Here is a 57,671-nt window from a genome sequence, read left to right on the forward strand (position 1 = left end):
GAAATTGAGGAAGCAATTAAGGCTATGACTGAATTGGTTCCTATGATGGTTTTATAAATATAATCTAAAGGAGATTATTAATGACATATCAAGCATTTTTGATTAAATATTCAGAGATTGGTGTCAAAGGCAAGAATCGTTATGTATTCGAGGATGCCTTAGTTCATCAGATTAAAAGAGCACTTTATGGTGTTGATGGGCACTTTGTGGTTAAGAAGCAGAGCGGTCGTATTTTAGTTTCTGTAGAAGGTGAATACGATTATGATGATGCAGTTGCTGCTTTACAGCATGTATTTGGTATCAGTGCTATTTGTCCTACAGTTGTAGTACCTGATGAAGGCTTCGATAAAATGGCGGAAGCTGTTATCAAGTATGTTGATGAGGAATTTGCAGATAAGAACTTCTCATTCAAGGTAATGGGTAGAAGAGCAAACAAACAGTATCCTATGACTTCTATGGAAGTTGCTGCTGAAATTGGTGCAAGACTTCTTGATGCTTTTCCTGAGATGCATGTTGATGTTCATCATCCAGACAGAATCATTTACGTAGAGGTAAGAGAGAATATTGCTATTTATTCTACAGAGATTCCTGGACCTTGCGGTATGCCAGTTGGTACAGCAGGTAAAGCAATGCTTCTCTTATCAGGTGGTATTGATTCACCAGTTGCCGGATACATGATTGCAAAGCGTGGTGTTACACTTTCAGCTACTTATTTCCATGCGCCACCTTACACTTCAGAGCAGGCAAAGCAAAAGGTAGTAGATTTAGCAAAGCTTGTTGCTAAGTATTCAGGCCCAATTGATTTACATATTGTAAACTTTACAGATATCCAGCTTTACATTTATCAGCAGTGTGCTCATGAAGAGCTTACAATCATTATGCGTCGTTACATGATGAGAATAGCTGAACACTTTGCTAAGGAAAATGATTGCCTTGGTCTTGTTACAGGCGAGTCTATCGGACAGGTTGCCAGCCAGACTATGCAGTCATTAAACTGCACAAATGCTGTATGTACACTTCCAGTTTACAGACCACTTATTGCATTTGACAAGCAGGATATTGTAGATATTTCAGAGAAAATCGATACATACGAGACTTCAATATTGCCTTACGAGGATTGCTGTACAATTTTCGTTGCAAAGCATCCTGTTACAAAGCCAAAGCTTGAGGCTATTGAAAAGCATGAGCACAATCTCGATGAGAAGATAGATGAGCTTATGAAGCAGGCTATAGATACAGTTGAGGTTATTAAAGTTAGATAAAAAATATGAGCTTTGCTAATATAGCAAAGCTCATAATATTTAACACATTGATTTAAAGAATTAAACGATGTAATCCTTTAATGTAGACATTACGTCTTCTGCATCACCCTCAGCGTGTACAGTAAGATCGATTGGCTTAGATAAATCAAGGGAGAAAATACCCATGATAGACTTGGCGTCGATTACATAACGTCCGCTAACAAGATCAAAATCATAGTCAAACTGTGAAATAGTATTAACGAATGACTTAACCTTGTCGATTGAGTTAAGAGAAATTTGAACTGTTTTCATCCTGCTTGCCTCCTCTAATAGTTTTAAAATATAAATTTATACTAAAACAATGGTACCTAAAAGTCAATAAAGTATTGCACTTTTAACAAAAATAGAAAGGTTTTTAATCTAATGAAAAAAGCTGCTTTACATAACCTTGGTTGCAAGGTTAATGCATATGAAACTGAAGCGATGGAAGAACTCCTCAAAAAGGACGGTTTTACAATCGTTGGATTTGATGAGAGCGCTGATGTTTACGTAATAAATACATGTTCCGTAACGAATATTGCTGACAGAAAATCTCGTCAGATGATTCATAAATGTAAAAAGTTAAATCCAGATGCATGCGTTGTGGCTGCCGGCTGTTATGTACAGAATTTTGGAAAAGATATTGCAGATGAGCTTGGTGCGGATATTATTCTTGGCAACAATAAAAAGAATGAATTGGTAGCAAAGGTTCATGAATTCTTCGAGAAACGTGATTCATTGGAAGGTCCAATTCTTGAGTGTGTTGATATTAATGATGGCAACGTTGCATATGAAAATATGATTATCGAAAAGGACTCTGAGCATACACGAGCTTTTGTTAAGGTTCAGGACGGCTGTAATCAATTCTGCAGTTATTGCATCATTCCTTTTGCAAGAGGTCGAATTAGAAGTAGAGATATCGATGACGTCATCAAGGAAGTTACTGGCCTTGCTCAAGCTGGATACAAAGAGGTTGTCATTACAGGAATCCATCTTTCATCTTATGGTAATGGTAAGGATTACGACTTAGCTGATTTGCTTGAGGCTGTTCATAAAATAGATGGAATTGAACGTATTCGTATGGGGTCACTTGAGCCACAGATAGTGACAGAAGATTTTGCAAAGAGAGTTTCTGCCCTTGAAAAGATGTGTCCTCATTTTCACCTTTCTCTTCAGTCAGGTTGCGATACAGTTCTTAAAAGAATGAACAGAAAATACACAATTGAGGAGTATACTAAAGGAGTTAACATCCTTAGAAAGTATTTTTCAAATCCAGCAATCACTACTGACATAATCGTAGGTTTTCCTGGTGAAACAGAAGAAGAGTTTAATGAGACTGTTGCATATGTTGATGAAATCGCATTTGCAGAGCTTCATGTATTTGCGTATTCAAAGCGTGCTGGCACAAAGGCTGCTACTATGCCAAATCAGATTATAAATGCAGTCAAAAAAGAGAGAAGCGCTAAGCTCATCGAAGCGGGAAATATCCAGACAAAAGCTTACAGACAAAACCACATTGGTCAGGAGCTTGATATTCTTTTTGAAGAAGAAGCGCAGATTGATGGTGAAAATTATTTCGTAGGATTTTCAAAGGAATATATAAAATGTGCTATTAAGTCAAACGGAGAATCATTATCAAATGTAATTTTAAAGGCAAAAGCTGTTTCCATCACAAAAGATAATGAGTACTTGATTGTTGAAATTTAGCCATTTGTATATTAATATTATTGTAATAGATTTTTAGTGTGGGATATTTTTATTAATACGAGGTAGATATGGCAGATTTAAGTAACACACAATATTTTAAAGTTCAAAAAGAAAATCCTGTTGGGGTAAAAGAAGTTTTAGAACAGGTTTATGGAGCATTATCGGAAAAAGGCTACAATCCTGTTAACCAGATCGTAGGATATATCATGTCAGGTGATCCTACATATATCACAAGTCATAACAATGCACGAAGCCTTATTATGAAGGTAGAGCGTGATGAGCTTGTAGAGGAGCTACTCAAGGAATACATCATCAACGAGAGTTGGAGCAAGTAATGAGTGGCAGAATTCTTGGTCTAGATTATGGAACCAAAACAGTGGGGGTCGCGATTAGTGACCCCTTACTTTTGACTGCACAGGAATTAGAAACTATTACTCGTGATAGAGCTAGTAAACTACGTCATACTTTAGTTCGTATCAAAGAATTATGCGATGAATATCAAGTGTCTACAATCGTACTTGGTTATCCTTTAAATATGGATGATACTGAAGGCTTTCGATGTGAAGACACTATCAAGTTCAAGGAACTTTTAGAAAAGCGTGTTGATATACCTATAGTCCTCATTGATGAGAGACTCACTACCATGTATGCAGACGAGATTCTTGAAGAATCTGGTGTTGATAAAAAAGACAGAAAGAAATTTATTGATCAAATTGCAGCTGCAATTATATTACAGGACTATCTCGACAATCATCGAGATAAATAAGGAGTTTTATGGAACAGATTATTTTATCAGGAGCTGACGGAGAAGATTTACCAGTATATGTTATCGAAGAGACACAGTTATCAGGCGTAAAATATCTTCTTGTATGCGACAGCCAGGATGAAAATGAAGACGCTGATGCATTTATTCTCAAAGAGGTATCAGAAGACAACGGTGAAGTTATTTACGATGTTGTTGAGGACGATGTTGAGTTTGATGCAGTAGCAAAATTATTTGAAGAATTAGTTGGCGACGAAGCTGACATTGATTATTAATTGATTACAATTAGGAGGTTTATTTTTGAAGAAGAAAACTGAACAGAAGGCTGAAAGGCTAAAGATTATTCCACTTGGAGGTCTTGAGCAGATCGGCATGAATATTACTGCTTTCGAGTATGGAGACAGTATTATTGTTGTGGATTGCGGACTTTCATTTCCTGAGGATGATATGTTGGGCGTAGATCTGGTTATTCCAGATATAACATATCTGAAGGAGAACCAGGACAAGCTTAAAGGCTTTTTTATCACCCATGGTCACGAGGATCATATAGGTGCTATTCCTTATGTATTTAAGGATCTTAATGTTTGTCCTATTTATTCGACAAAGCTCACAAACGGCTTGATTGAACACAAGCTTGAGGAGCACAAAATGCTTACTAAGGTTAAGCGTAAGGTAGTTAAATATGGCACACATATTAACGCAGGTGAATTTAGAGTAGAGTTCATTCGTACAAATCATAGTATTCAGGATGCGGCTGCACTTGCAATTTATTCACCAGCTGGTATCGTTGTCCATACAGGCGATTTTAAGGTTGATTACACACCTGTTTATGGTGATCCAATCGATTTACAGCGCCTTGGTGAAATCGGTAAAAAGGGTGTACTTGCGCTTATGTGCGATTCTACAAATGCTGAGCGCCCTGGTTTTACTGCGTCTGAAAAGACAGTAGGAAAGACTATCGATTCCATCTTTGCTGATAATGATTCATCTAGAATTATTATTGCTACATTTGCATCAAATGTTGACCGTGTTCAGCAGATTATCAACTCTGCAGATAAATACGGACGTAAGGTATGTGTAGAAGGTCGCTCAATGGTTAACACTATTGAGACAGCTTCAAAGCTTGGATACCTACAGATTCCAGACAATACACTTATCGATATTGAGTCACTTAAGTCTTACCCAGATGAAAAGGTAGTCCTTGTTACTACAGGTTCTCAGGGTGAGTCTATGGCAGCGCTTTCTCGTATGGCTAATGGAACTCATAAAAAGGTCCAGATTAAGCCAGGAGATATGATTGTATTTTCTTCTCACCCAATTCCAGGAAATGAGAAGGCCGTTTCAAATGTAATTAACGATCTGACAATGCGTGGTGCAGAAATTGTTATGCAGGATGTACACGTATCAGGACATGCTTGTGCTGAGGAGATTAAGCTTATTTATTCTCTTGTACGTCCACAGTTTGCTATTCCTGTTCATGGTGAATACAAGCACCTTACAGCTCAGGCACGTATTGCAGAGTCTTTAGGATGGGATCATGACCATATCAAGATTATTCGTTCAGGCGATGTATTAGAGCTTGGTGACAATTATGCCAAGGTTTCAGGTCATGTTCACACTGGTGCTATCATGGTTGATGGTATCGGTGTTGGTGATGTTGGAAACATCGTTCTTAGAGACAGACAAAAGCTTGCTGAGGATGGAATTATTATCGTAGTTCTTACCCTTGACAGTGCTTCAGGTACAGTATTAGCTGGTCCTGATATTGTATCCCGTGGTTTCGTATATGTTAGAGATTCAGAAGATCTTATGGAAAGCGCTCGAGCAGTCCTTACAGAAACTATGGAAGTTCTTGAGGAGAAGAATATTACAGATTGGAATAAGATTAAGGCAGATATCAGGGACAATCTTTCTGACTTCGTATGGCATGAGACTCAGAGACGTCCTATGATTATTCCAATTATCATGGAAGTTTAAAATGATTGTAGACGAAAGATATACCACATACTTAAACAGTCTTTATCCTGAGCTAAGCCCGGTGCTTTCAGAAATCAGGAAAGAGGCGTTGGATACATATGTGCCCATTATTCGCACAGAGACAATAAATCTTTTACAGACACTTATAAAGCTTCACCAGCCTAAGAAGATTCTTGAGGTTGGTGCGGCTGTTGGCTTTTCAGCTTGCCTCATGGCAGAGACAGCTGGTGAGGATGCAGTCATCACCACAATAGAAAACTATGAGCCTCGCATTCCTATTGCAAACAACAATTTTGTTAGAGCAGGTAAGGATGGGCAAATAACTCTTTTAGAAGGTGATGCCATGGAGATTCTTCCTACATTGGAAGGACCATATGATTTTATTTTCATGGATGCAGCCAAAGGTCAGTACATTAATTTCTGGCCTCAGATCAAGCGCCTCATCAGAGATGGAGGAGTGGTTGTAACAGACAATGTCCTTCAGGATGGCGATATAATCGAATCCAGATATGCAATCACAAGACGTAATCGTACTATTCATAAACGTATGCGCGATTACTTATTTGAACTTACCCATGATGGAGAATTTAACACAACTATTTTGCCATTGGGGGATGGAGTTAGTATTAGTGTGAAAGGAACAAAATGAGAGAAACAGAATTACTAGTTCCAGCAAGCAGCCTTGAAGTACTTAAGGTTGCTGTAATATATGGAGCTGATGCAGTTTATATTGGTGGAGAAGTTTATGGACTTCGTGCTAAGGCTAAAAACTTTTCTAAAGAGGATATGATTGAGGGTATCAAGTTTGCTCACGAGCATGGCGTAAAGGTTTATGTTACATCAAATATCCTTGCTCACAACGAAGACCTCGAAGGCGTAAAAGAATATTTTAGAGAGCTTAACGAGATTAAGCCAGATGCTCTTATTATTGCAGACCCTGCAGTATTTATGTTGGCAAAGGAAATCTGTCCTGATATTGAGCGTCATATTAGTACTCAGGCTAACAACACAAACTACGGTACATATAAGTTCTGGTATGAACTTGGTGCAAAGCGTGTTGTTTCAGCTAGAGAGCTTTCTCTTAAAGAAATCAAAGAAATCAGAGCAAATATTCCGGATGACTTAGAAATCGAGACATTTATTCACGGTGCTATGTGCATTTCATATTCTGGTAGATGTCTTCTTTCAAATTACTTTACAGGTAGAGATGCTAATCACGGAGAGTGCACACATCCATGTCGTTGGAAGTATGCAGTAGTTGAGGAACAGCGTCCAGGAGAGTATCTCCCAGTATACGAAAATGAGCGTGGTACATACATTTTCAATTCAAAAGATTTGTGCATGATTGAGCATGTTCCTGATCTTTTAGATTCTGGTATCGATAGCTTTAAAATCGAAGGACGTATGAAGACTGCTCTTTATGTAGCAACTGTTGCACGTACATACCGCAAGGCTATTGATGACTGCAAGGAATCCGAAGAAAAATATCTTGCTAACCTTGATTGGTACAAGGAGCAGATTTCTGCATGTACTTATCGTCAGTTCACTACTGGATTCTTCTATGGCAAGCCATCTGAGGAATCACAGATATATGATAACAACACATATAATATAGGTTATACATACCTTGGTATTACAGGTAAGCTAAATTCAGAGGGATACTTTGAGATTGAGCAGCGTAATAAATTTTCAGTTGGTGAAACTATTGAAATTATGAAGCCAAATGGAGATAATATAGAGGTAGAAGTTCTTGGAATCAAAAACGAAGAGGGAGAAGATATGGAGTCATGTCCACATCCAAAGCAGAAGCTTTTCATTAAGCTTAGCGTTACTCCGGATGAGTTCGACATTCTAAGAAGAAAAGAAGCATAAGTTAGTTACGAGGAGAATATAATGGCAGAGAGCAAATATGTGGCTTATGTGGGAACCTATACACATGAGACTAGCGTTGGTATTTATGTTTATGATGTTGATCCTGACACAGGAAAGATGGTTGAACAGAGCGTAGCTCCTATCAACAATCCATCAGACATCATTAATTCAAAGGATAACAAATATCTTTATTCTATTGCAGATGAAGGTGTTGCTTCCTTCAAGATTCTTGAAAATGGTGATCTTGAAAAGATGAACCAGGAATGGGTTGGCGGTATGAGAGGTTGTAACCTTTGCGTTGACTCACAGAACAGATATCTTTTTGTAGCAGGTTATCATGATGGTCGTGTTACAATGATGAAACTCAATGAGGATGGAAGCATAAGCGGTATTGCTGATGGTATTTTCCATCAGGGAATTGGTAAATCAGTAGCAGATCGTCCTTTGTATCCACATTGCACATGTGTTGAACTTACTCCAGATGAGAGATTCCTTTGTGCTGTAGAAAATGGTCTTCATCAGATTAAGATTTACGAAGTAGACTATGAAATGGGCAAGCTTCATCTTGTTGATATTGTTCGTTGCGCAATGGGTTCAGCTCCACTTAAAATGAAGTTTTCTCCAGATGGAAAATATGCATATGTAATTACTGAAATGTCTAATGAGATTTTAGTTTACGATTATCATATTATCGAGGGTCATCCTGATTTTGAAAATATCCAGACAGTATCACTTCTTGTTGGTGTTGATGAGGAAATCAGTACAGGAACAAACATTAAGTTTGGCGAGGATGGCAAGTTCGTATATGCCAGCGTGGATGGTTTAAATGCTATTTGCATGTACGAGCGTGATGAAAGATCTGGAAAGATCAAATACTTCTCACACAGTTTCATCAGTGGAGATTATCCAAAGAGCTTTGCTGTTTTGCCTAAGGATAAGTATTATGTTTCATTAAATCATGATACAAATGAAATCCGAAGCTTTACTATTGATAAAAAGACAGGTCATTCATTAATGCAGAATGCACCTATCAAAATTGCTAAGCCTAATAGTATTGTTGTTGTAAAGATAAAATAAATTATCGTATGTATTATCTAAGGGCTGCAAGGCGCAGCCCTTTTTTCATAGGAGGAGAATATGGCAGGGTCTACATTTGGCAATAGAATTTCAGTAACTACTTGGGGAGAATCTCATGGCAAAGCCCTTGGCGTTGTTATAGATGGTTTTCCTGCTGGCTTAAAGCTTTCAGAAGAAGATATTCAACCATATCTTGATAGAAGAAAGCCTGGACAGTCTAAGTATACGACTGCCAGAGCAGAAGGAGATGAGGTTGTTATTCTTTCTGGTGTGTTTGAGGGTGTCACTACTGGTACACCAATATCTTTGATGATTGAAAACAAGGATCAGCACTCGAAGGACTATGGAAATATTGCCACTTCTTTTAGGCCTGGCCATGCTGATTACGGCTTCATTGAAAAGTTTGGCCTTAGAGACTACCGCGGTGGTGGGCGTTCATCTGGAAGAGAAACTATCGGCCGTGTAGCAGCTGGTGCTATTTGCGCCAAGCTTTTAAATGAGGTTGGAATTACCGTTTGCGCCTATACTAAGTCTATTGGCGACATTAAAATCTATGATTTTGATTTATCTGAAAGAGATAACAATCCACTTTGCATGCCAGATGCAGTCGCTGCTAAAAAAGCAGAAGAATACCTGGAAGCTTGTATGCTTAACAAAGATAGCGCTGGTGGAGTAATCGAATGTCTTATTACTGGTGTTCCAGCAGGCATAGGAGATCCAGTTTTTGAAAAGCTTGATGCTAAATTAGCTCAGGCGCTTGTATCTGTTGGCTCAGTGAAGGGCGTTGAAATTGGTGATGGTTTTGCTGCTTCAAAGACTTTAGGCAGTATTAATAACGACAATTTCAGAATGGACAATGGAGTTGTTACAAAGCTTACAAATCATAGTGGTGGTATCCTGGGCGGCATCTCTGATGGAGATGATATTATTGTTAGATGTGCTATTAAGCCAACTCCATCTATTGCGCAAGTGCAGGCTACTGTTAATGAAAAACATGAGGATGTAGATATTGAAATCCACGGTAGACATGATCCTGTGATTGTTCCTCGTGCTGTAGTTGTGGTAGAGGCTATGTGTGCTATTACAATTTGTGATGCGTTGCTTTCACATATGACAGATAGAGTAGATTATATTAAGGAGTTTTATAAGAATTGAAATACGAATTGTTAAAAACAGAAGGTCGAGCTAAAAGAGGTCGATTCCATACTGTTCACGGTGTTATCGAAACACCTGTATTCATGAATGTTGGTACAGTTGCTGCAATCAAGGGCGCGGTATCTACAGACGATTTAAGAGATATCAAATGCCAGGTGGAGCTTTCAAACACCTATCATTTGCATGTTCGTACAGGAGATAAGCTTATTAAGGAGCTTGGTGGTCTTCATAAGTTTATGGCATGGGATAGACCAATCCTTACAGATTCAGGCGGATTCCAGGTGTTCTCACTTGCTGGTATTCGTAAAATCAAAGAAGAAGGTGTAACCTTCAATTCCCACATAGATGGTCGTAAAATCTTTATGGGTCCAGAAGAATCAATGCAGATTCAGTCAAACCTTGGTTCTACAATTGCTATGGCTTTTGATGAGTGCCCACCAGCACTTGCAGAACGTAAATACGTAGAAGATTCTGTGGCTCGTACTACAAGATGGCTTCATCGTTGTAAGGAAGAGATGGCTCGTCTTAATTCATTGCCGGATACAATTAATAAAGAGCAGTTGCTGTTTGGTATCAATCAGGGAGCAATCTATAATGACATCAGAATCGAGCACGCCAAGGCTATTTCAGAGCTTGATTTACCAGGATATGCAGTAGGTGGTCTTGCGGTTGGTGAGAGTCATGAACAGATGTATGATGTTCTTGATCACGTAGTACCATATCTCCCTCAGAATAAGCCTACATACTTAATGGGCGTTGGTACACCAACTAATATTCTGGAAGCAGTTGACAGAGGTGTTGATTTCTTTGATTGTGTATATCCTAGCCGTAATGGTCGTCATGGTCATGTATATACAAACCATGGTAAGCTTAATCTTTTCAATCAGAAGTTTGAAAAGGATATGAGACCTATCGAAGAAGGCTGTGGTTGTCCAGCATGCAAAACTTACTCAAGAGCTTACATTCGTCATTTGCTTAAGGCAAAGGAAATGCTTGGAATGAGACTTTGTGTTCTTCACAATCTATACTTCTACAACACAATGATGGAAGAGATTAGAAATGCTTTAGATGCAGGTGAATTTGCTACTTATAAGAAAAATAAGCTTGCTTCAATGGAAGCAGGAGAACAGTAATTCTTAAAAATATATTAAATGGTATAATTTTCTTGCGAATATAGTATTCTTTATGTAAAATAAATTTCAGTGACTGGCCAATGGGCCAACGATTAGGAGGAATAATTTAATGAACAGTTCAGTTTTGTTAACTGCAGCTAATAGCTCAATCAGCTTAATTATTTGGGTAGTAGTTCTTTTTGTATTCATGTACTTTTTCATGATTCGTCCACAGCAGAAGGAGCAGAAGGAAAAGACAGCTATGATGTCTACTCTTGCTGTAGGTGATACAGTTCTTACTACAAGCGGTTTTTATGGTGTTGTTATTGCAATCCCTGATGACACAACTGTTATCGTAGAGTTCGGAAGCAACAAGAACTGCCGTATTCCAATGCAGAAGGTTGCTATCGCTCAGATTGAAAAGCCTGAGGATGCTGTTAAGGCTTCTAAGGAAGACGAGAAAGATAAAAAAGAAAAGACTAAATAATATTATTTAGACTAAAAGAGCCACCCTTATGGGTGGCTTTATTTTTGTTATTTTTTTCTATGCCGTAAGTACTCAGATCCTTTATTTAAAAGGGATTTGGTGGATGCTACTGGGTGAGTGAATTTGGCAATGTGTCTGAACTGGCCACGCTGAGTTTCGGTAGCATTCATAATCCATTGCTTAACCGCCTCGCTGGACAATTGTTCTTTTATTTCTTCGAGTTTTTCGGCAGTCATTTCACGTTTTACAAAAGCAGCTTCTTTACGCTCGTTTGCTTTTTCTATTCTAGCAAGTTTTGCATCGGCCAGATTTGTTGTAAGTGCTTCCACTTTTTCTGCCATTTGATTATTTATCTGATCATTAATACGTTCGAATTCCTTAGCAAATGTTGTGAGAGCAGAAACTGTTAATGCCATGTCCATTCCAAATAGGAACATAAATATTAATGCCAGTAATTCTATGACTATCTGTGGGATGATGACAATAAGGCTTACGATTGGTGGCACTATAAATTGGGTTACAATTATTCCTGCGATTCCGAAACAGCATGTAAATATAAGGCAAACTCGTCCGTTTATATTTAGTGGTAAATCACTGTAATCCCACCATCTTGCGTGAAATCTTTTTTCTAAGATATATGATGTACCATATTCTAGAAAGAAAGAGCCGACGGCACATCCTAAGAATATTGTTAAATATGAAGGACTCTTACTATGTACGAAAGGTAAATCTACAAAAATAATCTGGGCTAGCGTAGCACCCACGCCGTAAAGTGGGATACAAGGACCATATAAAAAGCCTCGATTTTCCCAAGCTTTTTCGTGTATAGTGCAATAACACGTTTCGTAAATCCACCCGATAAAACTATAAATAATAAATAATACAAAATACCTACTTAACATAACTTATTCTCCTTTGCGTTAAGTAATAGTATAGTTGTTTTGGGGACAAAATAAAAGGACACAGATTTGCTGAATTTGCTTGAAATCAAATATACCCTATGATATACTTCAAATGTTGCGAAAGGTCGCAACTTTAGTTTTTAAATATTAGCTATTCGGGAGGCATTATGCAAACATTAAAGATAGTTCTTATATTTTTATTAATTGCTATTTGTGTGGCACTTACAGTTATCATTCTTTTTCAGGAAGGAAAGCAGAACGGACTTGGTTCTTTATCAGGTCAGCAGTTTGATTCATACTGGAGCCGTAATAAGGGACGTTCACGTGAAGGCTTATTAGTTAAGCTTACAACAGTTTGCGTTATCTTATTCTTCGTGCTTTCAGCAGTATTGAATATTGGTAGCTTTTAAGAGAGATTTTATTTTGCCACCCTTTAAGGGTGGCATTTGTTGTTTAGGAGGTTTATGAGAGAGTTCGATAAACAAAAGCATTTTCTGATGGATGTATTTAAAAGTCAGGCTTATGTTCCAATGAAAAAGAAGGAGCTGGAAATTCTTCTTGATGTTGAGAAGGATAAAAGAAGTGAGTTTGCGCAGGTCCTGCAAGAGCTTGTTGACGAGGGACAGGTAGAAATTACAAAGCGTGGCAAATATCAGATTGCTGAAAACAGACCTAAATTCATAAAGCTAAAAGATCATAAATCAAAGAAACCTTCAAAAGCAGAAGTAGCTGCTAAGAAGCAGTCTCTTAATCAGGTTGCAAAGAATGCAAATCGTCCAAAGAATGAGAATCTTGAGCCTGATATTATTGGCAGATTTATATCTCATAAAGATGGATATGGTTTTATTGAGGTTGAGGGAAGCGACGAAGACTATTTTGTTAGCAGAGATAACACGGCTTTTGCTATGCAGGATGATACAGTAGCAGCTGTTCTTACCTTTGGTGCGCCTGGTAAACGCCAGGAAGCTCGTGTTATTCGTATTATTGCTCACGGTTTTTCAGATGTTGTGGGTACTTATGAAAAAAGCAATGGATTTGGCTTTGTAGTTGCTGATAGCAACAAATTAGATAGAGATATTTTCATTCCTGCTGGCAAGGATATGGGAGCTGTTACTGGTCATAAGGTAGTTTGCCACATTGATGACTATGGCGATGATTCCCATAAGCCAGAGGGTGTCATTACTGAAATCATTGGTCATAAGAATGATCCTGGAGTAGATATTTTATCTATTGTAAGAGGCTTTGGTATCGATCCTGAGTTTCCAGATAAGGTTTTAAAGCAGGCTACTAATGTTGCTAAACCTGTTTCTGAAGCTGATAGAGCTGGACGAAATGACATTAGAGATTTGACAGTCATCACAATTGACGGTGAGGATACTAAGGATATCGATGACGGTGTTTCCCTTGAAATGGATGGGGAAAATTTCGTTCTTGGAGTTCATATTGCTGATGTTACAAATTACGTGCAGGAATCATCAGCACTTGATGTAGAAGCGCTTAAGCGAGGAACTTCAGTTTATCTTGCTGATAGAGTTATTCCAATGCTTCCACATACCCTTTCAAATGGCATGTGTTCTTTGAATGAGGGAGAGGATAGATTGGCCCTTTCTTGCATCATGACATTCAATCCAAAGGGCGAGCTTATTGAACACAATATTTGCGAATCTGTAATAAACAGCAATCATCGTATGACATATACTGATGTATTTGCTATTATGACTGGTGATGAGGTTAAACGTAGTGAGTTCGCTGACGTTACCGAGATGATTGATCAAATGTATAAGCTATCCCAGATTCTTCGCGCAAAGCGTAAGAAGAGAGGAGCTATAGATTTTGATTTCCCAGAGACTCATATAGTAATCGATGAGTCAGGAAAGGTTGTAGGTCTGGCACCATATGAGCGCAATGATGCTCACAAACTAATAGAAGATTTTATGTTGGCTGCTAATGAAACTGTTGCAGAGCACTTCAATCTCATGGAATCTCCATTTGTATATCGTGTTCATGGAGCTCCAGACCCAGAGAAAATCCAGTCATTAAGTCGTTTCTTAGGTGCTTGTGGTTATACACTAAAAGGAAATAAGGACAGCATTCATCCAAAGGAAATCCAAAAGATGTTAGAATCTTTGGCTGGTCATGAGGACGAGGCTGTCATTACAAAGATGACTCTCAGAAGTATGCAACAGGCAAGATACGACACAGAGTGCAAGGGACATTTTGGTTTGGCTGCACAGTACTATTGTCACTTTACATCACCAATTCGTAGATATCCTGATTTACAGATTCATCGTATTATAAAGGATCATTTACGAGGAAGGATGAGCGATAGAAAGATTTCTCATTATGAATCACTTCTTCCACAGGTAGCTCTTGAAACAAGCAAGCTTGAGCGTAGAGCTGAGGAATGTGAGAGAGAAGTTGATAAACTGAAAATGGTTCAGTTTATGAAGAATTTTATTGGCCAGGAATTTAATGGAAATATTTCTTCAGTCACAGGATGGGGAATGTACGTTGAGCTTGAAAATACAGTTGAAGGTCTGGTTCACGTATCGACATTGTATGATGATCACTATGATTTTATCGAAGAGAATCTTACACTTGTTGGCGAGCGAACAGGTCGTACCTTTAAATTAGGTCAGCCTGTTACAGTAATACTGGATTCTGTTGATGAGCAAGCTCGTACTATCGACTTTATCCTTACCGAATTTCAGCGTTTTTAATTGGAGCTAAAGATTATGAATAAAGAAGGCAGAAAACTAATTGCAAATAATAAAAAAGCTTATCATGAGTACTTTCTCGAGGAAGAGTACGAGGCAGGAATAGAGCTTCACGGAACTGAGGTCAAATCTATGCGACTTGGTCAATGTTCCATAAAAGAGGCTTTTGTGCGTATTGATAATGGCGAGATGTTTATTTATCAGATGCACGTAAATCCATATGAAAAGGGCAACATTTTCAATAGAGATCCACTTCGTCCTCGTAAGCTTTTGCTTCATAAGTCAGAGATTAATCGCTTACTTAGCAAAATCAAGGAAAATGGTTATACTATCGTTCCTATTGAGGTTTATCTTAATAATGGCCTTGTAAAGGTAAAGGTTGCCTTGGCTAAAGGTAAGAAGCTATACGATAAGCGTGCTGATATTCAGAAGAAGGATATGAAGCGCGAAGCAGAAAGAGACTTTAAGATAAGGAATTTAGGCTAATGAAGATTATACTTGCATCCAACTCACCACGAAGAAAAGAACTTTTACAGCAGGTCGGTATTGATTTTGAAGTGCAGGCTGCCAATGTAGAAGAAGTTACAGATAAAACTAAGCCAGATGAAGTCGTTATGGACTTAAGCCTGCTTAAGGCAAAAGCTATCGCTGACAAGAATCCTGGCAGGGTTGTTTTAGCTGCAGATACAGTTGTTGCTTACGATGGCAAGATACTTGGAAAGCCCAAAGATGAAAAAGATGCATTTTTAATGCTTTCGCGCTTGTCAGGAAATACTCATCAGGTGTATACTGGAGTGGCTATCGTTGACGAGACAGGAAATATCAATACATTCGCAGAATGTACTGAAGTTGTTATGTATGAAAACAGTCCTGAATTGATTAAAAAATACATCGCTACAGGCGAGCCAATGGATAAGGCTGGCGCCTATGGCATTCAGGGCAAAGGTGCTGTTTTAGTTAAGGAGATTAAAGGTGATTACAATAACGTTGTTGGTTTACCTTTGGCTAAAGTTTATAGGTCGCTGTAAACTGTAATAAGGGCTAGTCATGGTTTCGACAGGGGTCATGCAGCGGAAGAAGCGAGTCCCACGGTAATGGGTTAAATGGCCAAACTTAAAATTAAACGCTGAAGATAATTTAGCATACGCTGCCTAGTTGCGGCAGTCTGACCTAGGGCACCTACACCTTAGGACCCAGACTTCGACTCTGTAGGAAACGACGCTATCAAAGCTTTGCGATAGTGGGCGTATCATGAAGCTACTAAAGCACATATCTTGTTTGTAAGAGCTGTGTGGAGGGAATGTAAAATTACAAACTACACTCGTAGAAGGGCCGGGAATTGGCTTTTGGACACGGGTTCGACTCCCGTCTAGTCCACTTTTTAAGTCTCATTTCACACTGTGAAATGGGACTTTCGTTATATTTAACAGAAATTACGTTCTAAATTGTCGAGGCACCTTTCGGATGTTAGAATTAAATCATAAAGGGTGGAGAGTAATATTATGGCAAAATCTACACGACACATGACGAACGAGGAGCGTAGAGCTTATCGTAAAAGAAGAAAACTTATACGAAGAATCCAGGTTTATTCTGAACTTGGAGCAATTTCTTTAGCCATCGTTATTATCGGTGGTCTAATTGTTTCCCATATAAAAGGTACTGATGATACTATGCGAGTTGCTGCAGAGGAAAGTGTTTCTGAGTCTGCTTCTGAATCTGACGAGGAGGAAGCTACTGGCCTTAAGGTGACAACAGGTGCTTCTACAGAATCTAGCCAGGATACAACAGAGACTGAATCAGAAGAAACAAGTAGTTCTTCTGGCGTATACTCGGCATCAGAAACAGATTCAACTATTTCTATTGGCGGGGATGTAGTCAGCGAATATGCTATTTTAATAAACAATGACACAAAGGAAATAGTTGGTACTAGAAACGCCTATGAAAAGATTGTTCCAGCATCTATGACTAAGGTTATGACTGTGCTTGTGGCGGCAAACAATCTTACAGAAGAGCAGCTAAATGAAACTGTTACCATGTCCCACGAGGCTATTGATTATTCATATGCAGGTGGTGGTTCTACTTCTGGCTTTGTTGAGGATGAAGAGGTTACTGTAAAGGATTTGTTCTATGGCACGATTCTTCCTTCAGGTGGCGATGCTGCGGCTCAGCTGGCTATGTATGTAGCAGGAGATGTAGATAGCTTTGTTACTATGATGAATGAAGAGGTTTCGGCATTAGGACTTACTGGCACTCATTTTACAAACCCTGTAGGATTCCATAGTGATGAGCATTATAGTACTCCATATGATATGTCAATTATTATGATGGCGGCATTGGATAATGAGTTATGCAAAGAGGTTCTTACCACTAAGGTTTATAATTCTACTGCTACAAATGTTAATCCTGAGGGAATTACAATATCGAATTGGTTCTTGCGTAGAATTGAGGATAAGGATATTGGAGGCACTATTGAGGGTGCTAAGACAGGATATGTAGATGAATCTGGAAACTGTGCTGTTAGCTCAATGATAGCTGATGATGGAACTGAATACATATGCTGTACAGCAAAGTCTTCAAGCTCTTGGAGATGCATTTATGATCACGTAGATATATATAAGGCCTACACGCAGTAGACCTTTTCTTTTTATAGATATTCTTTGATTTTGTTGATTGAATCGATAAATGCGACAGGTGTAAATTCTTTTAAATCTTCCATATCGCGGAAACCATATGTACATAAGATATAATCAAGTCCTGAGTTGATTGCAGTGGCAGCATCTACATCAGAATCGCCAACATATAAAACTGACGATTTATCTTTTATATCTAATGCTTCAAGAGCTAGATTGATTGGCTCTGGATCAGGCTTTCTTTTGTGACTTCCATCATCACCGATAACAATATTTATATATGGCTTAAAGAAATCATCTAGTAATGAGTTGCTGGCTGTTTGCCCCTTGTTGGTAACGATTGCCATTTTGATACCCATTTCAGATAGTTCTTTAGTAGTTTCTAGGATGCCATCATATGGCTTTGTTTTGATGCGATTGTGATTGTTGTAGTAATCTACAAAGTCAGCGAAAAACTGGTCAAATTTATCGTAATTTTCGCCATCAGGTAATGCTCTTACAACAAGCATTCTAAGCCCGTTGCCAACGAATCGTCTGACGTTTTCAATTGGGTGAGTTGGCAATCCATATTCTGTAAGTGTATGATTAATGGAATCAGTTAAATCCTCAAGTGTGTACAAAAGTGTACCATCTAAGTCAAATAGTATTGTGTCGTATTTCATAGTATTAACCTTTTCTTTTTATTTTCTTCTAATTGTTATATAGCTATTATAGGTATTTGTAAAGGAAAAATATTGAATTATTAGTATGCCTTTGTTATGATTTTTTTACCGGCTAATTTAGGAGGACATGATGGAATTTTATATTAGAGAGGCTGAAATTGCCGATGCCGCTGCCATTTGCGACATCTACGGATACTATGTTGCAAATACTTTTGTTACTTTCACAGAGGTAAATGGCTCGGTTGAGGATTATCAGAAGTCCATTATTGAAACAAAGAAGGATTATCCTTACATCGTTGCTTGCGATTCTGAAGGCAAGGTGATTGGTATGGCTTATGGCGGCAGGGTTCGTCATCATGATGCCTACAAATATTCAGTGGAGACTACTATATATTTAGCACCTGATGTTCCTAAGCAATCTGGAATAGGAAAGGCCTTATATGGTGAGCTTCAGAAGCGTCTTTCTGATATGGGATATAAATTCATGTACGGAGTTATTACAGATGACAATGAGCCTAGCATCAAGTTCCACCAGGCTTTGGGATTTGAAGAGGTAGGTCATTTCACAGATATAGGTTATAAATTTGGAGAATGGAAAGGGATTGTGTGGTATAGAAAACAAATCGGTGATTTGAATGATATGCCTAGCAAATAGTGGTTATGAAAAGAGCGCTTAGATATATATTGGTATCTACATTATCAATATTTTTTACTTTAATTGCAGTCGGCATTATTTACATAGTTGCTGATACACATAGCAGAATACAGGTTCAAGAAGGTGAGACTTATTCTAGTGAGCAGGTTGAGGAGCTTGTTGACGAGGCAAAGGCTGAGGGCCAGAAAAGTGTTCTTGATTCCATCAAAGAATCACTTGAAGAAGGAAACACAATCATTTCGGTTTTGAAGTCTCTATATCCTGAATATATTGTTGTTGCAGCAAATTCCAAATACAACTTTGTCCCAATTAATGATTCACTTCCTAAGAATTCTTTCGATATTAATAATCTTCAAGAGGATGAAAATGGCATTTATTCTTATGTAGTGGACGGCCAGGTTGTTTCTAGAAAAGGAATAGATGTTTCTTCTCATCAGGGTGATATCGATTGGGAGGCAGTTGCTGCCGATGGGGTTGAGTTTGTATTTGTCAGAGCTGTCTACAGAGGATATGGTACAGGCAAAATCGTTGTAGATGAAAAATGTATCGAAAACATCGAAGGCGCCCAGGCAGCAGGCCTTGATGTTGGAGTTTATGTGTTTTCGCAGGCTATTTCCCAGGCGGAAGTATTAGAGGAAGCATCCACTGTTCTTAATCTTTTAGATGGATATACACTTCAGCTTCCAATTGTATTTGACGTAGAAAAGGTAAGCGATAGCGAGGCTAGAACAAATAGCCTTACAGTAGAAGATAGAACAGCACTTACTATTACATTTTTAGAGGCTGTCCAGAATGCAGGATATGATTCAATGATTTATCATAATACTGAAATGGGAGCGATGCTTCTAGATTTTACTCAGCTTACTGATTACAAGAAATGGTTCGCTGGTTATAACAAAGAGTTTTACTGGCCATATGAGTTTGACATATGGCAGTACTCTGAAACTGGTAGTGTAAATGGAATAAATGGAAATGTTGATTTAGATATTTGGCTAGCCCAATAAAAGGCTAGCCAATTTTGTATTATCTTCTGGATTCATAAAGCAAATTCTAATGTATTTTTCACCAAGATAAGGGAATGTGGAACAATCTCTGATCATGAGACCTTGACGAATACATCTGTCAAATAAATCCCCACTTGTAATGCCGTCTTCTAATATTTTTAAAAGCATGAAATTGCCCTGTGGCTTATATGGCTTGAAACGGCTACTTTCATCAAAAAGCTTGAATAAGCGGTCTCTTTCTGATTTTATTAAATCTCTTGTTTCTTGAATGTAATCCTCATCAGTAAACATTAGAGTGCCGGCTATTACAGCGATTGAATTAATTGACCATGGATCTTTACGCTGGTTCATAATCTGCATTAAATCAGAATTAGAACAAATAGCATAGCCTAATCGAAGACCAGGGGCTGCAAAGAACTTGGAAGTTCCTCTCAGTATTGCGATGTTTGTATAGGTTCTGGTAAGGCTGACTGCAGATATTTCTTTTACATTTTCTGCAAATTCCACGTATGTTTCATCTACCATTACAAAAATATCGCTTTCCTTACAGGCATCAAGAATAAGACGCATGTCATGGACGTTGATTGCAGTACCGGTAGGGTTGTTTGGATTGCAAATAATAAGCATATCGATATCTTCTGATAACTTGCTTATAAAATGAGCTGGATCAAGTACGAAATCATTTTCTTCACGAAGAGGATAGTAGATAGTCTTTCCTCCGCATAAAGCGATTTCGCGTTCGTATTCTGAGTATGTTGGTCCCAAAATAAGAGCCTTTTTAGGCTGCTGAATCTGGATGAAAAGGGAAATCAGCTCTGTTGAACCATTTCCTACAATTATGTTTTCAACCTCTGTAGAGCAGTAGTTTGCAATGCACTGACGAAGCTGTACGTAATCTCTGTCAGGGTATGTTGTAATGCAATCGATTTGCTCCTTGATTCCTTCTCTTAATTTAGGAGAAATCCCAAGTGGATTAACATTAGCAGAGAAGCTAATGATGTTTTCTTTTTTAATTCCGTAGATTTGTTCAATTTTTTCTAAATCACTTCCATGGAAGTGGTCTTTGTGTTTAATCATGCCTATCACCTCGTTTTTTATATAGTAGCACCACGTTTAACAAATATCCATCTTTTTGTTTCTATTTCGTTTGAAAACACAACATGTTGTGCTATAATTTGAAAAGAATATGCTAGGATTAGTGGGTGTATACCTAATCCTTGGAATGTAGAGGAAGAATGTTTTGAGAAAAAGAATCTATCGAATATCAGAGGATAAATTCGATGACTTAAAACCAAATATAGAATTTGAAAGAGAACAGATAGAAGAGACATGCTATGTGGGCGATACATTTACTGGCAGTTTCTTCTTTAAGAGTCTTAACAACGTTAAAATCAGGGGTGTAGTCTATTGTACAAATCCATACGTGCAGGTTAGCGACCCTTGGTTTGACAAGGAAAACGTTCGTATCGAATATAAAGTGGACGATTTCAATTACAAATCAGGAGAGGCTCTTTCAGGTGAGTTCATTATTGTAGCGGTAGGAATTGAAAAGCACATTCCTTTTACCATTACATACGCTACTCGACCTTTAATCACTTCTGTTGGGGAAATTCATGATTTAAAGGCTTTTGCAGAGCTTGCTCAAAATCATTTCAGCGAAGCTGTTTCTGTGTTCTATTCAGACCGATTCGCTGAGTTCATTTCTGATTTAGATAAACGCACCAGATTATTATATCGCGGCTTCAAAGCAGCTCCGATTGCTGCTGTTAATGTAGATGAATTCCTTGTTTCTACAGGACTAAAGCCAAAAATGTCCTTTGATGTGCAGGAGAGATGTGACAAATACTACGAGGTAAATGAAAACATTCGTGGTGAAATAGAAATTGTTCGTTCTACGTGGGGCTACATCGATGTAAAAGTTTCATGCGATGCTGATTTTGTGTCAGTTGAAAAAGAACATATTACATCTGACTTTTTCCTTGGCTCTATCTTCAATATGAATTATTACATTCACAAAGATAGAATGCATGAAGGTCTTAATTATGCCAAGATTTCTTTTGATTACAGAGGCATTCATAAGGAAATCACTATTATTGCATCATCTTTAAAAGAGGATGCCACTTTAGATTCTGAAAAGCATAAGAAGGATATGCAGATTCTTAAGGCATGTCGTCTCTACGAAGACTTTAGACTTCGCAAAATCACTACAGGCCAGTGGTGTCAGGAGACACTTTCTGTATTAGATTCCATTTCAGAAGAGGACGATGAAGACAACTTTACTCTTTTGATGAGAGCGTTGGTTTATGTTACAAACAACCAAAAGCAAGAAGCTCTTTGGATTATTCAGGATTTGAAGCGAACTATCGAAGATAAAAGCAGCACACAGTGGGCTTTTCTTCTGTATATTTGCACCCTCATCGAAAGGGAAGAATCATACGTAGATAGGCTTACTGGCAACATAGAGTCTATTTATCTTGAGCATCCTGATGATGTTAGGATTTTCTGGTTTTTGATGTTCCTAAGAAAGGAATACATAAAGAACCCTACTGCAAAGCTCAGGGATATTTCAGACTGGGTATCAAGAGGTTTTGATTCGCCTCTTCTTTACATTGAGGCTTACTACATTTTTGTCCAGGATCCATATTTAATATCATCCTTCGACGAACTTACAATCAAAGTCCTTAATTGGGCGAGAAAGAAAAATGCAATTTCAAAAGATATTGCTATTCAGATGATTCATGTTATTGAATCTGAGAGGACCTACAATCCTAAAGCCCTTCCTATTATCGAAGCCTGCTATGAAATCTATCCTGATTTACAGTTTTTGCTTGCCATTGTTACCTATCTTTTAAAGGCAAACTACATCGAAGAAAAATTCTTCAAGTGGTTTAAAATGGCTATCGAAGCAAACCTTCATGTATCAGGAATTTTTGAGGCATACATGGAAGCTATGCCTACCTATTCTGTAGATAGGTTCCCACAGCTTCTTACTATGTTCTTTAAATACAACAACGATCTTTCTTATGAAAAGAAAGCACTTCTTTATGCCAATATTATTTTGCACAGGGCAGAAGATAGTGATACCTATGATCATTATGAATCAGCTATAGAAACATTTGCACTTGAGCAGCTAAAGCTTGGTCGTTTGGATGATAATCTTGCTGTATGTTATCAGCGTCTCATGGAGCTTGGGATTTTTGATAAAGAGGTTGCAAAGCTTGTTTCAGAGCTGGCATTCAAAAAGAAGCTGGCCGTTATCAATCCGGATATACGTAGAATTTTCTTATATCAGGATGAGTTCAAAACACCTGTGATTGCTAATGTTTCAGATCATAAAGCTTATGTTAACTACATAGGCAGCGAAGGTGTTTTCTTCCTTGAGGATAATGATGGTTATCTGTTTGTAGATGATGAAGCATACTTTAAGGAAGATGTTATAGATGCTACTGCATATTTCAATACCCTTAAGGAATTGGCGCCACAGAGCATGGCTTTTGTTCTTATGGATTTAAACAATCTGGAAGATTCAGAAAGCATCAAAATGTTACTGGATTCTAAGCAGATTTCTTTGGATTATTTGCGTAGCATGTATCCAAAGATTATCAAGGTACTTCGTAAAAACGAAGAGGATGCTTTGATAGAGCGTCATTTTATGCATGAGGCAGATCTGAAATCTCTTAGAGCAGAGGTGATTGCCGATGTTCTTGAGGTGTTTGTCAGCCGTAGCAAATACGAGGAAGCCTACTACATGCTTCAGCACACAAACGGTTCTCAGCTAAGGCCAGAGGTTGCCACAAAGCTGTGTCAATTTATGATAAATCAGGATTCTGAAAAAACAGATGATTTCCTTATCCTGATGACAGCTCATTTGGTACAAAAGGGATTTGTACATGGAGATATGATTAAGTATCTCATCAAATTCTACGTTGGTCCAACAGACGTCATGATGCTGATTTACAACAACGCTTATGAACGCGGTGAAGATGTTGTGGAATTCTCTGAAAGAATTCTTACACAGGTTCTGTATAGGGATTTCCTTTGCGATGGCATAATGGAAGTCTTTGATTCATATGTTGCTAGAAAGAACAACAAAATGATTGTCGAGGCTTTCCTTACATACGAAGCACATAGTTATTTGTCTGAGCACAAGGAAGTACCAGGAGAGATTTTCTCACATATTTACAATAGATATAAAAAGGGCCTTACGGTTAACGAAAGTATGCGAATAGCTCTTCTTAAGTATCTTTGTCTACAGAAAGACCTGGATGAAGATGATATGAGCATGTTGGATATGCTTTTGGCAGATGCCATTTTGCGTAACCAGTACTTTGGATTCTTTGTTAATTGCAATGAGAAACTAAAAATTAAATATCACTTGTATGACAAGCATTTCATAGAAATTGCTACTGATAAAAGAAAATCTGTCGTTATCACATACTCTATCAACGGTCAGGAGCCTCTTGAGGAGGACATGATTGAAATGTACGACGGATTGTACGTAAAGCAGTTTATCCTGTTTTATGGTGACGAGCTTAGATACGAAATCTATTGTGATGAGCTTTCAGAAGATCCTTTAAAGAGCGACACAATAGTTATGAGTGAAGAGCCTGATGTTAAGAATGGCCGATTCGCTCTAATGAATAGTATCAGCCGCCACAACCTATATGAGGAAGCAGGAGAGCTTGCTGCTGACCTTAAGACTTATCAGGGCTTGGATGCTGTTACAAGAGATTTATTTACTATTATTTAATGGTGAAAGAGGATTTATATGGGAAATTCTGAGGGGGCTTATCTTGGCATAGATATTAGTGCCAGAAGCACAGTTCTTAGTATTTATAAATCAAATATGGATGAGCCGGCTACAGTCAGCACGATTCTTGGTGAGGAAAATTATTCCATCCCTACAGTACTTGCTAAGCGATACGGTATGGGACAATGGTTTTTTGGCGATGAAGCTATTAGCAAAAGCCGCACAAAGGAGGCTATGCTTGTAGACGATTTATATACTTTGGCTCTCAAGAATGAGGAAGTTTTTGTTGATGGAGAAAGCTTTCAAGCCAGAGAGCTTATGGTTATATATTTTAATAAGCTTTTTGCTATTCCAGGTCCCATGGCTGCCATGGGGGATATAGAAAAGCTTGTTGTTTGCGTAGATCAGGTAAATCTTGAGGTCATGGAATTGATGAATTATATCATCTCCAGACTATCCATAGATTCCAATAGGCTTATGCTTATCGACCGCAACGAATGCTTTTACTTTTATGCATTATCACAGAGGCCAGAGTTGTTTTTATATAGCGTAGCCCTTTTTGATTACAGCGGTTCAAACATGATTTCGTGTGTGCTGAATCGTAATCAAAGCACTCGTCCTCAGATGATTACACTTGATGTAGTTAATCATGGAGAGATTACCGACAATCGAGATGAAAAGTTTGATGAGATAATAGCTGACACTTTTGGAAGTACTTTGTTTTCATCAGTTTATCTTGTTGGGGACGGCTTTGATGGCGAGTGGATGAAGGTCAGCCTTGCTAGACTTTGCAAGGGCCGTAAGGTGTTCATGGGAAAGAACCTTTATTCAAAGGGCGCATGTTATGCAGGCTACACCAAGGATGGCAAACGCGACTGGCCTTTCATTTACATTGGCGACAACGATTTAAAGCTTAATCTTTCAATAAAGATTTTAGAAAATAATGTTATGAAATTTTTCACCCTTATCGATGCCGGACAAAGCTGGTACGATGCAAAGGGAGAGTGTGAAGTAATTCTGGATGGTGAGCCAGAGCTTGAATTCTACATCCAAAGGCCAGAATCAAGGGAAGCTCACACAGAGGTTCTTGAATTAACAGATATGCCAAAACGAGAAAACAGAACCACTCGTCTTCGAATAGAAGCAAGTCCTATTTCTGATGTGGCTGTATCTATCGTAATTACGGATTTAGGATTCGGAGAAATTTCTCCATCCTCTGGCAAAAGCTGGGAACACACTATTTCAATTAAGTAGGTAGTTTATGAGTACATTGATTTATTGCAAAAATTCAATAGCAGCTACACCTTATTACATAGAAGAAGTGTCTTTGAATGTATATTCTCTTGAGGAGCTTAGCTATTACATGCTAAATAATGTTTATTTGCTTTCTACTAAGCTGATGAACACGGAGCTTTGTAATTGGATTGGCAGAGAGCTTAAATTTCCTAAGCTTGCTAGCGAGCTTCAGTCAATGGTGCAAAACAATTCGCCTTTGCATATTTTTGTAGGCCATATTTTAAGCGCCAATGGATACGCTTCCAACAAAGAGATTAAGGATGCACTTTCTATTATTTCAACCTTTGAAAACAAATCGGAGGCCGAAAGACGTAAGCTTAGAGCTGATAGACTAATGCTTGGCAACAAGCTTGTAGATGCCATCTATGAATACGAGACTCTACTTGCTGAGGATGTTGCAAAGACAATGCCTCGTACAGTAGAAGGAGATGTTTATCACAATTTAGGATGTGCTTTTGCAAAGCTTTTCTTTTTTGATGAGGCCAGCAAATGCTTTGATGAAGGCTACAAACGTAATCAAAAGAAGCAGACTCTTTATTGTCTTTTATACGCAGCTCGCTGTGGCAAGGATAAGCTTGGATTTGAGGAGTATGTTGCTAAATATCAAGTCCCTAGAAGCGATGTAGAGGAAGTTTTGCAGATTGTTTCCAGGTCCACAATAAAAGAAGATATTGTTGGTTTTGATAGCGCTATAAATGATTTGCTTTATGGTGAATCGTCCCAGGTATCAAAGGAAACAATCCAAAATGTTATCAATAATTGGAAAGAAGAATATATAAAAATCTGCAGGATTTAATTAATATCCTAAAGGGAGAAATGTATGGGATTTTTTTCAAGTAGAAAAAAGAAAAAAGAACTTAGAGCAGCTAAAATTGATGATGCTTTTAACAGAGTTTATTCCCAAATCGAAGGAATCGATAGTTGGGAAGAAGATCCAAAGAAGCTTGAACATTATATTTTGGATTCCTGCGAGCAGATTATTGCATCCACTAAGGCTATGGAACGCCAAAAAATGGAGTATCGAATTGTTACTCGTTATCTTAATGATATAAAGGCTATAGAGAATCTGCCAAAGGAAAAAGCAAAGGAGCTTCGTAATACTGCGTCACGTATATGCGAATTGGAAAACAATCTTGTTAATGCAAGATCAATCCAGAGAAACATTACAGATGAACAATACGAAGTGATTTCTGATGATGAGGCTGATATGCCTGAAATCATTAATCGATTTGCATCAGACGAAATATATCAGGCAAAGCTTAAGCGAAATCTTGCCTATCTTGAAGGTGAAAAAAGTCGATGGGAAATCGAAAGAGAAGAGCTTCAGGGGCAGATTAAACTCTTTAGAAAGATGGCCGTTGCCATTCTTGCATCCTTTATGACGCTGCTTATTTTATTGCTTGCTATGTACAATGCAGCTCAGGCAGATATTTCTATCTGGGTGTTTATAGTTTTATTTATCTGCGCTGTTAGCGGATTTATTGTTTTTGTTCGTCAGAATACAATTGCCAGAGAAAACAAAGTTGCCATTGTTCATTTGAATCAGGCTATTAGTATGCTCAACGTAGAAAGAATGAAATACGTTAATGTGACCAATTCAGTTGAGTATTCAAAAGATAGATATTTTGTCAAAACTTCGGCCGAGCTTCAATACGTTTGGGAACAGTATCAAGATAAGCTTAGAGACCAGCAAAGATATATTCAAAACAATGAGGATCTTGAGTTTTACAATTCTAAATTGGAGAGAATTTTAGGTGAAATCGGACTTGCTGATGATAAGATCTGGTTGAATCAGGTAAATGCCCTTGTTGATAGACAGGATATGTCAGAATGCAGACATAGACTTGTTATGCGAAGAAAGAAGATTAGGGATAGATTAGATGATCATCGTAGGATTGTTCAAGAAGAAAGAGATGAAATAGATAGGCTCATGATTAACCATGAGCACTATCTACCTGAGATTCAGGAAATCATCAAATCAGTTGATAAGCTATGTGGCACAAGCTCAAGCAGTGCCAGAAAGAATGCTTAATATTATTCTAAAATGAAGTCCATATAAACTGGATTGTGGTCTGAATACGCAAAGCCTGTATCTAATACATTTGAGTATTCAACCTTAACATTTGAAGAAACAATGAAACCATCGATTGTTAATACGAAGGAATCCTCGGTGTATGGTGTGTCGGCGTTTCTACATGATGGAACAGGATTTGCTTCATCAAGTGGTCCTACTACACTAAAGTCATCAGATAATAAATCTTCTGGGAATGGCTGGGCCCAATTAGCTTCGCTAGTTGTTCCAAAGTATGCAGATGAATCACCAAGCATATCTTTGTTCATATCGCCACCGGCAATAACGTAATTGCCAGCCTCAACCTCAGCGGTCATATCTTCGTTGAGCATGACAACCTGGTTTTCAGCAGTTGATGGATCTGTAGTGTATGCAGACAAATGAACATTGTATAAAACAAGCTGTTTGCCATTATCAAGATTAATATAGTTTTTGCAATAGCATCTATCCAGGTCGATGAACTTTGATAAGCCTTCTTCGATTGGAAGAGAGCGACGGATAGAGCTTGTTATTGTGGCTGGTGAAACTGTTAAAAGTCCAGCTTTTGACTTACCGTGAGGCTGAGTAAAAGGATACATCAAGAATGGACTATCATAATTTTGCGCGAAAGTGTAGTTTACATCACTTATATCAGCATCAGCTAAATCTGAAATGATAAGTTCTTTCTGATCTACGTGATAACTTCTTGTAGAATCGATATCAACTTCTTGGAAAAGCATTAAATCTGGGTCCAAAGACATAACGCTATTTACTGAGCCATTGATGTTATCGTACACAGCTTCTTTTGAGTATGCCCATGACTCTGTGCCGCCATCCATGAAGAATGAATAGTCTGCAGAGTATGCACCAAATCCAAGATTTGCAGATGATATTCGATAGGTTTCTCCGATTGAAAGAGTATCTGTAGATGTTGAACCTTCGATTTCGAGTTCTAGATTATCGTCTAAACGATAATACGAAGCGAATACATAAACTACATATCCGACAAGTAAAAGAACGATGATTAGTAGAATAATAAGAATGGTTTTTAAAACTTTTTTTGCCATATATTCTTTCCTTTCAGATGTTTAAAAATTCATTAATAATATATCATAAAAGCTTGTTAGAATTCTAAAATTCATAATATATTAAAATAATTTTAAGGAGTTAGACATGATTTTTCAAATTAAAGAGTCAAGAGAGTACAGACTGAATTTATATTACATAATAGCTCAGGGTCTATACTGGATGATGGTATGCTGTACAATCAGCATGGGCTCAGCTTATTTATCTAACAGAGGTTATTCCACAGTTGGAATAGGTGCTTTATTTGCTATCGCTTTTTTAGTAGCTACAGTGTTACAACAGGTTGTTTCATATCTGACAGATAAAGCTGCTAGCTTTGATGTGGTAGATGTTTTAGCTTTGCTTGGTGCTGTTGTTACATTGGATTTATTCTTTGCTATAGGAACAAATTCTAAGGGCTTTGGAACTAGCTTCACATTCTTTATTGGAGCTATGGTTGCCACAGTAATACAGCCATTTTTAAATGCGCTTAATTTCCATATTGAAAAATACAATGTGAAAATGAACTTTGGAGTTGCCAGAGCAAGCGGGTCTTTCTTCTTTTTTATAATGAGTTTGCTTGTTGGAAATTTCATGACTCTTACATCTGAAAGAGCAGTAACTATTCTTGGATTTATTGTTTCTGCAGCCTTTGTTGTTGTAATCATTCTTATATATAGAGAATTAAAGAATTCGGGAATTGAAATTAATGAAGATTATGATCCGTTTTCCGAAGAATCAAAATCGGATAGTTTCAGTTTAGAATCAGTAAAGAAGTTTATTAGTAAATATGAGATGTTTTTCGTTTTTTTAATTGGTGTTGTTTGCTTTTATTTTGGACATGTTTTGATAAACAATTTCTTATATCAAATCACCGTCAATGTTGGAGGAAACGAGGCCAGCAACGGAGGGCTCCTAGCACTACAGGCAATCGTTGAGCTTCCTGCTATGATTTTCTTTAATCAGCTTAAGGATAAATTTGGCACCAAAAAGCTTCTTAGTGTTTCTGCGATATTTTATTTTGTTAAAATCCTTGTTACAACCTTGGCAACATCTGTTGGATTTTTATATTTCAGTATGTTATTCCAGGCTTTGGCTTTTGCGATTTTCATTCCAGCATCTGTTCATTTTGTAGATGAAATCATGAATAAGCAGGATGCTGTTAAGGGACAGGCTTTTGTAACTATAGCTATGACATTTAGTAATTTACTTTCAAGCTTGCTTGGTGGTGTATTAATTAGAATTATTGGTGTAACACCTGCTTTATGGTTTGGTACAATCATCACTTTTGCAGGAGTGGTAATAGCTATATTCGGTTTAGCAAAAATCTGCGAAAATAATTAAATAAAAGATAGATTTTTTTGGTACAAATTGCTAAAATAATTATATACAATTATTTTAAAGGATTGATATGGCTAAGTATAATATTGGTGGATACATCTTCGATGATGAGAATAAAGCAAAAAAAGCCGCCAAAGAGCTTAAGGCAGTTGAGTATATCTTGGGGCAGATCAAAGACAGCGATGAGAATGCTGTGCTCACTGTATATAAAAAGCTTTTGAATCAGCGAATGTTTTCCACTGAAATCGGTATGAGTTTTCTAGCTCAGCTTAGGCAGAATCTTTTAGATTCAGAGGTTTTTACGCCGGAGGATATTCCTCCTGTTTATTCTTTAGAAGAACCCCCTAAAGACGTGACACCAGAAGAAAAAACAGAAGATACAAATTCATCTTCTGATGAAGAAGTATCTAAAGCTAAGAAGGAAAAAGCCGATAAAAAAGTTGTGGCTAAAGTCACAAGTGATTCTTCAGAAATCAAAAGACTAAAAGCTATCAACAAAGTCCTATTAATTTTTTGCATTGCATTGTTGCTTTGCGTTTTGGGAATGTTTTATGTGAGTACCACAATAAACAGCCCGACCATACTCGATTACGAAGAAAAGCTAATCGACAAGTATTCTTCTTGGGAGCAGGATCTTACCGAAAGAGAAGAAGCAATCAGGGAGAAGGAACAGGAACAACAATAATATTATTTCAAGGATTGGGGTTGGTGTTATGTCTAAAAACAAAATTCTTGTGGCTGATGATGAAAGCCGAATGAGAAAACTTATCAAGGATTATTTGGTAAGAGAGGATTACGAGGTCATAGAGGCCGAAAATGGTGAACAGGCTCTCGATATGTTCTATATGGACAGCGAGATATCACTTATCATTTTGGATGTTATGATGCCAAAAGTTGATGGGTTTGCCGTTTTGAAAGAAATCAGAGAGACTTCTTCTATACCTGTTCTTATGCTTACAGCTAAGGGCGAGGAAAATGATGTTCTTAATGGTTTTGAGCTTGGTGCTGATGAGTACATTAACAAGCCATTTTCTCCAAAGATTCTTATGGCCAGAGTTAATGCAGTTCTTAGAAGAAGCACAGATGATTCAATCGGCAAGAAGGTTGTTGAAGCTGGTGGCATTCAGTTAGATGTTGATGCCCATGTAGCAACTAACGATGGTACTCCTGTAGAGCTTTCTGTTAAGGAATTCGAGTTGCTTTATTACTTCATCAATAATGAAGGAATCGCTCTTTCAAGAGAAAAGATTCTCAATCATGTTTGGGACTATGATTACTTTGGAGATGCTAGAACAATCGATACTCACGTTAAAAAGCTTCGTAGTAAGTTAGACGATAAGGGAAACTACATCAAGACTATTTGGGGCATGGGGTATAAATTTGAAGTCGACGCAAAGGTCTAATAAAATTAATCGCCAAATTGTAGGATTGATAGTTGCAATCATACTTGGTTCACTTGTTATTGTTAGTATTCTATCATCCTGCTTTTTAGGCGATTATTATGTTTTAACAAAGAGACATGATATGGTAGAACTCTACGATATCATGTCTAATAAGTGTAATGAGGGTGTTTTATACGGACAAGATTATGAAGCAGAAATAGCAGCCTTATTTGATAGGTTTTCTGTAAATTGCGTTGTTACAGGCGCTAGCGGAGAGCCTTTAATTTCGTCTAATACTAATTCTGAGATTTTATTGAATCAACTCAATTATTCAATGTTTTCAAACGATGAATCTGTAGATGTCATTAACAAGAATGATAATTACGAGATTTTTAAGCAGGCTTTTCCAGGTTCAGAGGATGATTATCTTGTTCTATTAGGATTGCTCCCTGATGGTAGTATCGTTTTTATTAGAGCTACTTTATCTGCAATGGAGCATACCAGTTCAATCACAAACAAGTTTTTCCTATATATGGTTATGATTGCGATTCTTATGACTACAGTATTTAGTCATTTTGCGATTGCAAAATTTACTCAGCCATTATTTAACATAATTGATATAACGAAGCGTATTTCAAACTTCGATTTCGAAGCAAAGTACACGCCTCAGGTTATATATAATGAGATGGATGATTTGGGTGAGCATGTTAATGAAATGTCTACTACATTAAAACGTGCAATTAGCCAGCTTCGTACTGCTAATGAAAGCCTGAAACACGATCTTGAAGTTCGTGAAGAAAATGAAAACATGCGAAAAGAATTCGTATCAAATGTTTCACACGAGCTTAAAACACCAATTGCCCTTATCCAAGGCTATGCCGAGGGTCTGCAGGAGGGCATTATGGAGGATGAGAACAGCCGTCAGATTTATCTTGATATCATCATTGATGAAGCAAACAAGATGAACCGTTTGGTTAGAGAAATGCTCATTCTTAATCAGCTTGAAGCTGGTCAGATGAATATGGATATGGTTGATTTTGACGTGACAGAAATGATTGATAGTGTTGTTGATAGCAATAAAATCAATTTCGAAGCACAGAATATTACCTATTCATTTATCAACAAAGAACCTTGCGTGGTTCATGCAGACGAATTCTTAGTGGAGCAGGTTATTACTAACTTTATTAGTAACGCAATTCACTATGTATTAAATGAAAACATCATTAATGTAAGATATGATTTTGTTAAAAAAGGCAAAGTTCGAATTAGTGTATTCAATTCCGGAAATAACATTGCCAAGAAGGACATCAAGCACATTTGGGAGAAGTTTTACAAAGCTGATAAGGCTAGAAGCCGTGAATATGGCGGCAGTGGTATCGGCTTGTCCGTTGTTAAAGCTACAATGGATTTGATGCATGAAAAATTTGGTGTTGAAAACTTGCCAAATGGAGTTGAATTTTGGTTTGAGTTAACTTTGACAAAAGACACAAAAATCAAACAAAATTCATAGAATTTTCTGATTTTTTGTGTTGAACAATACACATATTAATGCTAACATACCATTAATGATTAGTTTATTCTTCTAGGAGATAGCATGAAAATTAAAAGATTTTTCCTTTTGATTTCGGTTATGTGTTTTTCTCTACTTTTCACCGCTTGTGGTGAACCTTTGTACACTATGACAGAGGAAGAAGAGGCGGTAATCACAGCTTATGCCTCGAAAACTGTTTCAAAATTCAATAAAAATCAGACAACAGGAATTGCCAATGCCCGCGTAAAAGCTGGCGAACTGGATGATGAATATGAGCCTGATGAAGCTGATTCAGAGGAAACAGAAGAGGTAATTGACGAGGAAAATACAGAAGTCGAATATGATCCAGAAACTGGCGAACCTATAGTTACAGATGAGACTGAAGAAGGCACTACCGAAGAAGGTTCTGAAGATGCAGGATATTCTATGACTGATGCAATTGAGATACCGGGTGTAGAATTTACTTGCTCTGAGTTTGATGTGACTTCCGATTACAAAACAAACAATTTTGTTCTACAACAGGTTTCTGGCAAAAAATACGTAGTACTTTCTATTGAAGCGAAAAATACATCAGATTCATCTGTTAATTTTTCAAATTATACAGGAAGAACATACAATTTATCATTGAATGGTGGAGCAAAAGCAAGTACCCAGTACACACCATTGTCAAATGATTTAGCTAACTATGATGGCATACTGGCAGCTGGAGAATCAAAATCATTTATTTTGGTCTTTCTATTCAGCGATTCGTCAGTAGAAAATATATCCTCACTTGAATTATTCATTACAAGTGATGGCACAACAAGAGGGACAACCATATAAATCATATAATTGATTTAAATGAGAGGAGATTTGCATGGATACTAATATTTTATTAGAGTCGGGCACTAACGAGCTCGAAGTACTTGAATTTAAGGTTGGCAAAAATTTCTATGGAATTAACGTTGCCAAGATTAGGGAGATTTTGTTATATCAACCAGTAACACCTCTACCTAATGCGCATCCTTCTATAGAAGGTATCTTCATGCCAAGAGATATTATGATTTCTGTCATTTCTCTTCGCAAGTGCTTGAATATTACAGATGAAGCTGATACAGACGGCTTATTCATCATTACAAACTTCAACAGTTTGAATACAGCTTTCCACGTTGATGAGGTTCTTGGAATTCATCGTGTTTCTTGGGAAGACATCATCAAGCCTGATGCAACTATCAGTTCTGATGAATCTGGAGTTTCAACAGGTGTTATTAAGTTAGAAGACAGACTCGTTGTTATTCTTGATTTCGAGAAGATTGTTACAGATATTAATCCTGAGACTGGTCTTAAGGTTTCAGAAATGGATGATTACGAGACAAAAGATCGTAGTAAATCACCTATTTTACTTTGTGAGGATTCACCACTTCTTTCAAAGCTTATTGTTGAGTGCTTGAAGAAGGCTGGTTACACTAACCTTATCGTTAATATGAACGGTCAGGAAGGTTGGGACAAGCTTGTTGAGTTCCACAAGAGAGGTACAGTTCTTAACGACGTACATCTTATTATCACTGATATCGAGATGCCTCTTATGGATGGTCACAGACTTTGCAAGCTCGTTAAAGAAAATGACACCATGAAGAACATTCCACTTATTATTTTCTCATCACTTATTAACGACGAGATTAGACGTAAGGGCGAAAGCCTTGGTGCCGATGCTCAGCTTACAAAGCCTGAAATTGGTAAGCTTATTTCAGTTGTTGATGAGCTTGTTGCTAAATACGAAGTCGCTCGTAAAGGCAATTAAAATTTTTAAAACTGAGGGGTGTGCTTTGCATACCCCTTAATTAAATTTAAGGGAGGACATGTAGATGTCTCAGTCAGAGGACTACTTAGATGGACTACTGAATTCAATAAATAAGGCTAAGACTGATGCTATGCAGGTCCAGGAGAATGCTATGAAGAAGCAACAGCAGGTTGTTGAGAGCCGCAAGGCTGTTGCTCCTGATGAGGATTTTCTTACTGCAACAGGAATTGATTCTTCTCAGGCACAGACTAAGACTTCCCATCCATACCTCAGAAAGGTTCTTTCCGAGGAGGATTTTTTGCGCCAATTTGAAGAAGAATTGGATACTGATGATGTAGATTTATTTATTAGTAATTTTGAACAGGAAATCGACGAAGAAGAGCGCATTTTCCAGGAAACAGGTGAATTGCCTGATTCTGAAGGTGTTGTAAATTCTCTTCTTAATAATATTAAAAGTGTTGTCAATAAAGCACAGGATGAACTGGATGAACCAGAACCAGTTGCCCAAGACGAAGGCGAATCTGAAATGGATTCTCAGGAAGAAATGGCTTCAGAAGATTTTGAGTCGTTAGAGCCTGATACAGAAGAAGCTGAGGATGATTCTGATGAGCTTAGCTTAAAGGATATTCTTGAAGATGATGAACCTCAGATTGATTTAGCTGCAGATGATTCACCTATAGAGATACCAGATGATGGAGAAATAGATTTATCCAACTTTATTGAAGAGCCTGAGGATGCTCCTTTAGATGAGGAAAGGCCTGCAGATTCTGATGATTCAGATGATTTTGGTTTGTCATTAGATGATATTATCGAGGATTCAGGAGAGGAAGAACCACTTGATGATTCCCTCAAAGAATTTCTTCCTGATGAGATGGATGCTTTAGATGAAGCTCAGTACGGTGATGGAGACGAGCCTGATTTATCAGGGGATGGCGATTTGGATCTCGAAAACCTTCTTGAAGGTGACGATGAGGACCTTCTTGATATTCAATCACTTTTAAGTGGTGATGAAGAAGGTGCTGGAGAAGCTGCAGACATTGATGAATCAGCCGAGGAAGCTGAGCCGGAAGAAGAGGAAGAAGAAGGCAAAGGAAAAGGTAAAAAGAAAAAGAAGAAAAAAGCTAAAAAGGAAAAAGGAGAAAAGGGAGAGAAAGAACCTAATCCTATTATCCAAAAGCTTTTACTTATACTTTTTGGACCTCCTGATGAGGATGAGCTTGCAGAGGAAGCGGCAAAGAATACCACTGTTGAGATTACCTATGATGAAGATGGAAATCCAATAGTTCCAGAGCCTGAGGAAGATCCAAAGGAAAAGAAAAAACGACTTAAAGAAGAAAAGAAAGCTGCAAAAGAAGCGGCCAAAAAAGAGAAGGAAGCTGCCAAGAAAGAAAAGGCTAAGGAGAAGAAACCGAAGGAACCAAAGCCTAAAAAAGAAAAGAAACCAAAGGAACCTGATAATTCTCCTAAAATTCCTATTTCCATTATTGCCACATTTTTGGTATTATCTATATCAATAATTGGTGTAGTAATGGTTGGGATGACCTTTACAGGTCTTAAGCGTCATATGGCACAGGCTAATGAATTGTTCGAAGCGGGCGATTATATAGCAGCATATGAAAAGCTTAATGGTTTTGATTTATCTGATGAGGATGTTGCCTTACTCAGAAATCAAGCAAGAACTCTTGCTGATTTGCAGCTTTGTCAGCAGCAATACGAAGCATTCATTCAGTATGAGCAGTACAATTATGCATTGGATTCTTTAATTATTGGTGTTGGAAGATACGAAAAATATAAGGATGATGCTGCAGAATATGGTATTGCCGACCAATATGATGCATATGGTACTACTTTAATTTCTGAACTGTCCGAGACTTTCGGATTATCAGAAGAGGAAGCCTTAGCTATATATAATCAGCCAAACCGTCATTACTATACAATAGAACTTAGAAAGGTGCTGAGAAGCTTAGGTTTACCAGATTTATGATTGCAATACTAGATTACGATGCAGGAAATATTAAAAGTGTAGAAAAAGCATTTAAAATCCTTGGTAAGGAAACTGTCCTTACCAGGGATTTTAGTGTAATTAAAAAAGCCGACCATGTGGTGTTACCAGGGGTCGGCTCTTTTGCTGATGCTATGAACCATCTTAAAAAATACGAACTTGATAAAGCTATAAAAGAATATGTTGCCAGCGGCAAGCCATTTCTTGGTATTTGCCTGGGCTTACAGCTTTTGTTTGATTCAAGCGAAGAATCTCCAGGGGTTGAGGGACTTCATTTGCTTAATGGAGAGGTTGTACGTATTCCTGATGGACCAGGCTTAAAGGTTCCACACATTGGCTGGAATTCTTTGGATTATCCAAATCAGGGACGTTTGTTTAATGGTATAGATGAGGGTTCATTTGTATACTTTGTTCATTCGTATTATTTGAAAGCAAAGGATGACTCTATTGTTACAGCTACAACTGAATATGGTTGTCATATTCATGCTTCTGTTGAGAAAGACAATATATTTGCTTGTCAGTTCCATCCAGAAAAGTCATCATCTGTAGGACTTCAGATTTTGAAGAACTTTGCAGAGATTTAATCATGTTGCTAGTTGTTTGTTATATAGGAGAATTGTTATGTTTACAAAGCGTATTATCCCATGTTTGGATGTCAAAGATGGAAGAGTCGTTAAGGGTGTTAATTTCGTTGATTTAAGAGATGCTGGGGACCCTGTAGAAATCGCAGCAGCTTACGATAAAGCAGGAGCGGATGAAGTAGTATTTCTTGATATCACCGCATCTTCAGATGGTAGAAATACTGTTGTTGATATGGTTCGTCGTGTTGCAGAACAGGTTTTTATACCTTTTACTGTTGGCGGTGGTATTCGTACTGTAGATGATTTCAAAGCTCTTTTACGTGAGGGAGCAGATAAAATCTCTGTTAATTCTGCTGCAATTGACAATCCTCGTCTTATTTCAGACGCTGCTGATAAATTTGGCAGCCAATGTGTCGTTGTTGCTATTGATGCAAAGAAGCGTCTTGATGGAGGCTTTAACATTTATAAGCACGGCGGTAGATTAGATTGCGGCATAGATGCAGTAGAATGGGCTATTAAGTGCGAAAAGCTTGGAGCGGGCGAGATTCTTCTTACTTCTATGGATTGTGATGGTACAAAAGCGGGATTTGATTTGGAACTTACTAAGGCTGTTTCTGATGCTGTAAATATTCCTGTCATTGCATCAGGTGGCGCTGGCAATATGGAGCACTTCAAGGATGCTCTTACAATTGGTGGTGCTGACGCGGCTCTTGCGGCATCTTTATTCCATTATAAGGAACTGGAAATCGTTGATTTAAAGAAATATCTTAGGAATCAGGGGGTTTCTGTAAGATTATAAAAAAGATGGGATATGTTTTAACAAAAGTTTCACATGTCCCTGTTATTATGTTAGTAAGTATAAATGTAAGTAAGAGACAAAACAGTAGAACAAGGATGTTCATGTTTTATTTTCAAAGGAGTGATGTTTATGTCTTTAACTATTAATTCATTTGGAAACAATTCTATATATTCATTGTTTGGAGGTAACAATTCTTCGGGCATTAATTCAATGTTTGGAGGATTAGAAGGCTCTCTAACAAGCTTATCTCAGATTAAATCAGGTTCATATGGAAAGCTAGTTAAGTCGTATTATTCAAAGTACGATAATGATGGAAATTTAAAGTCTGACACATCTAAAAAGTCAAAGATTGCAGACTCTAATTTGAGTGAGATTAGAAATGATTCGTCAGATTTGAGCAAAGCTACAGATAAGCTTTTAGCTAAAGGCAAGAATTCAATCTGGAACGAAGTTGAATCTACTGATGAAGAAGGCAATGTTACAAAGGACTATGACAAAGATAAGATTTATAGCGCTATTAAAGGTTTTGCAGATGCATATAATGAGCTTGTAGATAGTGGCCAGAAGTCAGAGAGTACTGGAATTCTTTCTCAGGTTGCAGCGATGGTTACAACTTCAGCTAAGACAGCCCAGACCCTTGGAAAGGCTGGAATTACCATAGATAATAAGAATCATCTTAATGTTGATGAAGATTTCCTAAAGAATAAAGCTAATATGACTTATGTAAAGGATTTGTTTAATGGAACTGGTAGCTATGCTTATCAGGTAGCCACCAAGTCATCAATGGCTAATTCCTATGCAGGCAATGAACTTGCTAGTATTACTGGCCGTAAGTCATATACCAATAGCGGAGATTATTCATTATCTGCTGATGATATGATAAGTAAATTCAATACAACAACCTAATTAATAGTAAACAAAAGCTGGTCCTTAAGGGCCAGCTTTTTTATGTCTTTATTTACGGCGGTCAATGCCATTTTCTTTGTAATATCTATTTTTGTCTTCGTACATATGCTTGTCTGCTTTATGCTCCAGATCCTCTATAGATGCATCTAGTGAATCTACATAAGCTGCATATCCTACTGAAAGTGAAAGCTTATCTACTAATAAACCTCTCCATTGGGCCGCTTTCGCTTTTATATCGTTTACTATCTGCCCAGGATTGTTAGTGTGTAGTATTGCCAAGAATTCATCGCCACCGGTTCTGTAGGTCTTACCAAAGGAGCCTATAGTTGATTGCAAGCAATCTGCGGCGCCCTTTATTAATTCGTCACCAGCTGCATGTCCGATTGTGTCATTTGCTTTCTTTAGGCCATTAACATCTACTGAGAAGATAACAAAGTCTTCAGGCAGGCCTTCTTTTTTATATACTTCTACGTCATCGTCATAGCAACGTCTGTTGAACAGCCTTGTAAGCTCATCAGTTAAGGAAATGTTTATCAGATGCTCCTCACGGCGTTTCTCTTCTTCGATATTTCGTGTAGTGAAAATAACGATATTAGGTATTCCATCTGGAGTTTCATCAACGGCAATATACTGAGCTCTAAACCAACCATATGTAGCATTGATGAAATCGCTTGATAAAATCTTTTTATTTGTTAGTCTTGCTCGAACTGTGGTGATATCCGTAAACTTCCAAAAGTCATCTACTTGCTCAGGCACAACAAATTTTCTAATAGATTGGGTCATTTTTGTGTGATTCTGATTTGGCATTTCTATTTTGTGCTCAACCTTGTTTTCATCACGCAGTGAAATTTCCGTAGAGTTAATAAAGTTTATAAGATTAACGTTATTATAAATTTCAGCCATTGAGCGAAGAGTTTTCATTTGCTCTTGCATATCTTTTTCGTGATCACGTATTTCCAGAAATTTCTCCATCAGCTGCTTCATATAGTTTATAGATACTTCGAGTATTACGTATCCAACAATAAACATAAGTATTGCTTCTATAGTGTATCCAGTTATGCTGCCTCTGAATTCCATTTTTGGACTTATGTTTCCAGCTTTTCTAGCTGCATAGAAAGGGGCAGTTTCATATGCTGCAAGGATCATCATCATATAATTAAATAGTGATGAAAACATATATATTGTTTTATTTACATATAATATGCTTAATAAAGGGACCAAAAACCATGTAATCTTGATTGCAAAATGGGAGTAATTCAAAAAAAACAATAATATATCTAGTGAAACCAATGCAAAAATTGCTGTATTTTTAGAATCTGGAAATTTGTACATAGCAAAACGGTGTATTGCAGCAAGTAGTAGAATGATTCCAGATAAAAATAGACAGTCGAAATAATCTATGCTATGAATTATGCCCAGTGCAATAGGGATGGCCATAAGAGGGCCTATAGATATTCCAATCCATAGACATTTATTTATATAGTCATTTATTTTTCTATAATTTTTTTGCTTAAAGTCTTCATAACTTGTTACGTTCTTCATTACATACTCCTCATAATCATGTATATAAAGCTTAATCCATTTGTTTGAAAAAGTTGTGAATATAAATGGAAATAACAAACAAAATATGGTGGACTTTGAGATGTTGTTCGGTTATAATTTTTGCGGAAAATGTATTAAAGGAGGAACCCATGGTAGTAAAATCTTTAGCAAGAGAATTATCAGAAACCACGTATCCAGGCAGAGGCATTGTCATTGGCCGTTCAGAAGACGGAACCAAGGCTGTCTCTGCTTATTTTATTATGGGGCGTTCTGAAAATTCCAGAAACAGAGTATTCGTAGAGGACGGTGAGGGCATTCGCACACAGGCTTTCGATCCTTCAAAGCTTACAGACCCTTCACTTATTATCTATGCACCAGTGCGAGTGCTCGGAAATGATACCATTGTTACAAACGGAGACCAGACAGACACTATTTACGACGAAATGAAGAAAGGCAAGACATTTGAACAAGCACTTCGCCTTCGTGAGTTCGAGCCAGATGGCCCTAATTTCACTCCTCGTATTTCAGGTCTTATTCACATCGAAAATGGTGAATTCAATTATTTAATGTCAATTCTTAAATCAAACATGGGCGATAGCGATTCATGTAACAGATACACTTTTGATTATTCTAATCCTAAGGCTGGTTCAGGCCGATTTATTCACACATATATGAATGATGGCAATCCACTTCCTTCATATGAGGGAGAGCCAACCCCAATTGAAATAAAGGGAAACATCGATGAGTTTACATCAGTTATTTGGGAGAACCTTAATGAAGATAACAAGGTTTCACTTTTTGTACGCTACATCGATATCGCTAGTGGTGCCGTAGAAACTCGTATCGTAAACAAGAATAAATAATTTTGTATTTTGGAGGATTTTGTAATGAAAGAATTGGAATTAAAGTATGGTTGTAACCCTAATCAGAAGCCTTCACGAATCTATATGGAAGATGGGGATCTTCCAATTGAGGTTCTTTCTGGTAAGCCTGGTTATATTAATTTTTTAGATGCCTTTAATGGTTGGCAGTTAGTTTCCGAGCTTAAGAAGGCTACTGGTCTTGCAGCTGCTACATCATTCAAGCATGTTTCACCAGCAGGCGCTGCTGTGGGTCTTCCTCTTTCAGACGTAGAGCGCAAGATTTACTGGTGTGATGATTTAGATATGGAATTTACTCCACTTGCAAATGCATATGCTAGAGCAAGAGGTGCAGATAGAATGTCTTCATTTGGAGATTTCATTTCACTTTCTGATGTTTGCGATGTTGCTACAGCAAAGCTTATTAAGCGAGAGGTTTCTGATGGTGTCATTGCACCTGGTTTCGAGCCAGAAGCTCTCGAGATTCTTAAGGCTAAGAAAAACGGCAACTATGCTGTAATCAAAATTGATCCAAACTACGTTCCAAAGCAGCTTGAGCGTAAGGAAGTATTTGGTATTACATTTGAGCAGGGAAGAAATGAGCTTGTTATTGATGACAATTTCTTTGCTAATATTGTTACAGACAATAAAGAACTTACAGAGCAGGCTAAGATTGATCTTGCCATTGCAATGATTACTCTTAAGTACACACAGTCTAATTCTGTTTGCTACGTAAAGGATGGCCAGGCAATCGGCATTGGTGCTGGCCAGCAGTCACGTATTCACTGTACTCGTCTTGCAGGACAGAAGGCTGATAACTGGTGGCTTCGTCAGTCTCCAAAGGTTCTTAACCTTGATTTTGTTGATGGAATCAAGAGAGCTGATAGAGATAATGCAATCGACCTTTACATTGGTGATGAATTCGAGGATGTAATCGGAGATGATGTATGGCAGAAGACTTTCAAGACAAGACCAAGCGAGTTTACAAGAGCAGAAAAGCGTGCATGGCTTGATAAGATGTCTGATGTAGCACTTGGTAGTGATGCATTCTTCCCATTTGGCGATAATATTGAGCGTGCCCATAAGTCAGGTGTTAAGTATGTAGCTCAGCCTGGCGGCTCTGTTCGTGATGACAATGTTATCGAGACATGTAACAAGTACGGAATGGTTATGTCGTTTACTGGACTTCGTCTATTCCATCATTAATATGGGTTTTTCCCTAAAAAGCTTGAAAAATCAAATAATTCTGATATAATGATTATTGTTATTGAAGAGAGCGACTGAAAGAGAGAGCGTTTTTGCTCTCTCTTTTACTATGTTTGTTCACTTTTAACATGCACAACTGAATAAGGAGGACATTTATGTCAAAACACACCGATTACGAAAAACGTACGGAAGAATTGATAACTCCTATTCTTGATGAGATGGGCTTTGAGCTCTATGACGTTGAATACGTTAAAGAGGGCGCAGATTATTATCTTAGAGCCTACATCGACAAGGAAGGTGGTATCACAATTGATGATTGCGTAGATGTAAGCCGTCGCATGAACGATTTACTTGACGCAGAGCCACAGATTGGTGGAGACGAAGGATATATCTTCGAAGTTAGTTCACCAGGTCTTGGCAGAGTTTTAAAGAAAGATAAGCATTTTGAAAAAGCCATTGGACTTGATGTTGATATTAAGACATACAAGCCGGTTAATGGTGCTAAGGAATTTACTGGAACACTTAAGGCCTTCGATAAGGATACTTTTACAATCGAATTTGAAGATGGCACAGAGGTGTTTAATAGATCAGACGTTGCACAAATCAAATTATCAATAGATTTCTAGTAGAAATAGGAGGAAATAATGGCAGCTAATACAAATGATTTTTGGGATGCTCTTACAGATCTTGCAAAAGAGAAAAATATCAGCATGGACGTGTTAATCGAGACAATCGAGAATTCACTTCTTATTGCATGTAAGAACAATTATGGAAAGGCAGATAATGCTACAGTTGAAATCGACAGAGAGACTGGCGCTTATCATGTATTTCTTGCAAAGACAGTAGTTGATGAGGTTATGGATCCTGTTGAGGAGATTTCACTTGCTGATGCTCAGAACATCAATGGTAAGCACCAGATTGGTGATGTTCTTCACATCGAGGTTAAGTCAAAGGATTTTGGCCGTATCGCAGCTACAGCAGCTAAGAACACAATCACACAGAAAATCCGCGAGGAAGAACGTAAGGTTCTTTACGAGGAGTACTATGAGCTTCAGCACAAGGTTGTTACAGGTGTTGTTACTCGTTTCTCAGGAAGCAATATCCATGTTAACCTTGGTAAGCTTGAGGGATTCCTTGCAGAGTCTGAGCAGGTTAAGGGCGAGTTCTACAAGCCACAGGACCGTATCAAGGTTTATATCGTAGAAGTTAAGACATCAAACAAGGGACCACGTATTCTTGTATCTCGTACACACCCAGAGCTTGTTAAGAAGCTTTTCGAAGAGGAAGTTTCAGAGGTTCGCGATGGTATCGTAGAAATCAAGTCAATCTCTCGTGAGGCTGGCAGCCGTACAAAGATTGCTGTTTGGTCAAACGACGAGGATGTAGATCCAGTTGGAGCATGCGTAGGTCAGAACGGTGCACGTGTAAACGCAATCGTTAATGAGCTTCGTGGCGAGAAAATCGATATCGTAGAGTGGGATGAGAACCCTGCATACCTTATTGAAAATGCACTCTCACCAGCAAAGGTTGTTGCAGTTGTTGCTGACGCTGATGAAAAGAGCGCACGTGTAGTTGTTCCTGATTATCAGCTTTCACTTGCTATTGGTAAGGAAGGACAGAACGCACGTCTTGCTGCTCGTCTTACAGGCTTCAAGATTGATATCAAGAGCGAAACACAGGCTAAGGAAGCTGGTGATTTCCTTGATTACGAAGAAGATTACGATGATGACGACGAGTATTATGATGAGGATGAGTACTATGACGAGGACGAGTACGCTGAGGACGCTGAAGTAGAGTCTGACGCTGCAGAGTCTGAGGAAGAGTAATGGAAGTCAAAGAACTACCTCTTAGAAAATGTGTTTCATGCGGACAGATGCTTCCAAAGAATCAGTTATTTCGATTGGTTAAATCGGCACAGGGCGTCCAGCTTGATATAAGCTATAAGGCGCAAGGTCGTGGAGCATATATCTGCAAAAACAAATCCTGCCTAGATAATGCTTTAAAGAAAAAATCTTTAAACAGATCCCTTAGACAGGCAGTCAATGAAGAGGTATTTAATATTTTATATACGGAGTTAGAAAATGACAGATAAAGCACTTAATATGATTAGCATAGCAATGAAAGCTGGCGCTCTTGTTAGTGGTGAATTCGCTTGCGAGCAAGCCATTAAAGAAGGCAGTGGTTTTCTTTGTATAGTTGCTGGTGATGCTTCAGATAATACTAAAAAATCATTTTCAAATTCGTGTGAGTTCTATGATGTTAAATACATAGAATACGGAACTAAAGAATCTTTAGGTCATGCAATTGGAAAAGAATATCGGGCATCAATCGTAGTGTGCGATGAAAATCTATCCTTAAGCATCCTTGATAAGATAGATAAAGCTTGATGAGGAGGATATTAGATGGCAAAAATTAAAGTACATGAATTAGCCAAAGAGCTTGGAAAAGAAAGCAAAGATATTATTGCTTTTCTTGGCTCTAATGGAATAGAAGCAAAAGCAATGAGTGGTGTGGAGGACGATATGGCTGATAAAATTCGCAAGAATTTCTCAAAGTCCGAAGCTCCAAAGGCTAAGAAGCCACGTCCTGTAGACAAAGACGGAAATCCTGTAAAGAAGAAAAAGAATGTTTTCGTTGTTACTCGTGGTAGCGATGACAGAAGACGTCGTAGCTCTGACAATTCTTCTAGAGGCGAGAGAAATGATAATCGTGATAACAATCGCGAGAAGCAGGCTCAGCAGCCTAGAGGACCAATCAGACCACGTTCATTTGCTGATGGAGTTCGTCCATCTCAGCGTGCGTCTGCACAGTCTAATGATACAGAGTTTGTATCAAAGAAGAAGCCAGCTGAGGGACAGGAAAACACACGTCCAGCAAAGAAGCAGGATAGAAATGAGCGTTCAGAGCGTCCAGAGCGTAACGATAGAAGAGATAGAAACGATAATCGTAACGACAATCGCAATGATAGACGCGACAACAATAGACCTGGAAACAGAAACGATAGAAATAACGATCGTAACAATGATCGCAACAACGACAGAACATCAGCAGGAAGAAACAATCGTCCATCGCAGCAGGCATCTGCTCCTGATATGGCACCTTCTTCAAACTCAAAGGGCGGTCGTCGCGATGATAAGAAAAAGAAGAACAACGATAGAGAGAACAACTTAGGCGGTAAGAAGCAGGAACGTTTCATCAATCTTGAAAAGAATGGTGGAAAGAAGAAAAAGAACAATGCTCCTAAGGCTCCAGAGCGTAACATGGACGAAGTTCTTACAATCACAATTCCTGAAAGAATTACTATCAAGGATCTTGCTGACAAGATGAAGGTTCAGGCATCTGCAGTTGTTAAGACTCTTTTCATGAAGGGTACAATGGTTACAGTTAACCAGGAAGTTGACTTCGAAAAGGCAGAGGAAATCGCTCTTGAATTCAACTGTATCTGTGAGGAAGAGGAAAAGGTAGATGTTATCGCTGAGCTTCTTAAGGAAGAGGAAGAAGATACATCAAACTTCCCATCACGTCCACCTGTTGTTTGTGTAATGGGTCACGTAGATCACGGTAAAACATCACTTCTTGATGCTATTCGTGATACAAAGGTTACAGACCGTGAGGCTGGTGGTATCACACAGCACATCGGTGCTTATACAGTATCTATTAATGGACAGGATATCACATTCCTTGATACACCAGGACACGAGGCATTTACTGCTATGCGTATGCGTGGTGCAAACTCAACAGATATCGCTATCCTTGTAGTAGCTGCTGATGATGGTGTTATGCCACAGACAGTAGAGGCTATTAACCATGCAAAGGCTGCTGGAATCGAAATCATTGTTGCAATCAACAAGATTGATAAACCTAATGCAAATATTGATAGAGTTAAGCAGGAGCTTTCAGAGTATCAGCTTATCCCAGAGGATTGGGGTGGAAGCACAGTATTCTGTCCAGTTTCAGCTCACACAAAGGAAGGTATCGACAACCTTCTTGAAATGATTCTTCTTACAGCAGAAGTACTTGAGCTTAAGGCAAACCCAAATCGTAAGGCTCGTGGTCTTGTTATCGAGGCACAGCTTGATAAGGGACGTGGTGCAGTTGCAACTGTACTTGTTCAGAAGGGTACACTTCACGTTGGTGATCCTGTTGCCTGCGGTAGCTGTCATGGTAAGGTTCGTGCAATGCTTGATGACACTGGTGCTCGCGTAAAGAGCGCAGGTCCATCTGTTCCTGTAGAGATTCTTGGTCTTTCCGAGGTTCCAAATGCAGGTGAAGTATTAATGGCATTTGATTCCGAGAAGGAAGCTCATGCATTTGCAGATACATTCGTTGCAGAGCACAAGAACAAGCTTGTTGAGCAGACTAAGTCAAAGATGTCTCTTGATGCACTCTTTAGTGAGATTGAGTCAGGAAACCTTAAGGAACTTGATATTATTGTTAAGGCTGACGTTCAGGGTTCTGTTGAGGCTGTTAAGCAGTCACTTGAGAAGCTTTCAAATGAAGAGGTTGTTGTTAAGACAATCCACGGTGGTGTTGGTACAATCAACGAATCCGATGTAGTTCTTGCATCTGCTTCAAATGCAATCATCATTGGATTTAACGTACGTATCGATCCTCAGGCAAAGGCTACAGCTGATAGAGAAGGTGTAGATCTTCGTCTTTACAAGGTTATTTACGATGCTATCAACGATGTTGAGTCTGCTATGAAGGGTATGCTTGATCCAATTTACGAGGAGAAAGTTATCGGTCATGCTGAAGTTCGTCAGATCTTCAAGGCTTCTGGTGTTGGTAACATTGCTGGTTCATATGTTACAGATGGTTACTTCCAGAGAGACTGTATGGTCCGCGTAACTCGTGAGGGTGAGCTTATTCACGAAGGTAAGCTTGGTTCTCTTAAGAGATTTAAGGATGACGTTAAGGAAGTTAAGTCAAACTTTGAGTGTGGTCTCGTAATTGAAGACTTCAACGATGTTCAGGAGATGGATATTATCGAGGCTTACATCATGGTAGAGGTACCTAGATAATGAGAAAAAATTCAGTTAAAAATACACGTATAAACGAAGAAGTTATGCGTGAGCTTAGCAATATTATTCGTCTTGAGGTAAAGGATCCTCGCATTTCACCAGTTACATCTGTTGTATCTGTTGAGGTTGCTCCTGACCTTAAGACATGCAAGGCTTATATTTCAGTTCTTGGGGATGATGAAGCAGCCAGAAAGACTCTCGAGGGTCTTAAAAGCTCTGCTGGATTCATCCGCAGAGAGCTTGCTCACAGAGTAAATCTTAGAAACACACCTGAGATTACATTTGTTAGTGATCAGTCTATTGCATATGCTGCAAAGATGAGCAAGCTTATTGATGAAGTCAATGCTCCTCTTCATAAAAGAGAGCAGAACGGCGAAGAAAACTAAAATACATTAAATTGGAGACGGGAATATGATAGATAATTTACATGAGCTTTTGACAAATGCGAAGACAGTAGGTATTAGCGGACACATCAGACCTGACGGAGATTGCGTAGGTTCATGCCTTGCTATGTACAACTATATTGTTACTTACTACCCAAATGTGGAAGCTCATGTTTATCTTGATCCCATCCCAAACACTTTCAAATTTTTAAAGAACGCTGATAAGATTCAGGATATACATACTGTTTCAGAGGACACTGTTTTCGATTTATATATAGCTCTTGATTGTTCAGAGGGCTCAAGACTTGGAGATGCTTTTAATTTCTTTGAGAAGGCGAAGCATACAGTATGTATCGATCATCATTTCAGCAATAATGGATTTTCGGAATTTAGCTACATTATTCCAGATGACAGTTCTACATGCGAATTAGTCTACAACCAAATTGGCAAGGAGAAAATTACAAAGGACATTGCAGAATGCCTTTATTTAGGAATTATCCATGATACAGGTGTTTTTCAATATTCTTGTACTACAGAGGCTACTATGGCCGCTGCAGGTTTCCTTATGACTAAGGGCATAGATTATCCTAAGATTTGCACAGATACTTATTTTGCTAAGACTATGGTACAAAATCGTATGCTTGGCAAAGCTTTACTGGGATGCAGAACTTATCTTGATGGCAAGGTAATTGCTGCTGTTATTACAGCGGAGGATATGGCAGAATTTGGTGCTGAAAGTAAGCATTTAGAGGGCATTGTTCAACAGCTTCGTGATACAACAGGTGTTGAGGTTGCTGTATTTTTGTATGAGCTTACTGATGGAGATTTCAAGGGCAGCACTAGAGCAACTGGAGATGTAGATTTAACAGTTATAACAAGTGTTTACGGAGGCGGTGGCCACAAGAAAGCTGCTGGTTTTTCAGTAGATACCGACAAACCATGGGATGTTATCGATAATATCGTTTCTATGGTTGAAAAACAGCTTAAAGAGTTAGGATTATATTAAATGAATAGTGGCATAATCAATGTCTATAAAGAAGCCGGGTATACTTCATTTGATGTGGTTGCCAGGCTTCGTGGTATATTAAAAATAAAAAAAATCGGGCATACAGGTACACTTGATCCAGATGCGACTGGTGTGCTTCCGGTTTGTGTTGGCAAAGCTACGAAGCTTTGCGATATGCTTACAGATAAAGATAAGGTCTACGAGTGTGTCATGCAGCTTGGTATTGAGACTGATACCTACGACATGAGTGGTCGTATTCTAAATCGTAAATCTGTAGATGTGACAGAGGAACAGGTTAAAAATGCCTTGGATTCCTTTGTTGGTGATATCATGCAGGTTCCACCTATGTATTCTGCGTTAAAGGTTAATGGCAAAAAGCTTTATGAGCTTGCTAGAGCTGGCAAGGAAGTAGAAAGAAAGCCTCGTCCAGTAAAGGTTTTCAGCATAGATGTTATTTCTATGGAATTGCCATTAGTTACAATACGAGTTCATTGTGGTAAGGGCACCTATATCAGATCCATATGTCATGATGTAGGTCAGCTTTTAGGCTGTGGCTGCGCAATGAAGTCTCTTGTTCGTACAAAGGTGAGCATGTTTGACATTAGTGATGCCCACACTTTGGATGAAATCGAGCGAATTGTAAAGGCTGGCAATATAGACGGCATTATGATGCCTATAGATCATGCCTTTGAGGGAATGGGTACAGTATTTGTTGTTCCTACTGAGGATGCTATTAAGCATGCAATAAATGGAGCACCAATTCCGGATACTCACGTATTTGCGGAAGCTGTAAGCGCATTTGAAGAGGATAATAAATATAGGATTTACTTGCCTGATAATAGGTTTTTGGGAGTATATAACTACAAGGATTCTATTTTTACACTGGAGAAGTTCTTTCTTGAAGGAACAGAATAAACTATGGAATATTTACATTCATTATTTGACGCTAAAATTTCAACTCCTACGGCAATTACCGTAGGTAAGTTTGATGGTATTCATAAGGGGCATCATCTTTTAACTTCTGATATTATCAGTAAATCGAAGGATGGGCTAAGCTCATGTCTTGTGACATTTACAAATACTCCAAGAGCTATTGTTTCAGACGACAAAACACCTTCTCTTATTACTAATAAAGAGAGAGTATTTATGCTAGAAAATAATGGTCTGGATTATTTGGTGGAATGTCCATTTGATTCAAAGCTTATGGAAACTGCTCCAGAATGCTTTATAAAGCTATTAGTCGACAATCTTAATATGAAATATATGGTTGTTGGCGCAGATTTCACTTTTGGTTACAAAGGTGCTGGTAATGTTGAGCTTCTTAAAAAGCTTTCTAAGGATTTTGACTTTGAACTGAAAGTTTATGACAAAATTCAAAAGAATAATCGAGATATCAGTAGTACATATATCCGAGAGGAGCTTAAGGAAGGACATATTGATATGGTTAATGATATGCTTGGGTATGACTATTTCGTCTGGGGCGAGGTTGTTCATGGTGCTCATTTAGGTACTAAAATCGGCATTCCTACAATCAATATCATGCCTGAAAAGATAAAGCTGGTGCCTAAATTCGGTGTTTATGCAACTTCCATTGATTTCGATGGAAGAATATATCACGGGGTTACCAATGTTGGAACAAAACCTTCTGTTCAAGATGAAAAAATAGTAGGAATCGAAACACATATTCTTGATTATAACGGAGATTTATATGGTAAATATGTGAGAGTTGCTTTCCATACATTCATCAGACCAGAGCAGAAATTTGGCTCAGTAGAAGAGCTTAAAAATCAAATGAATAAGGATAAAGCTACAGCAAAGGCATTCTTCAATAGATAATTATTGCGAAAATGTTACAAAATATTGACATTTATCTATTTGATTGCTATAATTTGCGTGTTGCGTTAAAAGTTTTACTTTGGAGGTACTATGAAAAAGCGTATTATTTCAGCTTTCTCATTAGTTTGTGCCGCGGCACTAATTTTTGATTATTGTATTGATTCTAAAAATAATATAGATGTTGCTTCTGACACAGATGCTTCTAGCACAGCTATTGCTGGTGTTATGACAGCTGGTGCTGTTGATTTAGCTTCTTTAGAGTCACTTTCAGTTACAGATTCAGATGCTGTTGCTACAGCAAAATCATTAGGTGATATTTACGGATACACTAATATCGGTATTTGTAATGTTTCAGAAGGAAACTTAAACATTCGTGAGTCAGCAGATACAGAAGGAAAGCTTGTTGGTAAGTTTCCAGCAAATGCTGCCTGCGAAATTGTTAGCACTGAGGGCGATTGGAGCTATATCAAGTCAGGCGAGGTAGAAGGATATGTTTTATCTGAGTATCTATTGACTGGCGATGAGGCCTGGGAAAAGGCTGCAGAGCTTGCAGAATACGTTGCTACATCAAATACTGGTGGTCTTCGTGTTCGTGTGGAGCCTAACACTGATTGTGAGATTATCTATCAGCTTGCTGATGGTGAAGAAGTAGCCATCCTTGATAATACTCAGGATGATGACTGGATTAAAGTAGACGTTGATGGTGATGAGGGTTATGTATCAGCAGAATATGTTGATGTTGACCTTTCACTTAAGACTGCTATGACACTTACAGAAGCTAGATATGGTGAGGGCGTTTCTGACGTTCGTACAGCTATCTGTGATTACGCTCTTCAGTTTGTCGGAAACCCATATGTTTGGGGTGGTACATCCCTTACTAATGGTTGCGATTGTTCTGGATTCACAATGCAAATCATGGCTCAGTATGGTGTTTCTCTATCACACTCATCTAGGGCTCAGGCTAATGAAGGAACAACCATTTCTACATCTGAGTTAAAGCCAGGAGATTTAATATTCTACGGCAAGGGAAGCTACATTAATCATGTTGCCATTTATATTGGTGGTGGACAGATTGTTCATGCTTCTAACAAGCGTGATGGAATCAAGATTTCCAACTATACATACCGTACACCTATCAAATGTGTTCGTGTAATTTATGATTAGTATTCATAGGCTAGATACAGCATAGTATCTAGCCTTTTATTATTGTGTATGGTATAATTTTAGGCGTGGCTAGCCACGGATTAGATTACAAATTGGAGAGGAATATAATATGAGTTTACTAGAAAATTGGCAGAAGGTTGCCTACAATCAGAATCAGTCTCAGGCTGATTTACAGAGATTTTGGCAGAATTATTTTCTTTTAGAGAAAGGCATTTACGAGCAGTTACTTGACGATCCTGATACAGAAGTAAAGGGTACTGTGAAGGAGCTTGCTGAGAAATATAAAATTGATGTTATGCCTATGGTTGGTTTCTTAGATGGCATCAATGAATCCCTCGTTACACCAAACCCTATCGATACAATGGATGAGGATACAGTAGTTTCTCTTAAGTTCGATAAGGAAAAGCTTTTCAAGAACATGATTGATGCAAAGGCTGATTGGCTTTATGGCCTTCCACAGTGGGAGCAGATCTTTGATGAGGACAAGAGAAAGGCTCTTACAAAGGAAGCTAAGAACATGCACACAATCATCCGTTCAGAGAAAAAGGTTGGACGTAATGATCCATGTCCATGTGGTTCAGGAAAGAAATATAAGCACTGCTGCATGAACAAGAAATAATTCATGACATTTAGCACATCCGTAATTGGATGTGCTTTTTTATTTTCAAAATGTCGCACATTTGTCAGAATTAACAGAATATACACAGAATATACTCACATTTTAGATATAATCCAAATAGTCGGTTTACTCGCTAAGGAAAGTAATACTGTTCAATCGACCAGAAGGGAGAAAATACGGAGGTCGAATATGGATAAAAAAAGCAAAAGGGCGTCGTTGAGGATTATGCTAATTGGCTTGGTTGTAGTATCACTAGCCTGTGTTGGTACAGCTGCTACTATTGTTGGGTGTGCCAACTTAAGACGTGGTATGGAATACGAGGTCGAAACGGGTGTAATGGCTACTTGTACTTCATATGCACAGGTCCTTGACTACACTTATGATGGCGTTGAAGTAGATGAGTCATCTACATTAGAAGAAGAGATGTCTGCTGAAACAGGATATGATTACACGTTCTTCCTTGGAGACACTAGAGTACGTTCAAGTATTCCAGGGGTTGTTGGCACGAAGGCAGGGGACGCTGTTATTGCTACAGTTTTAAATGGCAAGCAAAGCTATCAAGCTCAGAATGTAATGATTGATAACGAACCATACTATGTTGCATATCAGCCATTAATTGATGAGTCAGGTAATGTATATGGTATGGCATTCGTTGGCTTGAAAAAGATAGAAATTACCCATTATATTAGCAAGCGAGTTGCATGGACTGTTACCTTAGCACTTGCAATTGTTATTTTATTTACCGTACTTGCAATTATATATACTGTAAAAATCATAGAAGCTATTGATGAAAATGTTAAGGCTGTTCGTCAGATGGCAACTGGTGATTTGGAGATTGTTCTTAGCGATAAGGTTAAAAATAGAAATGATGAATTAGGCGAAATGTCATCTGCTTTATTTGACATGGCCGCTAGAATCAGATCTGTTATCGGAAACGCAAGAATATCTTCTGATGAAGTGGATGAATCTGCTAGCTATTTATCTAATACAGTAAAGACTATTACAGATACTACAGAAAGCGTTAGTATAGCTGTTGGTCAGGTTGCAACAGGGGCTGAAAACCAGGCTCAATCGCTGCAGGACGCAGTGGAATCTGTGAATAGTATTAATGATGCAGTAGAAATGATTACAGCCAATGCAGTGGAGATGCAAAACCTTGCTGATTCAATGCAGGAGAATTCAAAAGCCAGCCAGGATAAGCTTACAGAGCTTAGAATGACTACCAGGGAAAGTATTACTGCAATTGATGGCATTGTAGAACTTATCGGTAACACAAATACAGCTGTTACAACTATTAGCGAAGCAGTATCTATTATTGATGCAATCGCAGCGCAGACAAACTTGCTTTCATTAAATGCAAGTATTGAGGCTGCTCGAGCTGGTGAGGCTGGTAAAGGCTTTGCCGTTGTTGCTGATGAAATAAGACAATTAGCTGATCAATCTGCAGAGGCAGCTCAAAATATCCAAGAGGCTATGAAGGGACTTTCATCTGATTCTAATAAGACAATGGAAGAGGCTGGACAGGTTCAGGAGACTATGACCACACAACGCCATACTATTCATAGAACAATTGAGCAGGTTGACAACTTGATTGAAGATATCAATAAATCTATTACATTGACTAAAGATATCGTATCTAGCGTACATAAAACAGAAGAAGCAAGTAATCTGATTTCAGATACTATTTCTTCACTTTCTTCTATTTCAGAAGAGAACGCAGCAAGCTCAGAAGAAACGAGAGCTTCTATGACAGAGTTGGCAGATACAATGGAGGCTCTTACTACTAAAGCTGCTAGCCTAAATAAGGTTGCCCATACCCTTGAGGAAGAAATGGCATTCTTCCAATAAAATTTCTCAACAACATTATTTTTTGATAAGATTCCCCCTCCCTTATGTTAATCTATTTATAGTTTAAATAGGGAGGGGCTTTTGGTGCTAATATGAATATAAATATAATACTTGGAATTTTAATACCATTCGTTGGAACAAGCCTTGGTGCTGGAATGGTATTTATACTAAAAGATGAGATTTCTGATAGATTACAAAAGATTCTTACAGGCTTTGCAGCTGGAGTAATGGTTGCTGCTTCATTTTGGAGTTTACTTTCTCCAGCACTTGAGAGTAGTGAGTATCTAGGCGAGCTATCTTTTTTGCCTGCTGCTATAGGTTTTCTTATTGGTACAGGGTTTTTGCTTTTCCTGGATTGCGTTACACCTCATATGCATATGGATAAGCAGGACGAAGGTCCTCGTAGTAGATTGCAAAGGACCACAAAATTAATATTGGCAGTAACTCTTCATAATATTCCAGAAGGCATGGCTGTTGGTGTTGTTTTTGCTGGTGTTAAATCAGGCCAAGTTGGAATCACAGCAACTGGAGCTTTGGCGCTTGCTATAGGTATTGCGATACAGAACTTTCCTGAAGGAGCAATTGTATCGATGCCTCTTTTATCTGAAGGTATGCCTAAGCATAAAACATTTTTATGGGGCGTTTTGTCAGGTATAGTAGAACCTATTGCTGCATTTATTACAATTATAGCGGCAGGATTAGTTGTTCCGTTGATGCCATATTTCCTTTCATTTGCTGCTGGTGCAATGATGTATGTAGTTGTAGAAGAGTTGATTCCTGAAATGTCTGAAGGAAAACATTCGAACCTGGGAACTATTGCTTTTTCTATCGGTTTTGTTCTGATGATGGTTCTTGATGTTGCTCTAGGTTGATGATTTAAAATAAGCACTATCGCATTTACGATAGTGCTTTTAATGTTTCAAAGAAATCTGGATATGAGATTACACAGCATCCTTCATCATCAAATGAGGTCTCACCATCGGCTACAAGGCCTGCAATAGCGAAAGACATTGCAATACGATGATCTTTGTATGTTTTTATGGTAGTGCCATGTAAGGATTCTCCACCCATAATAATCATACCGTCATCAGTAGGAGTAATATCAGCACCCATATTGTTAAGATTTTCTGTAACTGTGGCGATACGATCACTTTCTTTTACCTTGAGTTCTGCAGCATCCTTAATAGTAGTTGTTCCAGAGGCACATGCAGCCATAACTGCAATTACAGGAAGCTCGTCTATAAGGGTTGGAATAATCTCGCCAGATATTTCGCAACCATGTAAATCGCTTGAACTTACATGAATATCAGCAACTGGTTCTCCTGAAACTATGCGCTCATTTAATAATTCAATGTTTCCACCCATGTTCTTTGCAACCTGAATAATGCCTGCACGAGTTGGATTCGTATTTACGTTTTTGATAAGTAGATCTGCGTTAGGGCAAATTAAACCTGCAACAATGAAATAAGCAGCAGAGGAGATGTCTCCAGGTACTGTAATCTTCTGGCCAATTAATCTTGGTCTGCCAGCTATTGATGCTGTTAATCCTTCCGATTTGATATCGGCACCGAATCCCTTTAGCATCAATTCTGTGTGATTTCTAGAGATAACTGGCTCAGTTACTGAAGTAACACCGTCTGCATACAATCCAGCCAATAGTACGCAAGATTTAACCTGAGCGCTTGCAACAGGTGAATCATAGTGGATTGCATGAAGAGGAGCGCCTCCTATTTCTAGAGGAGCACAACCATTATCTTTGATTGATTTGATATGAGCACCCATACTTGTAAGCGGGGTTATGATGCGTCCCATAGGCCGCTTCTGTATAGATTCATCACCATTTAAAGAACTAATAAATCTCTGGCCTGCAAGAATTCCTGAAATCAATCTGGTGGTAGTTCCACTATTTCCTACATCAAGCATTTTTGAAGGTGCGGATAGTCCTTTTAGGCCCTTTCCATGAATAACTACATGATCATGTTCTTGCGTTATATCAATGCCCATAGCCTTAAAGCAACTGATTGTGCTACGGCAGTCTGCACCATCCAGGAATCCTGTAAGCTCAGTAATCCCTTCGGAAATAGCTCCAAACATTACACCGCGGTGGCTAATAGACTTGTCACCTGGAACTGTTATTTCGCCTTTTAAGCTTTTTACTTTTGTAATAGCCATTAATTTGTCCTCTGTCTAGTATAGTAATTGTTGTGAGTAAGAACTGTGCGGGCCTTATCTAAAGCATCCTGGGTGTAGAATTCGATTCTAAGAACACCAGGCTCAAACTCACGGTTATGAATGATATCTATATTTTTAACACTTATTTCTGCATTAGCAAGCAATTGAAGTACTCCTACAAGTGTACCAGGTTTATCGTCGATATCACAGTACAGTTCGAAGAATCTTGAGTGTGCACTATCTGGAATAGTAATAGAATCACGATAATCCTTTGCTTTTGTCCAAAGATTTATTATCTCATCAGGATCAGATGAAGATATCGCATTTTCGAATTGGCTCAACTCATCTTTGAAATCGCCTATCAGTTTAAGCACTGCATCCTTGTTACTTAGAAAAATGTGCTGCCACATTGTAGGTGAACCGGATGCGATTCTTGTAATATCTTTAAAACCGCCTGCTGCAATGGTTTTGCATATTTTGCGATCATCGTCAGTATCGTTTACAAGATTTACAAGAGCTGCTGCAACTACA

At 38.2% G+C, this 57,671-nt stretch carries 57 protein-coding genes and 1 other RNA gene (2 of these 58 running past the window's edge); 50 read left to right on the forward strand and 8 right to left on the reverse strand.

The annotated features are described in order from the left end of the window. Together BMY66_RS01070 and thiI are read left to right on the forward strand one after the other, a co-directional pair. A protein-coding gene (locus BMY66_RS01070; RefSeq protein ID WP_090393872.1) for a cysteine desulfurase family protein crosses the window boundary here: on the forward strand, window positions 1-57 show its 3' portion. 1,092 nt of this gene lie to the left of the window's left edge; the window shows 57 of its 1,149 coding nt (coding positions 1,093-1,149); its start codon lies off the left edge, out of view; it ends in the stop codon at window positions 55-57. A gap of 23 nt (window positions 58-80) precedes the next feature. Then, window positions 81-1,262: a tRNA uracil 4-sulfurtransferase ThiI gene (gene thiI, locus BMY66_RS01075; protein ID WP_044934718.1), complete on the forward strand. Its 1,182-nt coding sequence runs from the start codon at window positions 81-83 to the stop codon at window positions 1,260-1,262. 60 nt (window positions 1,263-1,322) lie between these two features. Here the strand turns inward: thiI and BMY66_RS01080 are convergent, their stop codons facing one another. Then, window positions 1,323-1,553: an HPr family phosphocarrier protein gene (locus tag BMY66_RS01080; RefSeq protein ID WP_028243612.1), complete on the reverse strand. Its 231-nt coding sequence runs from the start codon at window positions 1,551-1,553 to the stop codon at window positions 1,323-1,325. Between the two features lie 111 nt (window positions 1,554-1,664). Between BMY66_RS01080 and mtaB the strand changes: the two genes are divergently transcribed. The 11 genes from mtaB (at window position 1,665) to yajC (ending at window position 11,430) form a co-directional block, all read left to right on the forward strand. Then, on the forward strand, window positions 1,665-2,987 hold the full coding sequence (mtaB, locus tag BMY66_RS01085; RefSeq protein ID WP_090393873.1) for a tRNA (N(6)-L-threonylcarbamoyladenosine(37)-C(2))-methylthiotransferase MtaB: 1,323 nt from the start codon (window positions 1,665-1,667) through the stop codon (window positions 2,985-2,987). Window positions 2,988-3,055: 68 nt separating this feature from the next. Beyond that, window positions 3,056-3,322: an IreB family regulatory phosphoprotein gene (locus BMY66_RS01090; protein WP_044934710.1), complete on the forward strand. Its 267-nt coding sequence runs from the start codon at window positions 3,056-3,058 to the stop codon at window positions 3,320-3,322. After that, on the forward strand, window positions 3,322-3,753 hold the full coding sequence (ruvX, locus tag BMY66_RS01095; RefSeq protein ID WP_044934709.1) for a Holliday junction resolvase RuvX: 432 nt from the start codon (window positions 3,322-3,324) through the stop codon (window positions 3,751-3,753). Before BMY66_RS01090 ends, ruvX begins: the two co-directional genes overlap by 1 nt. Before the next feature lie 8 nt (window positions 3,754-3,761). After that, on the forward strand, window positions 3,762-4,025 hold the full coding sequence (locus BMY66_RS01100) for a DUF1292 domain-containing protein (protein WP_090393874.1): 264 nt from the start codon (window positions 3,762-3,764) through the stop codon (window positions 4,023-4,025). Between the two features lie 25 nt (window positions 4,026-4,050). Further along, window positions 4,051-5,727 (forward strand): ribonuclease J, encoded by a 1,677-nt coding sequence (locus BMY66_RS01105; protein WP_044934705.1) that lies wholly within the window; start codon window positions 4,051-4,053, stop codon window positions 5,725-5,727. A 1-nt stretch (window position 5,728) separates the two neighbouring features. After that, window positions 5,729-6,376, forward strand: a complete 648-nt coding sequence (locus BMY66_RS01110) for an O-methyltransferase (protein ID WP_044934702.1) — start codon at window positions 5,729-5,731, stop codon at window positions 6,374-6,376. After that, window positions 6,373-7,599: a peptidase U32 family protein gene (locus BMY66_RS01115; RefSeq protein WP_044934700.1), complete on the forward strand. Its 1,227-nt coding sequence runs from the start codon at window positions 6,373-6,375 to the stop codon at window positions 7,597-7,599. The genes BMY66_RS01110 and BMY66_RS01115 overlap by 4 nt, the downstream gene beginning before the upstream one ends. 21 nt (window positions 7,600-7,620) lie before the next feature. Continuing rightward, window positions 7,621-8,676, forward strand: a complete 1,056-nt coding sequence (locus tag BMY66_RS01120; RefSeq protein WP_044934699.1) for a lactonase family protein — start codon at window positions 7,621-7,623, stop codon at window positions 8,674-8,676. A gap of 60 nt (window positions 8,677-8,736) precedes the next feature. Then, window positions 8,737-9,831, forward strand: a complete 1,095-nt coding sequence (gene aroC / locus BMY66_RS01125; protein ID WP_090393875.1) for a chorismate synthase — start codon at window positions 8,737-8,739, stop codon at window positions 9,829-9,831. After that, a complete protein-coding gene (tgt, locus tag BMY66_RS01130; RefSeq protein ID WP_090393876.1) occupies window positions 9,828-10,964 on the forward strand; it encodes a tRNA guanosine(34) transglycosylase Tgt in 1,137 nt (378 codons plus the stop codon). Before aroC ends, tgt begins: the two co-directional genes overlap by 4 nt. 109 nt (window positions 10,965-11,073) lie before the next feature. Further along, on the forward strand, window positions 11,074-11,430 hold the full coding sequence (gene yajC, locus BMY66_RS01135) for a preprotein translocase subunit YajC (protein ID WP_090393877.1): 357 nt from the start codon (window positions 11,074-11,076) through the stop codon (window positions 11,428-11,430). Between the two features lie 47 nt (window positions 11,431-11,477). On the opposite strand, the gene BMY66_RS01140 is transcribed toward yajC, so the two are convergent. Further along, the gene (locus tag BMY66_RS01140) at window positions 11,478-12,332 is read right to left on the reverse strand and encodes a putative ABC transporter permease (protein ID WP_090393878.1); all 855 of its coding nucleotides are present in this window, start codon (window positions 12,330-12,332) and stop codon (window positions 11,478-11,480) included. Between the two features lie 167 nt (window positions 12,333-12,499). Between BMY66_RS01140 and secG the strand changes: the two genes are divergently transcribed. From secG to BMY66_RS01170, 6 genes are all read left to right on the forward strand, one after another. Further along, window positions 12,500-12,742, forward strand: a complete 243-nt coding sequence (secG, locus tag BMY66_RS01145) for a preprotein translocase subunit SecG (RefSeq protein WP_033154215.1) — start codon at window positions 12,500-12,502, stop codon at window positions 12,740-12,742. 54 nt (window positions 12,743-12,796) lie between these two features. Next, window positions 12,797-15,052 (forward strand): ribonuclease R, encoded by a 2,256-nt coding sequence (rnr, locus tag BMY66_RS01150; RefSeq protein ID WP_090393879.1) that lies wholly within the window; start codon window positions 12,797-12,799, stop codon window positions 15,050-15,052. A 15-nt stretch (window positions 15,053-15,067) separates the two neighbouring features. Beyond that, on the forward strand, window positions 15,068-15,535 hold the full coding sequence (gene smpB / locus BMY66_RS01155) for an SsrA-binding protein SmpB (RefSeq protein ID WP_044934689.1): 468 nt from the start codon (window positions 15,068-15,070) through the stop codon (window positions 15,533-15,535). Continuing rightward, the gene (locus BMY66_RS01160; protein WP_044934687.1) at window positions 15,535-16,077 is read left to right on the forward strand and encodes a Maf family protein; all 543 of its coding nucleotides are present in this window, start codon (window positions 15,535-15,537) and stop codon (window positions 16,075-16,077) included. Before smpB ends, BMY66_RS01160 begins: the two co-directional genes overlap by 1 nt. 10 nt (window positions 16,078-16,087) lie before the next feature. Beyond that, window positions 16,088-16,429, forward strand: a transfer-messenger RNA (tmRNA) gene (gene ssrA / locus BMY66_RS01165). Between the two features lie 122 nt (window positions 16,430-16,551). Further along, window positions 16,552-17,682 carry a D-alanyl-D-alanine carboxypeptidase family protein gene (locus tag BMY66_RS01170; RefSeq protein ID WP_090393880.1) on the forward strand — a complete coding sequence of 377 codons (1,131 nt, stop codon included), beginning with the start codon at window positions 16,552-16,554 and terminating at the stop codon, window positions 17,680-17,682. An 11-nt stretch (window positions 17,683-17,693) separates the two neighbouring features. On the opposite strand, the gene BMY66_RS01175 is transcribed toward BMY66_RS01170, so the two are convergent. Beyond that, entirely contained in the window at window positions 17,694-18,341 is a 648-nt protein-coding gene (locus BMY66_RS01175; RefSeq protein WP_090393881.1) for an HAD family hydrolase, read from the reverse strand. Between the two features lie 130 nt (window positions 18,342-18,471). Here BMY66_RS01175 and BMY66_RS01180 point away from each other — a divergent pair, with 130 nt between their 5' ends. Both BMY66_RS01180 and BMY66_RS01185 read left to right on the forward strand, forming a co-directional pair. Then, window positions 18,472-18,996, forward strand: coding sequence for a GNAT family N-acetyltransferase (locus BMY66_RS01180; RefSeq protein WP_090393882.1), 525 nt, complete (start codon window positions 18,472-18,474; stop codon window positions 18,994-18,996). A gap of 5 nt (window positions 18,997-19,001) precedes the next feature. Beyond that, a complete protein-coding gene (locus BMY66_RS01185; RefSeq protein WP_090393883.1) occupies window positions 19,002-20,000 on the forward strand; it encodes a glycoside hydrolase family 25 protein in 999 nt (332 codons plus the stop codon). Here the strand turns inward: BMY66_RS01185 and BMY66_RS01190 are convergent. Continuing rightward, window positions 19,989-21,077: a pyridoxal phosphate-dependent aminotransferase gene (locus BMY66_RS01190; RefSeq protein WP_044934680.1), complete on the reverse strand. Its 1,089-nt coding sequence runs from the start codon at window positions 21,075-21,077 to the stop codon at window positions 19,989-19,991. The two genes, BMY66_RS01185 and BMY66_RS01190, sit on opposite strands and share 12 nt — an antisense overlap. Window positions 21,078-21,240: 163 nt before the next feature. Here BMY66_RS01190 and BMY66_RS01195 point away from each other — a divergent pair, with 163 nt between their 5' ends. From BMY66_RS01195 to BMY66_RS01210, 4 genes are read left to right on the forward strand one after another with little or no spacing between them, the layout of a single operon-like run. Continuing rightward, window positions 21,241-24,750, forward strand: a complete 3,510-nt coding sequence (locus tag BMY66_RS01195) for a DUF5717 family protein (protein ID WP_090393884.1) — start codon at window positions 21,241-21,243, stop codon at window positions 24,748-24,750. An 18-nt stretch (window positions 24,751-24,768) separates the two neighbouring features. Beyond that, the gene (locus BMY66_RS01200) at window positions 24,769-26,004 is read left to right on the forward strand and encodes a DUF5716 family protein (RefSeq protein WP_033154207.1); all 1,236 of its coding nucleotides are present in this window, start codon (window positions 24,769-24,771) and stop codon (window positions 26,002-26,004) included. Between the two features lie 7 nt (window positions 26,005-26,011). Next, window positions 26,012-26,842 carry a hypothetical protein gene (locus BMY66_RS01205; RefSeq protein ID WP_049960265.1) on the forward strand — a complete coding sequence of 277 codons (831 nt, stop codon included), beginning with the start codon at window positions 26,012-26,014 and terminating at the stop codon, window positions 26,840-26,842. Window positions 26,843-26,866: 24 nt separating this feature from the next. Continuing rightward, window positions 26,867-28,078, forward strand: coding sequence for an AAA family ATPase (locus BMY66_RS01210; RefSeq protein ID WP_044934674.1), 1,212 nt, complete (start codon window positions 26,867-26,869; stop codon window positions 28,076-28,078). 2 nt (window positions 28,079-28,080) lie between these two features. Here the strand turns inward: BMY66_RS01210 and BMY66_RS01215 are convergent, their stop codons facing one another. After that, entirely contained in the window at window positions 28,081-29,163 is a 1,083-nt protein-coding gene (locus BMY66_RS01215) for an endonuclease/exonuclease/phosphatase family protein (RefSeq protein ID WP_090393885.1), read from the reverse strand. A 106-nt stretch (window positions 29,164-29,269) separates the two neighbouring features. Between BMY66_RS01215 and BMY66_RS01220 the strand changes: the two genes are divergently transcribed. The 10 genes from BMY66_RS01220 to BMY66_RS01265 all read left to right on the forward strand — a co-directional run bounded on the left by BMY66_RS01220 (window position 29,270) and on the right by BMY66_RS01265 (window position 39,483). Then, window positions 29,270-30,505, forward strand: coding sequence for an MFS transporter (locus BMY66_RS01220; RefSeq protein WP_090393886.1), 1,236 nt, complete (start codon window positions 29,270-29,272; stop codon window positions 30,503-30,505). 67 nt (window positions 30,506-30,572) lie between these two features. After that, window positions 30,573-31,187 (forward strand): hypothetical protein, encoded by a 615-nt coding sequence (locus BMY66_RS01225; protein WP_090393887.1) that lies wholly within the window; start codon window positions 30,573-30,575, stop codon window positions 31,185-31,187. Window positions 31,188-31,215: 28 nt separating this feature from the next. Further along, window positions 31,216-31,905 (forward strand): response regulator transcription factor, encoded by a 690-nt coding sequence (locus BMY66_RS01230; protein WP_033154202.1) that lies wholly within the window; start codon window positions 31,216-31,218, stop codon window positions 31,903-31,905. Further along, the gene (locus tag BMY66_RS01235; protein ID WP_143064490.1) at window positions 31,883-33,394 is read left to right on the forward strand and encodes a sensor histidine kinase; all 1,512 of its coding nucleotides are present in this window, start codon (window positions 31,883-31,885) and stop codon (window positions 33,392-33,394) included. The genes BMY66_RS01230 and BMY66_RS01235 overlap by 23 nt, the downstream gene beginning before the upstream one ends. An 84-nt stretch (window positions 33,395-33,478) precedes the next feature. Further along, window positions 33,479-34,237, forward strand: a complete 759-nt coding sequence (locus BMY66_RS01240; RefSeq protein ID WP_090393889.1) for a hypothetical protein — start codon at window positions 33,479-33,481, stop codon at window positions 34,235-34,237. Window positions 34,238-34,271: 34 nt separating this feature from the next. Continuing rightward, window positions 34,272-35,195, forward strand: a complete 924-nt coding sequence (locus BMY66_RS01245) for a chemotaxis protein (RefSeq protein ID WP_044934656.1) — start codon at window positions 34,272-34,274, stop codon at window positions 35,193-35,195. 64 nt (window positions 35,196-35,259) lie between these two features. Then, window positions 35,260-37,179: a hypothetical protein gene (locus BMY66_RS01250; RefSeq protein ID WP_090393890.1), complete on the forward strand. Its 1,920-nt coding sequence runs from the start codon at window positions 35,260-35,262 to the stop codon at window positions 37,177-37,179. Next, window positions 37,176-37,781: an imidazole glycerol phosphate synthase subunit HisH gene (hisH, locus tag BMY66_RS01255; RefSeq protein ID WP_090393891.1), complete on the forward strand. Its 606-nt coding sequence runs from the start codon at window positions 37,176-37,178 to the stop codon at window positions 37,779-37,781. The genes BMY66_RS01250 and hisH overlap by 4 nt, the downstream gene beginning before the upstream one ends. A gap of 37 nt (window positions 37,782-37,818) precedes the next feature. Next, window positions 37,819-38,577 (forward strand): imidazole glycerol phosphate synthase subunit HisF, encoded by a 759-nt coding sequence (gene hisF, locus BMY66_RS01260; RefSeq protein WP_033154196.1) that lies wholly within the window; start codon window positions 37,819-37,821, stop codon window positions 38,575-38,577. Between the two features lie 129 nt (window positions 38,578-38,706). After that, complete coding sequence (locus BMY66_RS01265) at window positions 38,707-39,483, forward strand: hypothetical protein (RefSeq protein WP_090393892.1); 777 nt, start codon at window positions 38,707-38,709, stop codon at window positions 39,481-39,483. A gap of 48 nt (window positions 39,484-39,531) precedes the next feature. Here BMY66_RS01265 and BMY66_RS01270 read toward each other — a convergent pair whose 3' ends face one another. Then, entirely contained in the window at window positions 39,532-41,025 is a 1,494-nt protein-coding gene (locus BMY66_RS01270) for a diguanylate cyclase domain-containing protein (protein ID WP_090393893.1), read from the reverse strand. A 149-nt stretch (window positions 41,026-41,174) separates the two neighbouring features. On the opposite strand from BMY66_RS01270, the gene BMY66_RS01275 reads away from it, so the two are divergent. The 15 genes from BMY66_RS01275 (at window position 41,175) to BMY66_RS01345 (ending at window position 55,840) form a co-directional block, all read left to right on the forward strand. Then, window positions 41,175-41,888 (forward strand): IMP cyclohydrolase, encoded by a 714-nt coding sequence (locus BMY66_RS01275; RefSeq protein WP_074788974.1) that lies wholly within the window; start codon window positions 41,175-41,177, stop codon window positions 41,886-41,888. Window positions 41,889-41,912: 24 nt separating this feature from the next. Beyond that, window positions 41,913-43,091, forward strand: coding sequence for a phosphoribosylaminoimidazolecarboxamide formyltransferase (locus BMY66_RS01280; RefSeq protein ID WP_074788973.1), 1,179 nt, complete (start codon window positions 41,913-41,915; stop codon window positions 43,089-43,091). Window positions 43,092-43,246: 155 nt separating this feature from the next. Then, a complete protein-coding gene (rimP, locus tag BMY66_RS01285; RefSeq protein WP_074788972.1) occupies window positions 43,247-43,717 on the forward strand; it encodes a ribosome maturation factor RimP in 471 nt (156 codons plus the stop codon). An 18-nt stretch (window positions 43,718-43,735) separates the two neighbouring features. Further along, window positions 43,736-44,917, forward strand: a complete 1,182-nt coding sequence (gene nusA / locus BMY66_RS01290; protein WP_074788971.1) for a transcription termination factor NusA — start codon at window positions 43,736-43,738, stop codon at window positions 44,915-44,917. Beyond that, entirely contained in the window at window positions 44,917-45,183 is a 267-nt protein-coding gene (gene rnpM / locus BMY66_RS01295; protein ID WP_090393894.1) for an RNase P modulator RnpM, read from the forward strand. Before nusA ends, rnpM begins: the two co-directional genes overlap by 1 nt. Then, window positions 45,173-45,478 (forward strand): L7Ae/L30e/S12e/Gadd45 family ribosomal protein, encoded by a 306-nt coding sequence (locus BMY66_RS01300; RefSeq protein WP_102048062.1) that lies wholly within the window; start codon window positions 45,173-45,175, stop codon window positions 45,476-45,478. Before rnpM ends, BMY66_RS01300 begins: the two co-directional genes overlap by 11 nt. 15 nt (window positions 45,479-45,493) lie before the next feature. Then, window positions 45,494-48,112 (forward strand): translation initiation factor IF-2, encoded by a 2,619-nt coding sequence (infB, locus tag BMY66_RS01305; protein WP_090393895.1) that lies wholly within the window; start codon window positions 45,494-45,496, stop codon window positions 48,110-48,112. After that, entirely contained in the window at window positions 48,112-48,498 is a 387-nt protein-coding gene (gene rbfA / locus BMY66_RS01310; RefSeq protein ID WP_090393896.1) for a 30S ribosome-binding factor RbfA, read from the forward strand. The genes infB and rbfA overlap by 1 nt, the downstream gene beginning before the upstream one ends. A gap of 25 nt (window positions 48,499-48,523) precedes the next feature. After that, complete coding sequence (locus tag BMY66_RS01315) at window positions 48,524-49,501, forward strand: DHH family phosphoesterase (protein ID WP_090393897.1); 978 nt, start codon at window positions 48,524-48,526, stop codon at window positions 49,499-49,501. Further along, window positions 49,502-50,416 carry a tRNA pseudouridine(55) synthase TruB gene (gene truB, locus BMY66_RS01320; protein WP_090393898.1) on the forward strand — a complete coding sequence of 305 codons (915 nt, stop codon included), beginning with the start codon at window positions 49,502-49,504 and terminating at the stop codon, window positions 50,414-50,416. It begins immediately after the preceding gene. Between the two features lie 3 nt (window positions 50,417-50,419). Then, the gene (locus BMY66_RS01325) at window positions 50,420-51,337 is read left to right on the forward strand and encodes a bifunctional riboflavin kinase/FAD synthetase (RefSeq protein WP_090393899.1); all 918 of its coding nucleotides are present in this window, start codon (window positions 50,420-50,422) and stop codon (window positions 51,335-51,337) included. 90 nt (window positions 51,338-51,427) lie between these two features. Next, entirely contained in the window at window positions 51,428-52,501 is a 1,074-nt protein-coding gene (locus BMY66_RS01330) for a C40 family peptidase (protein WP_090393900.1), read from the forward strand. A 109-nt stretch (window positions 52,502-52,610) separates the two neighbouring features. Continuing rightward, window positions 52,611-53,120 carry an SEC-C metal-binding domain-containing protein gene (locus BMY66_RS01335; RefSeq protein ID WP_044934617.1) on the forward strand — a complete coding sequence of 170 codons (510 nt, stop codon included), beginning with the start codon at window positions 52,611-52,613 and terminating at the stop codon, window positions 53,118-53,120. A gap of 189 nt (window positions 53,121-53,309) precedes the next feature. Then, window positions 53,310-54,968, forward strand: coding sequence for a methyl-accepting chemotaxis protein (locus BMY66_RS01340; RefSeq protein ID WP_177175551.1), 1,659 nt, complete (start codon window positions 53,310-53,312; stop codon window positions 54,966-54,968). A gap of 92 nt (window positions 54,969-55,060) precedes the next feature. Continuing rightward, the gene (locus tag BMY66_RS01345; protein WP_090393902.1) at window positions 55,061-55,840 is read left to right on the forward strand and encodes a ZIP family metal transporter; all 780 of its coding nucleotides are present in this window, start codon (window positions 55,061-55,063) and stop codon (window positions 55,838-55,840) included. Between the two features lie 25 nt (window positions 55,841-55,865). On the opposite strand, the gene aroA is transcribed toward BMY66_RS01345, so the two are convergent. Both aroA and BMY66_RS01355 read right to left on the reverse strand, forming a co-directional pair. Then, entirely contained in the window at window positions 55,866-57,140 is a 1,275-nt protein-coding gene (gene aroA / locus BMY66_RS01350) for a 3-phosphoshikimate 1-carboxyvinyltransferase (protein WP_090393903.1), read from the reverse strand. Further along, window positions 57,140-57,671: the 3' portion of a prephenate dehydrogenase gene (locus BMY66_RS01355; RefSeq protein WP_044934603.1), read on the reverse strand. The gene runs 569 nt beyond the window's last position; the window shows 532 of its 1,101 coding nt (coding positions 570-1,101); its start codon lies beyond the right edge, outside the window; the stop codon is at window positions 57,140-57,142. The genes aroA and BMY66_RS01355 overlap by 1 nt, the downstream gene beginning before the upstream one ends.

It is taken from the genome of Pseudobutyrivibrio sp. C4 (assembly GCF_900111635.1).
In the GTDB taxonomy this organism is placed as follows: domain Bacteria; phylum Bacillota; class Clostridia; order Lachnospirales; family Lachnospiraceae; genus Pseudobutyrivibrio; species Pseudobutyrivibrio ruminis.

Bases quoted from the DNA above. Each gene is read 5' to 3' on its own strand.
- thiI (WP_044934718.1), top strand. From the start codon at position 81: ATGACATATCAAGCATTTTTGATTAAATATTCAGAGATTGGTGTCAAA.
- BMY66_RS01080 (WP_028243612.1), bottom strand. From the start codon at position 1,553: ATGAAAACAGTTCAAATTTCTCTTAACTCAATCGACAAGGTTAAGTCA.
- mtaB (WP_090393873.1), top strand. From the start codon at position 1,665: ATGAAAAAAGCTGCTTTACATAACCTTGGTTGCAAGGTTAATGCATAT.
- BMY66_RS01090 (WP_044934710.1), top strand. From the start codon at position 3,056: ATGGCAGATTTAAGTAACACACAATATTTTAAAGTTCAAAAAGAAAAT.
- ruvX (WP_044934709.1), top strand. From the start codon at position 3,322: ATGAGTGGCAGAATTCTTGGTCTAGATTATGGAACCAAAACAGTGGGG.
- BMY66_RS01100 (WP_090393874.1), top strand. From the start codon at position 3,762: ATGGAACAGATTATTTTATCAGGAGCTGACGGAGAAGATTTACCAGTA.
- BMY66_RS01110 (WP_044934702.1), top strand. From the start codon at position 5,729: ATGATTGTAGACGAAAGATATACCACATACTTAAACAGTCTTTATCCT.
- BMY66_RS01115 (WP_044934700.1), top strand. From the start codon at position 6,373: ATGAGAGAAACAGAATTACTAGTTCCAGCAAGCAGCCTTGAAGTACTT.
- BMY66_RS01120 (WP_044934699.1), top strand. From the start codon at position 7,621: ATGGCAGAGAGCAAATATGTGGCTTATGTGGGAACCTATACACATGAG.
- aroC (WP_090393875.1), top strand. From the start codon at position 8,737: ATGGCAGGGTCTACATTTGGCAATAGAATTTCAGTAACTACTTGGGGA.
- yajC (WP_090393877.1), top strand. From the start codon at position 11,074: ATGAACAGTTCAGTTTTGTTAACTGCAGCTAATAGCTCAATCAGCTTA.
- BMY66_RS01140 (WP_090393878.1), bottom strand. From the start codon at position 12,332: ATGTTAAGTAGGTATTTTGTATTATTTATTATTTATAGTTTTATCGGG.
- secG (WP_033154215.1), top strand. From the start codon at position 12,500: ATGCAAACATTAAAGATAGTTCTTATATTTTTATTAATTGCTATTTGT.
- rnr (WP_090393879.1), top strand. From the start codon at position 12,797: ATGAGAGAGTTCGATAAACAAAAGCATTTTCTGATGGATGTATTTAAA.
- smpB (WP_044934689.1), top strand. From the start codon at position 15,068: ATGAATAAAGAAGGCAGAAAACTAATTGCAAATAATAAAAAAGCTTAT.
- BMY66_RS01160 (WP_044934687.1), top strand. From the start codon at position 15,535: ATGAAGATTATACTTGCATCCAACTCACCACGAAGAAAAGAACTTTTA.
- BMY66_RS01170 (WP_090393880.1), top strand. From the start codon at position 16,552: ATGGCAAAATCTACACGACACATGACGAACGAGGAGCGTAGAGCTTAT.
- BMY66_RS01175 (WP_090393881.1), bottom strand. From the start codon at position 18,341: ATGAAATACGACACAATACTATTTGACTTAGATGGTACACTTTTGTAC.
- BMY66_RS01180 (WP_090393882.1), top strand. From the start codon at position 18,472: ATGGAATTTTATATTAGAGAGGCTGAAATTGCCGATGCCGCTGCCATT.
- BMY66_RS01185 (WP_090393883.1), top strand. From the start codon at position 19,002: ATGAAAAGAGCGCTTAGATATATATTGGTATCTACATTATCAATATTT.
- BMY66_RS01190 (WP_044934680.1), bottom strand. From the start codon at position 21,077: ATGATTAAACACAAAGACCACTTCCATGGAAGTGATTTAGAAAAAATT.
- BMY66_RS01200 (WP_033154207.1), top strand. From the start codon at position 24,769: ATGGGAAATTCTGAGGGGGCTTATCTTGGCATAGATATTAGTGCCAGA.
- BMY66_RS01205 (WP_049960265.1), top strand. From the start codon at position 26,012: ATGAGTACATTGATTTATTGCAAAAATTCAATAGCAGCTACACCTTAT.
- BMY66_RS01210 (WP_044934674.1), top strand. From the start codon at position 26,867: ATGGGATTTTTTTCAAGTAGAAAAAAGAAAAAAGAACTTAGAGCAGCT.
- BMY66_RS01215 (WP_090393885.1), bottom strand. From the start codon at position 29,163: ATGGCAAAAAAAGTTTTAAAAACCATTCTTATTATTCTACTAATCATC.
- BMY66_RS01220 (WP_090393886.1), top strand. From the start codon at position 29,270: ATGATTTTTCAAATTAAAGAGTCAAGAGAGTACAGACTGAATTTATAT.
- BMY66_RS01225 (WP_090393887.1), top strand. From the start codon at position 30,573: ATGGCTAAGTATAATATTGGTGGATACATCTTCGATGATGAGAATAAA.
- BMY66_RS01230 (WP_033154202.1), top strand. From the start codon at position 31,216: ATGTCTAAAAACAAAATTCTTGTGGCTGATGATGAAAGCCGAATGAGA.
- BMY66_RS01240 (WP_090393889.1), top strand. From the start codon at position 33,479: ATGAAAATTAAAAGATTTTTCCTTTTGATTTCGGTTATGTGTTTTTCT.
- BMY66_RS01245 (WP_044934656.1), top strand. From the start codon at position 34,272: ATGGATACTAATATTTTATTAGAGTCGGGCACTAACGAGCTCGAAGTA.
- BMY66_RS01250 (WP_090393890.1), top strand. From the start codon at position 35,260: ATGTCTCAGTCAGAGGACTACTTAGATGGACTACTGAATTCAATAAAT.
- hisH (WP_090393891.1), top strand. From the start codon at position 37,176: ATGATTGCAATACTAGATTACGATGCAGGAAATATTAAAAGTGTAGAA.
- hisF (WP_033154196.1), top strand. From the start codon at position 37,819: ATGTTTACAAAGCGTATTATCCCATGTTTGGATGTCAAAGATGGAAGA.
- BMY66_RS01265 (WP_090393892.1), top strand. From the start codon at position 38,707: ATGTCTTTAACTATTAATTCATTTGGAAACAATTCTATATATTCATTG.
- BMY66_RS01270 (WP_090393893.1), bottom strand. From the start codon at position 41,025: ATGAAGAACGTAACAAGTTATGAAGACTTTAAGCAAAAAAATTATAGA.
- BMY66_RS01275 (WP_074788974.1), top strand. From the start codon at position 41,175: ATGGTAGTAAAATCTTTAGCAAGAGAATTATCAGAAACCACGTATCCA.
- BMY66_RS01280 (WP_074788973.1), top strand. From the start codon at position 41,913: ATGAAAGAATTGGAATTAAAGTATGGTTGTAACCCTAATCAGAAGCCT.
- rimP (WP_074788972.1), top strand. From the start codon at position 43,247: ATGTCAAAACACACCGATTACGAAAAACGTACGGAAGAATTGATAACT.
- nusA (WP_074788971.1), top strand. From the start codon at position 43,736: ATGGCAGCTAATACAAATGATTTTTGGGATGCTCTTACAGATCTTGCA.
- rnpM (WP_090393894.1), top strand. From the start codon at position 44,917: ATGGAAGTCAAAGAACTACCTCTTAGAAAATGTGTTTCATGCGGACAG.
- BMY66_RS01300 (WP_102048062.1), top strand. From the start codon at position 45,173: ATGACAGATAAAGCACTTAATATGATTAGCATAGCAATGAAAGCTGGC.
- infB (WP_090393895.1), top strand. From the start codon at position 45,494: ATGGCAAAAATTAAAGTACATGAATTAGCCAAAGAGCTTGGAAAAGAA.
- rbfA (WP_090393896.1), top strand. From the start codon at position 48,112: ATGAGAAAAAATTCAGTTAAAAATACACGTATAAACGAAGAAGTTATG.
- BMY66_RS01315 (WP_090393897.1), top strand. From the start codon at position 48,524: ATGATAGATAATTTACATGAGCTTTTGACAAATGCGAAGACAGTAGGT.
- truB (WP_090393898.1), top strand. From the start codon at position 49,502: ATGAATAGTGGCATAATCAATGTCTATAAAGAAGCCGGGTATACTTCA.
- BMY66_RS01325 (WP_090393899.1), top strand. From the start codon at position 50,420: ATGGAATATTTACATTCATTATTTGACGCTAAAATTTCAACTCCTACG.
- BMY66_RS01330 (WP_090393900.1), top strand. From the start codon at position 51,428: ATGAAAAAGCGTATTATTTCAGCTTTCTCATTAGTTTGTGCCGCGGCA.
- BMY66_RS01335 (WP_044934617.1), top strand. From the start codon at position 52,611: ATGAGTTTACTAGAAAATTGGCAGAAGGTTGCCTACAATCAGAATCAG.
- BMY66_RS01340 (WP_177175551.1), top strand. From the start codon at position 53,310: ATGGATAAAAAAAGCAAAAGGGCGTCGTTGAGGATTATGCTAATTGGC.
- BMY66_RS01345 (WP_090393902.1), top strand. From the start codon at position 55,061: ATGAATATAAATATAATACTTGGAATTTTAATACCATTCGTTGGAACA.
- aroA (WP_090393903.1), bottom strand. From the start codon at position 57,140: ATGGCTATTACAAAAGTAAAAAGCTTAAAAGGCGAAATAACAGTTCCA.